Annotated in this window: 48 protein-coding genes, 1 tRNA gene and 2 pseudogenes; 16 read left to right on the top strand and 35 right to left on the bottom strand. The window is 72.4% G+C overall.

The annotated features are described in order from the left end of the window. Positions 1–28: 28 nt before the first annotated feature. Complete coding sequence (locus AMK19_RS32725) at positions 29–295, bottom strand: acyl carrier protein (protein WP_073818959.1); 267 nt, start codon at positions 293–295, stop codon at positions 29–31. Between the two features lie 49 nt (positions 296–344). After that, the gene (locus AMK19_RS32720; RefSeq protein ID WP_073818957.1) at positions 345–2,138 is read right to left on the bottom strand and encodes a fatty acyl-AMP ligase; all 1,794 of its coding nucleotides are present in this window, start codon (positions 2,136–2,138) and stop codon (positions 345–347) included. 434 nt (positions 2,139–2,572) lie between these two features. Here AMK19_RS32720 and AMK19_RS32715 point away from each other — a divergent pair, with 434 nt between their 5' ends. Then, positions 2,573–5,122, top strand: coding sequence for an ABC transporter permease (locus AMK19_RS32715; protein WP_073818955.1), 2,550 nt, complete (start codon positions 2,573–2,575; stop codon positions 5,120–5,122). A gap of 128 nt (positions 5,123–5,250) precedes the next feature. Beyond that, positions 5,251–6,036 (top strand): ABC transporter ATP-binding protein, encoded by a 786-nt coding sequence (locus AMK19_RS32710; protein ID WP_073818953.1) that lies wholly within the window; start codon positions 5,251–5,253, stop codon positions 6,034–6,036. A 76-nt stretch (positions 6,037–6,112) separates the two neighbouring features. Here the strand turns inward: AMK19_RS32710 and dpgD are convergent, their stop codons facing one another. The 5 genes from dpgD to AMK19_RS32685 all read right to left on the bottom strand — a co-directional run bounded on the left by dpgD (position 6,113) and on the right by AMK19_RS32685 (position 10,529). Beyond that, positions 6,113–6,862 carry an enoyl-CoA-hydratase DpgD gene (gene dpgD, locus AMK19_RS32705; protein WP_241844707.1) on the bottom strand — a complete coding sequence of 250 codons (750 nt, stop codon included), beginning with the start codon at positions 6,860–6,862 and terminating at the stop codon, positions 6,113–6,115. 71 nt (positions 6,863–6,933) lie between these two features. Continuing rightward, positions 6,934–8,172 carry a (3,5-dihydroxyphenyl)acetyl-CoA 1,2-dioxygenase DpgC gene (gene dpgC / locus AMK19_RS32700; RefSeq protein WP_198953520.1) on the bottom strand — a complete coding sequence of 413 codons (1,239 nt, stop codon included), beginning with the start codon at positions 8,170–8,172 and terminating at the stop codon, positions 6,934–6,936. A 107-nt stretch (positions 8,173–8,279) separates the two neighbouring features. Next, positions 8,280–8,996 carry an enoyl-CoA-hydratase DpgB gene (dpgB, locus tag AMK19_RS32695; protein ID WP_241844706.1) on the bottom strand — a complete coding sequence of 239 codons (717 nt, stop codon included), beginning with the start codon at positions 8,994–8,996 and terminating at the stop codon, positions 8,280–8,282. Continuing rightward, entirely contained in the window at positions 8,993–10,141 is a 1,149-nt protein-coding gene (gene dpgA, locus AMK19_RS32690) for a 3,5-dihydroxyphenylacetyl-CoA synthase DpgA (protein ID WP_073818949.1), read from the bottom strand. Before dpgA ends, dpgB begins: the two co-directional genes overlap by 4 nt. Positions 10,142–10,316: 175 nt before the next feature. Beyond that, the gene (locus AMK19_RS32685) at positions 10,317–10,529 is read right to left on the bottom strand and encodes an MbtH family protein (RefSeq protein ID WP_073818947.1); all 213 of its coding nucleotides are present in this window, start codon (positions 10,527–10,529) and stop codon (positions 10,317–10,319) included. 398 nt (positions 10,530–10,927) lie between these two features. Here AMK19_RS32685 and AMK19_RS32680 point away from each other — a divergent pair, with 398 nt between their 5' ends. The 3 genes from AMK19_RS32680 to AMK19_RS36720 all read left to right on the top strand — a co-directional run bounded on the left by AMK19_RS32680 (position 10,928) and on the right by AMK19_RS36720 (position 12,923). Next, complete coding sequence (locus tag AMK19_RS32680) at positions 10,928–11,350, top strand: cold-shock protein (protein WP_073818945.1); 423 nt, start codon at positions 10,928–10,930, stop codon at positions 11,348–11,350. 162 nt (positions 11,351–11,512) lie between these two features. Beyond that, positions 11,513–11,824, top strand: coding sequence for a hypothetical protein (locus AMK19_RS32675; protein ID WP_073818943.1), 312 nt, complete (start codon positions 11,513–11,515; stop codon positions 11,822–11,824). A 202-nt stretch (positions 11,825–12,026) separates the two neighbouring features. Then, positions 12,027–12,923, top strand: coding sequence for a hypothetical protein (locus AMK19_RS36720; protein WP_073818941.1), 897 nt, complete (start codon positions 12,027–12,029; stop codon positions 12,921–12,923). Positions 12,924–13,745: 822 nt separating this feature from the next. On the opposite strand, the gene AMK19_RS32665 is transcribed toward AMK19_RS36720, so the two are convergent. From AMK19_RS32665 to AMK19_RS32650, 3 genes and pseudogenes are all read right to left on the bottom strand, one after another. Then, the gene (locus tag AMK19_RS32665) at positions 13,746–14,141 is read right to left on the bottom strand and encodes a hypothetical protein (protein WP_143200526.1); all 396 of its coding nucleotides are present in this window, start codon (positions 14,139–14,141) and stop codon (positions 13,746–13,748) included. 751 nt (positions 14,142–14,892) lie between these two features. After that, a pseudogene (locus AMK19_RS38365) lies at positions 14,893–15,149 on the bottom strand (transposase); the annotation flags it as partial. A 229-nt stretch (positions 15,150–15,378) separates the two neighbouring features. Next, positions 15,379–15,819 (bottom strand): annotated as a pseudogene (locus AMK19_RS32650) (transposase); the annotation flags it as partial. A gap of 356 nt (positions 15,820–16,175) precedes the next feature. Between AMK19_RS32650 and AMK19_RS38750 the strand changes: the two are divergent. Continuing rightward, positions 16,176–16,976, top strand: coding sequence for a tyrosine-type recombinase/integrase (locus AMK19_RS38750; protein ID WP_443135061.1), 801 nt, complete (start codon positions 16,176–16,178; stop codon positions 16,974–16,976). A gap of 394 nt (positions 16,977–17,370) precedes the next feature. Here the strand turns inward: AMK19_RS38750 and AMK19_RS32640 are convergent. The 3 genes from AMK19_RS32640 to AMK19_RS32630 form a co-directional block, all read right to left on the bottom strand. Next, positions 17,371–17,444 (bottom strand) — tRNA-Pro (locus AMK19_RS32640). A 136-nt stretch (positions 17,445–17,580) separates the two neighbouring features. Beyond that, a complete protein-coding gene (locus AMK19_RS32635; protein ID WP_241844710.1) occupies positions 17,581–18,846 on the bottom strand; it encodes an MFS transporter in 1,266 nt (421 codons plus the stop codon). A 190-nt stretch (positions 18,847–19,036) separates the two neighbouring features. Continuing rightward, positions 19,037–19,609 carry a TetR/AcrR family transcriptional regulator gene (locus tag AMK19_RS32630; protein WP_073818936.1) on the bottom strand — a complete coding sequence of 191 codons (573 nt, stop codon included), beginning with the start codon at positions 19,607–19,609 and terminating at the stop codon, positions 19,037–19,039. A 198-nt stretch (positions 19,610–19,807) separates the two neighbouring features. On the opposite strand from AMK19_RS32630, the gene AMK19_RS32625 reads away from it, so the two are divergent. Beyond that, positions 19,808–20,527 carry an SDR family oxidoreductase gene (locus tag AMK19_RS32625; protein WP_073818934.1) on the top strand — a complete coding sequence of 240 codons (720 nt, stop codon included), beginning with the start codon at positions 19,808–19,810 and terminating at the stop codon, positions 20,525–20,527. 81 nt (positions 20,528–20,608) lie between these two features. Here AMK19_RS32625 and AMK19_RS32620 read toward each other — a convergent pair whose 3' ends face one another. Beyond that, the gene (locus tag AMK19_RS32620; protein WP_241844703.1) at positions 20,609–21,223 is read right to left on the bottom strand and encodes a YbhB/YbcL family Raf kinase inhibitor-like protein; all 615 of its coding nucleotides are present in this window, start codon (positions 21,221–21,223) and stop codon (positions 20,609–20,611) included. Between the two features lie 140 nt (positions 21,224–21,363). Here AMK19_RS32620 and AMK19_RS32615 point away from each other — a divergent pair, with 140 nt between their 5' ends. From AMK19_RS32615 to AMK19_RS32605, 3 genes are all read left to right on the top strand, one after another. Continuing rightward, a complete protein-coding gene (locus AMK19_RS32615) occupies positions 21,364–22,266 on the top strand; it encodes a helix-turn-helix domain-containing protein (RefSeq protein WP_073818932.1) in 903 nt (300 codons plus the stop codon). 148 nt (positions 22,267–22,414) lie between these two features. Continuing rightward, entirely contained in the window at positions 22,415–22,837 is a 423-nt protein-coding gene (locus AMK19_RS32610; protein WP_241844702.1) for a very short patch repair endonuclease, read from the top strand. Between the two features lie 226 nt (positions 22,838–23,063). After that, on the top strand, positions 23,064–25,124 hold the full coding sequence (locus tag AMK19_RS32605) for a phosphocholine-specific phospholipase C (protein ID WP_073818930.1): 2,061 nt from the start codon (positions 23,064–23,066) through the stop codon (positions 25,122–25,124). A 61-nt stretch (positions 25,125–25,185) separates the two neighbouring features. On the opposite strand, the gene fusA is transcribed toward AMK19_RS32605, so the two are convergent. The 8 genes from fusA to AMK19_RS32565 all read right to left on the bottom strand — a co-directional run bounded on the left by fusA (position 25,186) and on the right by AMK19_RS32565 (position 34,821). Beyond that, a complete protein-coding gene (gene fusA, locus AMK19_RS32600; RefSeq protein ID WP_073818928.1) occupies positions 25,186–27,270 on the bottom strand; it encodes an elongation factor G in 2,085 nt (694 codons plus the stop codon). A gap of 441 nt (positions 27,271–27,711) precedes the next feature. After that, positions 27,712–28,116, bottom strand: coding sequence for a hypothetical protein (locus tag AMK19_RS32595; RefSeq protein ID WP_083647551.1), 405 nt, complete (start codon positions 28,114–28,116; stop codon positions 27,712–27,714). A 174-nt stretch (positions 28,117–28,290) separates the two neighbouring features. After that, entirely contained in the window at positions 28,291–29,115 is an 825-nt protein-coding gene (locus tag AMK19_RS32590; protein WP_143200525.1) for a VC0807 family protein, read from the bottom strand. A gap of 149 nt (positions 29,116–29,264) precedes the next feature. Then, complete coding sequence (locus AMK19_RS32585; RefSeq protein WP_073818926.1) at positions 29,265–29,897, bottom strand: TetR/AcrR family transcriptional regulator; 633 nt, start codon at positions 29,895–29,897, stop codon at positions 29,265–29,267. Between the two features lie 239 nt (positions 29,898–30,136). Further along, positions 30,137–31,627 (bottom strand): C40 family peptidase, encoded by a 1,491-nt coding sequence (locus AMK19_RS36710; protein ID WP_073818924.1) that lies wholly within the window; start codon positions 31,625–31,627, stop codon positions 30,137–30,139. A gap of 520 nt (positions 31,628–32,147) precedes the next feature. Beyond that, a complete protein-coding gene (locus tag AMK19_RS32575) occupies positions 32,148–32,942 on the bottom strand; it encodes a DUF1684 domain-containing protein (protein ID WP_073818922.1) in 795 nt (264 codons plus the stop codon). A 120-nt stretch (positions 32,943–33,062) separates the two neighbouring features. Further along, the gene (locus AMK19_RS32570) at positions 33,063–33,926 is read right to left on the bottom strand and encodes an acyl-CoA thioesterase (RefSeq protein ID WP_073818919.1); all 864 of its coding nucleotides are present in this window, start codon (positions 33,924–33,926) and stop codon (positions 33,063–33,065) included. 208 nt (positions 33,927–34,134) lie between these two features. Beyond that, positions 34,135–34,821: an alpha-ketoglutarate-dependent dioxygenase AlkB family protein gene (locus AMK19_RS32565; protein WP_241844701.1), complete on the bottom strand. Its 687-nt coding sequence runs from the start codon at positions 34,819–34,821 to the stop codon at positions 34,135–34,137. A 157-nt stretch (positions 34,822–34,978) separates the two neighbouring features. Between AMK19_RS32565 and AMK19_RS32560 the strand changes: the two genes are divergently transcribed. Then, entirely contained in the window at positions 34,979–35,779 is an 801-nt protein-coding gene (locus AMK19_RS32560; protein ID WP_073818915.1) for an MBL fold metallo-hydrolase, read from the top strand. Positions 35,780–35,882: 103 nt separating this feature from the next. Here the strand turns inward: AMK19_RS32560 and AMK19_RS32555 are convergent, their stop codons facing one another. After that, positions 35,883–36,227, bottom strand: a complete 345-nt coding sequence (locus AMK19_RS32555) for a transglycosylase family protein (RefSeq protein ID WP_083647549.1) — start codon at positions 36,225–36,227, stop codon at positions 35,883–35,885. A 223-nt stretch (positions 36,228–36,450) separates the two neighbouring features. Then, positions 36,451–37,257 carry a LysM peptidoglycan-binding domain-containing protein gene (locus AMK19_RS32550; RefSeq protein WP_073818912.1) on the bottom strand — a complete coding sequence of 269 codons (807 nt, stop codon included), beginning with the start codon at positions 37,255–37,257 and terminating at the stop codon, positions 36,451–36,453. 621 nt (positions 37,258–37,878) lie between these two features. Here AMK19_RS32550 and AMK19_RS32545 point away from each other — a divergent pair. Together AMK19_RS32545 and AMK19_RS32540 are read left to right on the top strand one after the other, a co-directional pair. Next, on the top strand, positions 37,879–38,721 hold the full coding sequence (locus tag AMK19_RS32545; protein WP_073818910.1) for a hypothetical protein: 843 nt from the start codon (positions 37,879–37,881) through the stop codon (positions 38,719–38,721). Positions 38,722–38,966: 245 nt separating this feature from the next. Continuing rightward, positions 38,967–39,500: a hypothetical protein gene (locus tag AMK19_RS32540; RefSeq protein ID WP_143200524.1), complete on the top strand. Its 534-nt coding sequence runs from the start codon at positions 38,967–38,969 to the stop codon at positions 39,498–39,500. Between the two features lie 144 nt (positions 39,501–39,644). Here the strand turns inward: AMK19_RS32540 and der are convergent, their stop codons facing one another. The 3 genes from der to AMK19_RS32525 form a co-directional block, all read right to left on the bottom strand. Next, positions 39,645–41,096 (bottom strand): ribosome biogenesis GTPase Der, encoded by a 1,452-nt coding sequence (gene der, locus AMK19_RS32535; RefSeq protein WP_073818906.1) that lies wholly within the window; start codon positions 41,094–41,096, stop codon positions 39,645–39,647. Between the two features lie 120 nt (positions 41,097–41,216). Continuing rightward, entirely contained in the window at positions 41,217–41,933 is a 717-nt protein-coding gene (cmk, locus tag AMK19_RS32530; RefSeq protein ID WP_073818904.1) for a (d)CMP kinase, read from the bottom strand. Positions 41,934–42,144: 211 nt separating this feature from the next. Then, on the bottom strand, positions 42,145–43,230 hold the full coding sequence (locus tag AMK19_RS32525; RefSeq protein ID WP_073818902.1) for a prephenate dehydrogenase: 1,086 nt from the start codon (positions 43,228–43,230) through the stop codon (positions 42,145–42,147). A gap of 170 nt (positions 43,231–43,400) precedes the next feature. On the opposite strand from AMK19_RS32525, the gene AMK19_RS32520 reads away from it, so the two are divergent. Genes AMK19_RS32520 through AMK19_RS32510 form a run of 3 tightly spaced genes read left to right on the top strand, consistent with a single transcriptional unit; the run spans position 43,401 to position 47,430 of the window. Then, entirely contained in the window at positions 43,401–45,455 is a 2,055-nt protein-coding gene (locus AMK19_RS32520) for a DUF4139 domain-containing protein (RefSeq protein ID WP_241844700.1), read from the top strand. Between the two features lie 3 nt (positions 45,456–45,458). Then, the gene (locus AMK19_RS32515) at positions 45,459–47,030 is read left to right on the top strand and encodes a DUF4139 domain-containing protein (RefSeq protein ID WP_073818900.1); all 1,572 of its coding nucleotides are present in this window, start codon (positions 45,459–45,461) and stop codon (positions 47,028–47,030) included. A 37-nt stretch (positions 47,031–47,067) separates the two neighbouring features. Beyond that, entirely contained in the window at positions 47,068–47,430 is a 363-nt protein-coding gene (locus AMK19_RS32510; protein WP_073818898.1) for a DUF952 domain-containing protein, read from the top strand. Between the two features lie 10 nt (positions 47,431–47,440). Here AMK19_RS32510 and AMK19_RS32505 read toward each other — a convergent pair whose 3' ends face one another. The 8 genes from AMK19_RS32505 to AMK19_RS38360 all read right to left on the bottom strand — a co-directional run bounded on the left by AMK19_RS32505 (position 47,441) and on the right by AMK19_RS38360 (position 56,832). Further along, complete coding sequence (locus tag AMK19_RS32505) at positions 47,441–48,418, bottom strand: helix-turn-helix domain-containing protein (protein ID WP_073818896.1); 978 nt, start codon at positions 48,416–48,418, stop codon at positions 47,441–47,443. A gap of 209 nt (positions 48,419–48,627) precedes the next feature. Continuing rightward, complete coding sequence (locus AMK19_RS32500; protein ID WP_073818894.1) at positions 48,628–49,872, bottom strand: pseudouridine synthase; 1,245 nt, start codon at positions 49,870–49,872, stop codon at positions 48,628–48,630. Next, entirely contained in the window at positions 49,865–50,467 is a 603-nt protein-coding gene (gene scpB / locus AMK19_RS32495) for an SMC-Scp complex subunit ScpB (RefSeq protein WP_241844709.1), read from the bottom strand. The genes AMK19_RS32500 and scpB overlap by 8 nt, the downstream gene beginning before the upstream one ends. A gap of 176 nt (positions 50,468–50,643) precedes the next feature. Continuing rightward, positions 50,644–51,438, bottom strand: coding sequence for a segregation and condensation protein A (locus AMK19_RS32490; RefSeq protein ID WP_073818888.1), 795 nt, complete (start codon positions 51,436–51,438; stop codon positions 50,644–50,646). A 131-nt stretch (positions 51,439–51,569) separates the two neighbouring features. After that, a complete protein-coding gene (locus AMK19_RS32485) occupies positions 51,570–52,025 on the bottom strand; it encodes a hypothetical protein (protein ID WP_073818965.1) in 456 nt (151 codons plus the stop codon). 41 nt (positions 52,026–52,066) lie between these two features. Then, complete coding sequence (locus tag AMK19_RS32480; RefSeq protein WP_443135062.1) at positions 52,067–53,128, bottom strand: ParA family protein; 1,062 nt, start codon at positions 53,126–53,128, stop codon at positions 52,067–52,069. A 459-nt stretch (positions 53,129–53,587) separates the two neighbouring features. After that, a complete protein-coding gene (gene ald, locus AMK19_RS32475; protein ID WP_073818885.1) occupies positions 53,588–54,703 on the bottom strand; it encodes an alanine dehydrogenase in 1,116 nt (371 codons plus the stop codon). Between the two features lie 242 nt (positions 54,704–54,945). Then, the gene (locus AMK19_RS38360; protein WP_158071973.1) at positions 54,946–56,832 is read right to left on the bottom strand and encodes a tetratricopeptide repeat protein; all 1,887 of its coding nucleotides are present in this window, start codon (positions 56,830–56,832) and stop codon (positions 54,946–54,948) included. Positions 56,833–57,033: the final 201 nt, after the last annotated feature.

Raw genomic sequence — 57,033 nt, 5'->3', positions numbered from 1 at the left:
CGCGGGCCCGGCGGCGGTTGGCTTCCCGTCAGGCCGCCGGCCGGTCGGAGCGTAGGCCGACCAGGTGGGCGGTGAGCGCGGTGACCGTGTTGACCTCCCACACCAGGGTGGGTTCGACGGACAGGCCCAGGGTGTCCTCGATGGCTCCGCACAGCGCGAAGGCGTACACCGAGTCCAGGCCGTACTCGGCCAGCGAGGCGTCCGGGTCGACGGGTTCGGTCGGCCGGTCCAGGTAGTGGCCGATCCGCGTGATCAGCCAGTCCCGGATCTCCTCGGACGTCCGCGGCTGGGTCATCTGGCTGCCTCTCTCGTCCCGGAAGGTGGGGTGTGGGCCGGTCGGCCGGTCAGCGGGCATCGGTCGTCGCCATCAACCGGCGGACCTCGGGCTCCAGTTCGGCGTGCACGGCGTCGATCCGGCCGGCCAGGAAGCGCTGCCGCATGGTGCCGCGCTGGATCTTGCCGCTGGTGGTGCGGTTCACCTGGCCGCGGCGCACCAGCACGATGTTGCGGGCGGGGGCGCCGAAGGCGGCGGTGATCCGCCGGGCGACGGCCTCGGTGACGGCCGGCAGCTCCTCGGCGGGGATGCCCGGCGCGACCTCGTGGACCAGCACGATCCGCTCGTCCGGCGCGTCCACCGCGAAGGCCGCGCCGACGAACCTGGCCAGGCTGGGGTGGGCGGACCTGGCTTCCTGCTCCAGGTCCTGCGGGTAGAGGTTGCGGCCGCGGACGATCATCATCTCCTTGAGCCGGCCGATGACGAACAGCTCACCGTCGACAAGGGCGCCCAGGTCGCCGGTGCGCAGCCAGCCGGGCCCGTCCGCGCCGTCCTCCGCGAGGCGGGCCCGGAAGATCTCCGCGTTGAGTTCCGGCTTGTTCCAGTAGCCGCGTGCGACGCTCTCCCCGCGCAGCCAGATCTCGCCGATCGCGCCGGCGGGCAGGTCCTGCCGGGTCCGCGGGTCGACGATCCGGAGGTCGAACATGCGGACCCGGCCGCAGCCGACGATCGGCCTGCCCCCTCCGTCGGCGGCGACGACCAGCTCGGGGCGGTCGGGGTCGGCGAGCCGGACCGGGTCGGCGAGCAGGACGTTGTGCCGCTGGCCGGTCGGCGTGCTCGACACGTAGACGGTGACCTCCGCCATGCCGTACGCGGGGGTGTGCGTCTCGGGCCGCAGGCCGATGCGGGCGAACCGCTCGACGAAGGCGTCCACCGTCGGCGCGTGGATCGGCTCGGAGCCGTTGCTGACGAAACGCAGCGTCGAAAGGTCGAGGCCTTCGAGCTGTTCGTCGGAAATGAGCCGCAGTGAAAGATCGTAGGCGAAGTTGGGCGCCGAGGTGGCCGTCACCCGGAATTGGTGCAGCATGTGGAACCACTGCACCGGGCGCCGGGCGAAAACGGTGGGCGGCATGAGAATGGCGTGCGCGCCGGCGAAGAGCGCGCAACTGAGTTGGATGAAGAGTCCGAAATCGTGGTGCATCGGCATCCAGGTGGCGAACACGTCCTCGGCGCCGAGCCCGGCCGACGCGTTGAACCCGGCGACGTTGACCTGAACGTTCCGGTGGTCGAGCATCACGCCCTTGGGCCGGCCGGTCGACCCCGAGCTGTACTGGAGGACCGCGAGGGCGTCCCCGTCCACCTGGCGCCCGGCGGGCAGCGCGGGCGGCTGTTCGGCGTCGCCCACCCGCTCCACCTGCTCGACCGTCAGGGCCAGCCCCTGCGTCCGCAGGCGTTCCGCGAGGATCTCCCGGTCGTCGGCGGTGGTGAGGATCAGGCCGGGCGAGCAGTCGGCGGCGATCGCCGCGACCCGCTCCGCGGCGGTCTTGGTGCTGACCGGCGGCGGGGCGGGCACCGCCACCAGGCCCGCCAGCAGACACCCGAGGTAGAGCTCGACGAACTCCACGCAGGTCGGCAGGGCGATCACGACCCGCTCGCCGACCGGCAGCCGGGCGGCCAGCTCGGCGGCCCGCAGTCCGGCCCGGCGGGCCAGCTCCCGGTAGCTCAGGGTCTCGGGCACGGCCGCGCCCGTGCCGCGGAACACCGTCAGCGCGGGCTTCTCCGGGTCCAGGTCGGCGCACACGGTGAAAGCGTCCCCCAGGTTCCGGAAACCCGTGAGTTCGAAGCCCTTGAGGTCGAAGACCATGCATTCCCCCTAGAGATGACGGGACACCCCTCCCCTGTCATCGACGTCGCCGCGCCGGCCCGGGGTGATCACGGCGGGGCCGCGAACCACTATGCCCGACCGCCTGTTTTTCAGTAACTGTTCGAAGCCGGTACGAAGGTGTTCAACCGGCGCGCCACGCCAGTTGAACGCTCCGGCGGCGCACTGTGGTGATCGGTCGCCGCGAATCCTTGACAATTCGGCGGTCCCGACTCGGCGGCACCCGGCCGGTGTCCGCCCGAACTCATCCCCGAGACGTCATCCCGGGGGCGGATCGGACTCCCCGCGCTCGCTCGCGCGGCTGTCTCACCAACCGTTCCGTGGCATGACGTGCAGTCACCACAATCGGCAGAAGATGGAGTTGCCGCCTTCCGCGCCACTTCCCAGCCGCCCGCCTCGATCAGGACAGAGACCCCATGTACCGCACCGCACTGCGCAATCTGTTGGCCCACAAGGGCCGACTGCTGATGACAGCGCTGGCCATCATGCTCGGGACCGCCTTCGTGGCCGGCAGCATGGTCTTCTCCGACACCGTCGACCAGGCCACCAGGAACAGCTACTCGACCAGCTTCGATGACCTGTCGGTGATGGTCTCCGACCCGGCGGCGTCGGCCTCCGGCGGCTTCCGCGGCCAGCGGAGCTCGGCCGAGCTGAACGAGGAGACCGTCGCCAAGATCGCGGCGCTCCCGGGGGTGGCGAAGACCCGGGCCGTGGTCGGCGACTTCACCGGTGTCGCCGACAAGCAGAACAAGCTGATCGGCCCGGCGTGGAGCGCCAGGTCCGCGAACTTCGTGCCGGACGCCTCCGGCAACGACCCCCGCTACCCGATGGTGCAGGGCCGCGGCCCGCGTGCCGCCGGCGAGATCGCCCTCGACCGGAAGACCGCCGAGTCGGGCGGCTACCGGGTCGGCGACACCGTGCGGATCGCCATCAACGGCCCGGCCGTCAACACCCAGTTGACCGGAATCTTCACCACCACCGACCCGATGGTCGCCGGCGGCGGCTCGCTGACCCTGCTGGACACCGCCTCCGCGCAGCAGCAGCTGCTGACGCCCGGCCAGTTCAGCAGCATCGAGGTCACCGCCAAGCCCGGCATCTCCGCCCAAGCCTTGCGCGAGCAGGTCGCGCCGGTGGTGGCCTACAGCAAGCGGTTCACCGTGCAGACCGCCGAGCAGCTGCGGACCGAGCAGTCCACCATGATCGCCCGCCGCACCCACAGCCTGGAGCAGGTCCTGCTGGCCTTCGCCGCGATCTCGCTCTTCGTCGGCATCTTCATCATCGCCAACACCTTCACCATGCTGATCGCCCAGCGCACCAAGGAACTTGCGCTACTGCGCGCGATCGGCGCGGCCCGCGCCCAGGTCACCAAGTCGGTGCTGGCCGAGGCCGCGCTGATCGGCCTGGTCTCCGCGGCCGGGGGCCTGCTGGTCGGCATCGGCGTCGGTGCCGGCCTCCAGTGGGGCCTCAAGTCGGTCAACCGGGGCATGCCCACCGGCTCGCTGGTCGTCTCACCGGGCACCGCCGTCACGGTGCTCGCCGTCGGCGTACTGGTCACCATGGTCTCCGCCCTGCTGCCCGCCGTCCGGGCCTCCCGGATCGCGCCGGTGGCCGCGATGAGCAGCGGCGACCAGCCCACCACCCCGAAGGGCCTGCGGATCCGCAACAGCATCGGCACGGTGATCACCGTCCTCGGCCTCGGGCTGATCATGCTCGGCGTCGTGTCCGATCACAGCAAGCAGCAGTTCATCCGGCCGGGCGCGCCGCTCGCCGCGATCGGCATCCTGATCCTGCTCCCGGTGCTCTCCCGCCCCGCGATCTCGCTGGCCGGCCCGGCCCTGGTCCGGCTGTTCGGCACCCCCGGCAAGCTGGCCCGGCTGAACGCGGTGCGCAGCCCGCGCCGCACCGCGGCCACCGCCGGCGCGATCGCCATCGGCCTCACCCTGGTCACCGCGATGACCGTGATCGGCACCTCGGTGACCGACGCGACCACCCGGTCGGTGAACGCCTCGGTCAAGGCCGACCTCGCCGTCGCCATGTCCAACGGCCACGGCCTGGCCGCCCAGGTCCCCGCGGACATCGCCAAGGCTCCGGGCGTGACCTCGGTCAGCGCCGTCACCTCGATGAACGCCAAGGTGAACGGCAACCCGCACACCGTCGAGGGCCTGGACGCGGACACCTTCGACCAGCTGGTCAAGCTGTCCATGACCGCCGGCTCCGCCGACGCCCTGAAGCAGGGCCAGGCCCTGATCGACTCCGGCCTGGCGACGAGCGAGGGCCTCCACACCGGCTCGGCCCTCAAACTGACCAACCCCGACGGGACGGAGACCGCGCTGACCGTCGGCGGCGTCTTCGAGAACAACCAGCAGCTCTCCCCGATCCTGCTCGCCAACTCCGTGATCACCGCGCACAACCCGCAGCCGTTCATCGTCCGGACCCTGGTCAAGGGCACCGCCGGGGCGACCCGGGCACTCAAGCAGGCCATCGCCGACGCCACCGGGAACAACCCGGTGATCGTGATCCGCGACAAGCAGGGCATGGCGGACGACTACAGCTCCACCGTGAACGCCGCGATGAGCCTGCTGTACGTCATGCTCGGCATGTCCGTCCTGGTCGCGGTCCTCGGCGTGGTCAACACCATGGCGATGTCGGTCTTCGAACGAAAGCGCGAGATCGGCCTGCTGCGCGCACTCGGCCTGGACCGGACCGGCGTCCGGCGGATGGTCCGGCTCGAATCGGCCGTCGTCTCGGTCTTCGGCGCCGTGGTCGGCATGGCGCTCGGCAGCTACCTGGCCTGGGCCGCGGTCAGCACCCTGTCCGAGCAGCTGCCCAACATCTCCACCGTGCTCCCCGTCGGAGAGCTGCTCCTCTTCCTGGTCACCGCCGGCGCGGTGGGCATCGTCGCCGGCCTCTGGCCCGCCCGGCAGGCCGCCGGGACGGACATCCTGCACAGCATCAACGCCTCCTGAGACAACCGGCCCTGACGGGCCGTCACGCAACGAACCGCACCAGCGGCACACCCTTTCCTTCCGGTGCCCGCCCCGGCCGATCCCCGGGACGGCGGGACGGGCACCGGGTACCGACCTAGGAGACATCAGTGAGCACGGCATCCGCGATCCTGCGGTCAGTAACCCCCGGCGGCCCCTCCGGCATCGCCGCCTCGGCCCGCGAGGTCACCAAGGCCTACGGCGTCGGAGAGACCCGGGTCACCGCCCTGAACCGGGTCGACGTCGACATCCACCGCGGCCAGTTCACCGCGATCATGGGCCCCTCCGGCTCCGGCAAGTCCACCCTCATGCACTGCCTGGCCGGCCTCGACACCGTCTCCACCGGCCACATCCGGATCGGCGACACCGAGATCACCGACCTCAACGACAAGCAGCTCACCCAGTTGCGCCGCGACAAGATCGGCTTCATCTTCCAGGCCTTCAACCTGCTCCCGACCCTCAACGCCATCGAGAACATCACCCTCCCGATGGACATCGCCGGCCGCAAGGCCGACCAGGCCTGGCTCGACCAGGTAGTCAGCACCGTGGGCCTCGCCGACCGCCTCAAGCACCGCCCGGCCCAGCTCTCCGGCGGTCAGCAGCAGCGTGTCGCCGTCGCCCGCGCACTCGCCTCCCGCCCCGAGATCATCTTCGGCGACGAGCCCACCGGAAACCTCGACTCCCGCTCCGGCGCCGAGGTGCTCGACTTCCTTCGCCGCTCCGTCAACGAACTCCAGCAGACCATCGTCATGGTCACCCACGACCCCAACGCGGCCTCCTACGCCGACCGCGTGCTGTTCCTCGCCGACGGCCGCATCGTCGACGAGATGCACAACCCCACCGCCGACGCCGTCCTCGACCGCATGCGCCGCTTCGACGGCAAGCGCACCAGCTGAATCCGAACGCACGGAAAAGGTGCGGCCCGGGTGCTCGAACAGGAGAACCCGGGCCGCACCTTCCGTACCAGGCCGCTCAGCGGCCCTGCCAGCGGGGTTCCCGCCGCTCCGCGAAGGCGCGCGGCCCCTCGACGGCGTCCTCGCTGTACCGGCGCCGCTGCTCCCAGCCGAACTCGGCGGTGAACGCCTCCTCCAGCGGCATGTCCAGCGAGCGGCGCACCGCCTCCTTGATCGCCCGGACCGCCAGCGGCGCGCTGCGCAGCAGGTCCTCGGTCCACTCGGCGACGCAGTCGTCCAGCCGGTCGGCCGGCACCACCTCGTTGACCAGCCCGAAGCCCAGCGCCTGCGCGGCCGACAGACGACGGCCCGTCAGCAGGTGGCCCATGGCCGCCTTCAGCGGCAGCTGCCGGGCCAGGCGAAAGGCACCGCCCGCGCCGGGGACCAGGCCCAGGCGGGCCTCCGGCAGCGCGAACACCGCCCGATCCGAGGCGATGATCAGATCGCAGGCGAGGGCGAGTTCGAACCCCCCGCCCAGCGCATAGCCGTCGACCCTCGCGAGCACCGGCTTGGACAGGTCGAAGCGCTCGGTGAGCCGGGGCCAGCCGGGCTGGCCGCGGCTGCCGAAGGTCGACCGGGGTACTTCCTGCCCGTCCAGCCGGGCGCGCTCGCGCAGGTCCTGCCCGACCGAGAAGGCGCGGTCGCCGGCGCCGGTGAGCACAACGACCCGCACCTCGTCGTCCGCCTCCACGTCATCCCAGATCTCGGCCAGTTCCTCGTGCATCCGCAGGTCCATGGCGTTGAGCACCTCGGGCCGGTCCAGCGTCACCCGGGCGACGTGGTCCTTCTTCGTGTACCGGACCCGCGGCCGCTCGGACGCCCGGGCGGGCTGGGAGGCGTTCAGTGCGAACTCGCCCCCTTCCCGGTGGAGAACCGGCCGACCTTGTGGATCACGTCGGGGCTGTACAGCCGCAGCGACTGCTGGAGGGCGAACTCGGCCATGTAGCGGCGGAATTCCTCCGGCGGCTCCTCCGCGAGGTTCAGCATCCGGCGGTTGGCCAGCACGGCGGAGCCGCGCATCCGCCGGACGCTGCGCTCGACCGCCGCGTCCATCTCCTCGGGCTCGTGGACCTCGTCCACCAGCAGCGCGGCCCGCGCCTCGGTGGCCCGGACCCGCTGCCCCTCCAGGATCACCTGGCGGGCCAGGCGGGCGCCGCCGGCCCGGCCGAGCCGGAAGTTCCCGGCTCCGGGGATGATTCCCTCGGCGGCGGCGGGCAGGCTGAGGTAGGAGTCCGAGGCGGCGATCACCTGGTCGAACACCAGCAGCAGCTGGCAGCCGCCGCCGATGGCGAAGGTGTCCACCGCCGCGACCCACGGCTTCTCGACCAGGGCCGGGCGCCAGTGGTCGGTGTCCCCGGCGAGCACGCCGCGCCAGATCTTGTGGATGTAGCCGAGCTCCCGCCGCAGCAGGAAGTCGACCAGCGAGATGCCGCCGGCGTGCAGGGCCTTGAGGTTGATCCCGGCGCTGAACACCCGTCGGCCCCGGTGGCGCGGGTGGGTCATCACGCCGCCGCGCAGTAGGCCGACCTCCACCGACGGGTCCAGCAGGGCTAGGTCGACGGCGGTCTCCATGTCGTCGATCTGCCGGTTGTCCTCGGCGTTCAGCGAGTCCTCGCGGCACATCGTCAGCCGGGCCACCGCATCGGTGCGCTCCAGCCGCACCGAGCCCAGGTCGGCGACACCGGTCTCGATGAACTCCGGCAGCAGCGCGAGCGCGCGGGGCGTCGGCCGGAGCATCGCGTCGAGCAGGTGCGGGCCGGCCAGCGGCGAGTGCAGGACCCGGCCGAAGAACAGGCCCTGGTCGATCTCGCGGCCTTCCTTGGCCGCCTGCGGCCGGGCCCGCTCGACCGCCAACTGGTCGTCGGTGGGCACCAGTCCTGGAAAGGCCTCAGCGGCGGCCCGGGCCAGTTCGTCCACCCGCAGGTACCGGGTGCGGCCAGCCGTGAGCTCGTCGTAGACCGCGTCCACATGGGTGTCCAGGAAGGCGGCCCGCAGCACCCGGGTGCCGTCGATCGCCGCCGCCGCCTCGGCCCGCTGCTCGGCCGTCCGCTCGCCGGGCACCGGCAGGATGCTCAGCATGTCCTCGGTGTACTCGGCGGCCAGGGTGAGCGCGGCGCGGGCGAGTTCCAGCTCCGCCCGGACGGCCGGCAGGTCGCTCCGGTACGCGGCCCGGGTCTCGGTGATGCTCATGAGGCCACCGCCGTCGAGGCCCGGCGCAGCACCCGGTCGCAGGCCGCGAGGTGGACGCCGAGCGCCTCCTCGAAGCTGGTGCTCGCGGCGTCGAGCATCAGCTGCCGCCGGATGGCCAGTTCGGCGCCCGGCACCGCGCCGGCGCGCAGGGCGGCGTTGGCGAGGGCGTCGTCCAGGTTGTCGGCAAGTTCGTCCACCAGGTGCAGGGCCAGGGCGTCGGACGCGTCGATGGGCGTGCCGAAGAGCACCGCGCGGCGGACCGCGGCCGCGCCGGAGCCGTGCTGCGCGAGCCGGTAGAGCGCCATGCCCGGCCAGGTCGCGCCGTCGCCGACCGGCACGCACAGGCGCACCGCCGCGGTGGCGATGCGGTAGTCGGTGGCCAGCAGGGCGTCCAGCGCGATGCCGCCGCAGTCGCCGTCCGCGACGGCGAGCGTGGTGGCGGGGAGCCGCTCCAGGCGCCGCAGCGCCCGCTCCCACTTGCTCACCTGGGCCACCGTCAGGTCGTCGGCCCAGCCGCCTGCGGGGGCACCCGAGACCTGGACGATCACCCTGCCGCGGCCGTTGCGGTCCTCGGCGCTGTCGCAGACCGCGTTGACCGCGGCGGCCGCCGCCGGGGACAGCGGCCGGCTGCCGTCGATCCGCAGGAACAGGTCCTCGTCGCCCGAGTGGACGTCCGCGGCCTTGTTGCCGTTCTTCACCTGAGTCTCCGTCACCACTGCACCAGCGCAGTCTCGATGGTCGAGCCGGGGCCCATGGTCATCAGCACGCCGTAGTCCCCGGCCTGGCAGGCGTTCTCCCGCAGCAGCCGCTGGTAGGAGAACAGGAACGAGCCGCTGGACAGGTTGCCGTAGTCGCGCAGCACGCTGACGGTGTGCCGGACGTCGTGGCGGGTGAGGCCGAGGTTGACCCGGACGGCGTCGATGACCTTCTTGCCGCCGGAGTGGATCAGCCACTGGTCGATGTCGCTGCGGCGCAGTCCGGCGCCGGACATCAGGCGGTCGACCACCTGTTCCGCGTTGGCACCCACCACGTAGGGCACGTGCGGGTCGAGGTAGAAGCTGAACTTGCCCTGGCTGTCGTCCCAGTCGAAGCGCATCGCGTCGATGGCGTCGGTGATCAGGTGGCTGGCGAAGCCGAGGATCCGGGGGCTGCCGGGGGCCGGCGGCACGTCGGGCGCGGCGTAGGCGGCGTCGGGCGAGTCGGCGATCAGGGCGACGGCGGCCGCGCCGTCGCCGAACAGGCTGTTGACCACGGCGGTGCGCATCGTGTCGTCGATCACGTAGGCGGCCGAGCAGGCTTCGACGCAGAGCAGGACGGCGACCTTGCCGGGGTTCGCGACGGCCCAACCGGAGGTCGCGTTGAGGGAGTTGAGACCGGCGTTGCAGCCCATGCCGACCACGTCGATCCGGCTGGTCCGGGGCAGGATCCCCATCTCCCGGATCAGGTGGGCGCTCAGGCCCGGGGCGAGGAAGCCGGTGGTGGTGGTGCAGCACAGGTAGTCGATGTCGTCGAGTTCGAACCCGGAGTCCTCCAGGCAGGCGCGCACCGCGCGGGCTCCCATGTCCAGGGCGATGCGCTTGTGCTTGGCGAGCAGTTCACCCTGCAGCTCGGTGATCACGTTCCCGTCGGTGTCCCGCTCCGGGACGGTCAGGTAGCGCCGCTCGATCGCGCTGTTCAGGAACACCGACCGGACCTTGGGGTCGGCGATGTTGAAGATGTCGAGCAGCTCCCGCTGCGCGTAGGAGGTCCCGCTGTTGGCGGTGCCGACGCCCACGATGCGGGCGGCACCGGCGGGCTTCCGCTCCGGCGCCGGACGGTCCAGCAGGGCGGTACTCGGCGACCCGGGGCTCGTGGTCATCGGAAGGTCCACCCCCAGGAACGGCTCTTGCTGCGGATCAGACGCACAGGTACGAACACGCCATTCAGCCTTTCGGTGAGTCGGTGTCACGTCGCAGCGAGGCCGTTTCCGCGCAGGCGTCCACCCCGCCGGTGTGCGGAAACGGCCTCGGCGCTGTCCGGCCGGGCAGACCGGTTCAGTTGTTCGCCATGGCCTCGATGAGGCTCTTGGGGCGCATGTCGGTCCAGTTCTTCTCGATGTAGTCGAGGCAGTCCTGACGCGGCGCCGCCCCGAAGACCGTGTTCCAGCCCTCGGGCACGTCCACGAAGACCGGCCACAGCGAGTGCTGGCCCTCGTCGTTGACCAGCACCAGGTAGCTGGCGTCGGGGTCCTCGAACGGATTCGTCACCGTAGTGTCCCTTCTCGGGGTTCGGCGTCAGGCGGTCGCCTGAGCCCTCGTGCGGTTGCCTGAGCCGTGCGGAAACGCGGCGGATCGGCGGTACCGGTCGCGCAGGGTCGGCCGAACAGGCCGCGCGGAGGACTCACCCGCCACACCGCACACACGGAGTGCTCACCGAGGAGGATGACTCGCGGGCCACCGGTCGATCAATAGCCGACGCTCCGCACACCGCGCGGGCCGCGCCGTGAGCGCCCGGACCGGAAGGCTGTGTTCAACTGCGACGCCGCATCACTTGGACGCGCCGCCGGGCCCGTCGCCCGGCGGCGGGCGCTGTGCGCCCCGCCGCGATCAGGCTATTCTCGCTCCGGTTTCGGGCACGGGGCCCAAAGGTGTTGAGGGGTGTTGGCATGGTTGCTGGCCGTGTGGTGCGGTTCGACAGTTCCCGGGGGTACGGCTTCATCGCCCCCGACCACGGCGGGGAGGACGTGTTCCTGCACGTGAACGACTTGCTGATCCCCGAAGCGTCGCTGCGGACGGGCCTGACCGTGGACTTCGAGATCGAGGAGGGCGACCGCGGCCCGAAGGCCTCGTCGGTGCGGCTGACAGCAGGGGCGGACAACAGGCCGCTCACCCTCGCGACGGCCGGTGCGGTGTCCGCCGACCGGCGCCCGGACGACGACTCGCTGTGCGACGTGCTCACCCGCGAGGAGTACCTCGCCGAGACCACCGACGCTCTCCTGGAGTCGGTGCCGTCCCTGACGGGTAGTCAGATTCTCCAGGTCCGCCTCACGGTGCTGGAGCTCGCCAAGACGCACGGCTGGATCAGCTAGGCCCCGGTCACGACGCCCCGCCCACTGTGGCCGGCGGGACGGTCCGGCGGCAACGGCCCGGCGACCGCGCCGGGCCGTTGCGCTGCGTGCTCCGTCCACGGTGTGCTCCGTCCGCCGCGTGCCCCGTCCGCTGTTGCCCTCGACCGGATTCGGAGGTGTCCGATGGTGCGCATCGCGGTCGGCGCGGCGCCAGTCGGCGCTCTCGCGAGGCCACCGGACTCCGCACCGCACGTCGTCGACGGCCTGGTCCTCGTCGTACTCGGCGTCCTCGCCGTGGCGCTCGGCATCCTGTGGGCCGCGGACTACCGGGCCATGGTGTCCTCCCGCCGCGCGCGCCACGAGGCGAGCAGGGCACAACGCCGCCCGGCACTCCCTCCCCCGCCGGGACCCGCCGTCCAGCGCCTGACCGGAGTACTCCTCGCCCTCACCGGATGCGCCTTCGTCCTCACCGGCGTCCGCGCACTCGTCTCCTGAACGACGGCCGGCCCGCGACGTCGAACGCCGGTCGGCGAGGCGGAGCACCAGGGTCGAGTCCGCGGCGGTCCCGCCCGGCGCGGTGCCGCAGCCGGCGCCGGTGCTGGTGCTGGTGCCCACACCCTTAACGTCGGAAAACGGGCTCTCGCGGCGGCGACGCGGCCGCTGACCAGCAGGGAGGCGGTGCCGTTCGAAGGCGGAGATGGTGGTGTCGCTCCAGTGGACGATCGTGGTGGAGGCGTCGGCGCAGGTGTCGTGGCCCTTGAGCACGCACGTCGCGTCGGTCGTCGGTGTGCCGGAGTTAGCACGGGCGGAGGCGTCGACGATCAACGGCACCAGCGCGATCAGTGGGGCGGCGGTCGGCGAGGAGGTCGGGGTAGGGACCGTGCCGGCCGGCGCTGGTCTGGCCCTGTGGGCAGGTGGCCTCCTTTCGGTCGAAGTCGATGCGGAAGTCGTCGCGGGCGAAGCCCTGCCCCGGCGTTGCTGGTGGGTGGGGTTACCCGGCAGCGGTCCGACGACGGTGATCCGGTGCTCGCGTTCGGCCTGTTCCAGGTGGATCAGGAAGGTGTATCCGCCGTCGACCAGGTGCTCGGCCGGCCGCAGGGCTCGGTGTTCCAGCCGGGTTGGGGTTCATGCCCAGGCGAGTCGGTCGGCCGTAGCGGCGGCCCCAGTCCTCCTCGACCACGCCGGCCAGCGCGTGGCCGACGGCGCGGGCGAGTTCTTCCAGAGCGGCGCGCACCGACTCGGTGACCAGTTCCAGGCGGGCCAGGTCGCGCACCGCAGCCAGGACGTGGGTGGAGTCGGTGTGCTGGGTGGTGCGCTCGCGTGCCAGCCCGGCGTCCTTCAACCGGGCCAGGGCGAGGCCGAGGAGGCGGTCCGCCCGTCACGCGGGTACCAGTCGGCGAAATCCTCGTCGCTCCACAGGCCGTCGAGGCGGTCACGCACTCACATCGCCGTCGTGCCAGTGGGGTTGCTGGACCGCGCCATCCGCGCGCTCAACACCGGGACCTCGGCACCCCGACGGCGACGTACCGACATCTCTCGCTCCTTGCCAGTCTCACGGGCCTCGTACACCCGCGAGACCGACGCGCCATCATGACCACGTGAAGGCGAACAGCAAGATCCCCGACAGAGTCAAGCTCAGGGCTGGGGCCGGTCCTACTGAGGGGTGACGCACACCAAGCCCACCGATGTGGCGAGTCAACGGCGTTGGCGGAGGCTTCCTCGGCCATGGTTCGGCGCATCGCGGAGGAGATCAGGGACTACTGTGCCGCATCGACCAAGGGCGGTCGACCATGGCGAGGCGTCGTCCTTGCTCCGGCGAAGACCGCCCAGCGTCGGCACCATCTTCCCCCGAGCCGCCTTCCCAGACGGCAAGTCGTAGTCATGCTGGGTGCTCTCACAGCCCATCGACAGTCCCGGCAAGCTGCGCAGTCCAGCCTGAACCAACCAAAGGAAACGGTGTCCAGCTGCGGCGGCTCGCGACCCAGAACGGCTGGAACTGGTCTGGTCTTCCCGATGTCGGCCGGGACACGCCCGCTTTGCCAGACCCCATGCCGGAGACGATAGGTGCAGCGGACTGGCCGGAGAGGAGCGATTCGGGACGCGGAGCCGGCATTGTGATCTGGTGGAGAAGAATTCAAGTGGTCAAATCGGCATAGAAGTTCGCCGATAAGATCCTCGAGTGGACCGCTGCAGTTGACGCTGAGGATCTTCGACCGCCCCCGATCTCCGGTTGGAACCGGCCGCACCCGGCAGAGCCGGAGACCCAGAGAATTCCGAGGCCCAGTGCGGGATTCCTGACAGAACGAGAGTGGCCGTGACGTGTATCACGATCTCAGCCCCCGGCAAAGCGGCGCGCCGAAATCTGGTGGGTCCTGCCGACGACGTGGCACGCCGGGCAGGACCCATCAGGCGGTGATCACCTCCAGGGCTGCCACACCGTGATGCTCGTGGGCTGGCTCGGCAGGCTCACCGTACGGTCGAAAGTCGTCCTGGTTACGGGCACGTTGTACTGCGACATGGAGGTGGACAGGCCCACCCGGGTGGTGCCGGCCTTAATGTCCACCTGAGCCCAGTACGGGCCGTCCAGCCCGCCGAACGGCAGGTAGTTGTCGAGGTAGCCGGTTACCTGGTAGCTGCCGTCGGCCAGCGGACAGGCCGTGACCTCCGAGGCCCCGATGGAATTGGAGGTGCTGAAGGTCTGACAGGAACCGGCCGAGCCGCCCGAGGTCGCCGCGTGAGAGGCGGGGGCGGTCAGCAGCAATGCCGACCCGACGGTGGCAGCCACCGTCAGCGAACGGGTAAGGCGATTCATTGTTCCTCAGCTCTCGGGAGTCGTCGGCTGTATACGCCATGGATCATCACCGAAGGGTGACCCGATCCATTCGGCGTGTCCCAGATTCTGTTCGGCCGGAGCCGATGGAATCAAGTGCTTGCCCGTCGCCTTGAATAAGCAACAACTTGCCCTCCGCTTTGGTGACGGCATTGCGCTTCTTCTGTCGAGTTGGTCTGATGGGATTGGAGATTGAATGCGAATCGGTCTGCCGATCGTCTGAGCCCGAATCCACCGGCCTGATCCGAGGGTGGTCGATTCGGGTCCGGCTGGCTGGTGCCCGGTGTGAGGATGCGGGGCATCCGCTGGTCTGCCCAGCTCTTCCACGTTTGTCCTGGCCGGGCCCTTGCGGGCGGGTGGTCGGGGTGGTCAGCGTGTTGGTGGCGAGTGAGCGGCGTCGAACAGGTTGGTGAAGGCGTGTTGCCAGGGCCACCTGCTCGGCAGGGAGTGTCAACCGGCTTGCGGTGCGGGCGAGTCGGGCCGGTGCCGCGGGCGTCGAGGCCGGTGAACCGGTCCTCGATCGCCTTGCGGACGTACCTGACGTGCAGCTTGCACATGCCCCACCCCTGTCAATGCACCGGATCGTCACACCTAATCGAGGCAGTGGCCCTGCTACTGACTGAACGCCACTCGTTGTGGTTGACCGTCCGTGAAGGATCGCTACCTGTGATGGGCAGCACGGTCGCTCCGGTGAGCCGGCCGACTTCTGTCGAGGTACGCCGGCCCGGCGACAGGTGCCGGAGCGGACCCTGGGGACGGCCAGGTCGATCGTGCCGACACGGGTGTCCCAGTCACGATTGCGGTATCTGTTGCGGGAGTTGATCCGGCCCTTGCTCGGATGGCAGTACTCGCCGCCGCGGGCGCGGTCGAGGTTTGCGGACATCGCCGACCCGGCGAGCGTCTTCACCATCGCCCTCAACAAGTCGGGCTCGACGAGGCGAGGTTCCCCTCCAGGGGCTCGGCGAAGGGCAGACTGTTGGGTGCGGTCACTATTGATCCTGAACGGTAGGGGTTCTCGGTCGTTGAACACCGGGCGAGTGAACTGGTGCGGGACGCGCGGCGCTTGTCACCTTCGGTGCAGGAAGCATTGTGGCTGCGGGCAGTGGCCGAGCTGGCGGAGGGCCGGGACCGCGAGGGCGTCGCAGCGGTGTTCAAGGTCTCACTGAAGGCGGTGAACGGCTGGACCGCGACAGGGTGTCCGCCTCTGGGTGGGCTTCGCCTACGCGGCCTGCAAAAGGTCGTGCAGGCGGGCGATGCCGAGCATGGCGTGGTGGACTCCGTCGTCCTTCAGACGGCAGTCGCGGAGAATCTTCCAGGTCTTCATGCGGGCGAAGACGTGCTCGACGCGGGCGCGGACCTGCTTGTGTTCGCGGTTGTGCTCGGCCTGCCACCCGGTGAGCTCGCCGCCCGGCGGCCTGCGGTGCGGGATCACGAGTCCGGTGCCCGGATTAGCCACCGTCGGCGATGGTCGCCGTCCGGCGACGGCGGCCTTCGTACCTGACTCCTCCCATGCCTTGCAGTCGTTCCGGTTGCCCGGCAGAGGCTTGCCGACCGCGACGACGAGCCGGGTGTGGGCGTCGATGACGACCTGGTGATTGGTGGAGTACCGGTAGTTCTTCGACTGTGCGGCGATCGTGTGGTCGCGGGTGGGAACCAGGGTGTCCAACCGCTGTACGGGACAGCCCTCAGGAAGATCCTGGAAGAGCTCGCTGTGGGCGTCGGACAGAAAGCAGACCGGAATCGTCGTCGCCAGCAATCGTGATCAACAGCAGCCAGGACGGCGAGCTGGCAACCGAGCCGACCACGACGAACTTCCATCAGGCCCCTGTGTCGCCCACCCGCCATGGAACGCCACACCGGACCGCCTGCCGGTCATCCTGACCGGCCTGGAAACCACCACGCACGCCCCATACCTCGCCGGCTGGCACCTGCGGATCGAGCCCAAGCTCGGGCGGCTCCCCCTCCGCCTGATCACCACCGCTCTCAACACTGCGGCAGTTCTCGGCTGGATCGCCGATGCCTGCAGCCGCTCCACCATCAAGAACACCCTCGCCATGCTCTCCCGCATCTTCGAGCAGGCCATCGTGGACGGCATCCTCGAACGCAACCCCGCCCACATCACCGGCTGGCAGCGCGAGTACCAGCAGGTCGAAGACGAACTGCGGGACCCCCGCTCCCTCGCCCTGCGCGACTGGGACGCCCTCACCGAACTCGCCGATGCCCTGGTCACAGCCTCATACAACCGCTATCGCGGATGGGGTGATGTCGTCGTCCACAGCGCCTGCACCGCCACACGGATCGGCGAGGTCTCTGGAGTCCGGGCCCGCGACGTCGATACCGACAAGTGGCTCCTGCCCTGCCGCCGACAGACCACCCCCGCTCCCGGCGGCCTGGTCGACAAGCACACCAAGGGTAGGGTCGCCCGCCTCATCCCGATCATCGAACCATTTGCGCCCGCTCATCATCAGGCAGCTCCAAGCGACGCGAGGCGACCCGGACGCCCGCCTCCACACCGGCCCGCGCGGCGGTCGCATCAGCACCGCAGTACTGCGTGACGCCACCCACTGGGACGACGTCACCCGGGACCTCGACTACGAACACCTGCGCCGCCACGACCTGCACCACACCGGCCTGACCTGGATGGCCGACGCCGGCATCCTTCCGCACATCCTCAAGGAAATCGCAGGCCACCGGCTCATCACCACCACCCAGCGCTACTTCCACCCCGACGTGCTCCGGATCCTGGAAGCCGGCCAAGCTCTCACCCATCACCTCGAGAAGCTACAACGCGACGGCCAGATCACCCGCCGCTGGTAACACGCCGTAACTGCCATCGCCTCGAAATAGCCGCTGACAAGCCGCTCCGATGCTGCCCGAGTCACGCCACGGCGAGCAGCAGGCGCCAGAAAGGCTCTAGAAATGCCCCGACATGAACCAGTTTGACCCACTTGACCCGCGACCGGCGCACTTGACCGAAGGTCAAGTGCGCCACCACACCTCGCTCCAGCAAAACGGCAAGGAGGTCTCGCACTTCACCTTGAGATCGAAGAACAATCCGCACACCAGCCACTGGAGAAGCGGGTGGCGACAGACCTGCGGCCATACCTGGGGACCATTTTGGGACCATCCGGGACCAAAAGACAGGCCCCGAAAACCAGCAAGAGCGGGCCCTTGGTCTCCCAAGCACCCGCTCTCACAACCGACTTCACAGTCGGGACGACAGGATTTGAACCTGCGACCCCTTGACCCCCAGTCAAGTGCGCTACCAAGCTGCGCCACGTCCCGTGGTCGTCTGCCGCGTTGCCCGGAGGCTTCTTGGCTTTCTGACCTGTTGTCTCCGGTGTCTTCCGGCGACGTGGAAAACAATACAGCACGTCGGGGGGTGCTCGCTGCCAGGTTTCGGGGTGTGGCCGGGTGTGGGTCAGGGGGTGGGGTGGCGGGCGTCGTAGTGGAGGAAGGCGGGGCGGCGGGCGGCGAGGAGGAGGACGGCGGCGATGCAGGCGAGGCCGCCGGTGAGGATGGAGAGGGTGGGGGTGGTGAGGGTGGCGACGGTGCCCGATTCGAAGTCGCCGAGGCGGGGGCCGCCGGCCACCACGACGATGAAGATGCCCTGGAGGCGGCCGCGCATCTCGTCGGGGGCGGCGACCTGCATCATCGTGTTGCGGAAGATCATCGAGACGGTGTCGGCGCAGCCGGCCGCGGCGAGCAGCAGCAGGCCGAGCGGCAGGTTGTGGACGAGTCCGAATGCGGCGATGGCCAGGCCCCAGGCGGCGACGGAGGCGAGGACGGCGAGTCCGTGGCGGCGGATGCGGCCGATCCAGCCGGAGAAGAGTCCGCCGGCCAGGGCGCCGACGGCGGGGGCGGCGACCAGGAGGCCGACGGTGCCGGGTCCGCCGCCGTAGAAGGCGACGGCGATGGCCGGGAAGAGGGCGCGCGGGAGGCCGAAGATCATCGCGGCGAGGTCGGCGAGGAAGGACGTCCGCAGGTTGGGTTGTTCGCGCAGGAATCGCAGGCCGTCGAGGACGGTGGCGCGCTTGCCGTTCGTGGCCTGCGGTCGCATCGTGGGCAGCCGCCACATCGCGTAGAGGGTGGCGGTGAAGGCGACGGTGTCGACCAGGTACGCGGCCTGGGTGCCGTACGCGGCGATGGCGACGCCGCCGAGCATGGGACCGACGGTCTGGCCGAGGTTCATGCCGATGGTGTTGAGGGCGTTCGCGGCGGTCAGCTGCTCGCGCGGGACGAGCCTGGGGATCATCGAGGACCGGGCGGGCGAGCTGATGGCGAAGAAGCCGGCCTGGAGGGCGACGGCCGTGTAGAGCAGGGCGACGAGGCCGAGGTGCAGCAGGGCCTGGACGGCGAGCAGGGCGGAGACGGCGGCGAGTCCGCCGGAGCCGATCAGGCCGAGGCGGCGGCGGTCGACCCGGTCGGCGATGGCGCCGCCGTACAGGCCGAAGACGATCAGGGGAACGAGGGAGCAGAGTCCGACCAGGCCGGTGGCGAAGGTGGATCCGGTGAGGTCGTAGACCTGGACGGAGACGGCGACGGCGGTCATCTGCTGGCCGATGGCGGACACCGACTGGCCGAACCACAGTCGGCGGTAGTCGGGGCTGTGGCGCAGCGGGGACAGGTCGGCGAACGCTCCGCGGGTGAGGCGGCGCAGCCGGGATGCGGGTGCGGCGCCGGGTATCGGCGGGCGGGACGGCGAGTCGGTGGGCACCCTGCCATGCTCGGCCAGCCGTTCGACGATCACGCGGCCGGGGGTCGCCTCCGGCCTGCCGGGGGGCGAGTTGTCCGGCAGGAAGAGAGTCACCCGCCGGGCCCGGACAGCCACGTCAGCCCGGTGGAGCCCGCCGCGGCACCACACGCGACCACACGCATCAACGCAGCAACGTCCTCGTCAGCAGCTCGGCAAGCTCGTCGTCGAGCGGTTCGCGGGTCCCGAGGAGGCGGTACCAGAGGGTGCCGAAGGCGAGGTCGACGGCGGTGGCGGTGGTGAGGTGGGGGGCGAGCCGGCCGGCCTCGCGGGCGCGGTCGACGAGGGTGGCGAGGGCTTCGCGGCGGGGCCGCAGCAGGGTTTCGCGGAAGCGTTCGCCGAAGGCGGGGTCGATCTGGGCCTCGGCCATCAGGGCGCGCAGCGCGTCCGCAGTGCGTGGGGTGGCGGCGGCGAACGTGGCGGCCAGGAAGGCCCGCAGGTCGGCCGCGTGGTCACCGGTGCCGGGGAGGGCGATGTGCTGTCGGGCGTGGGCGGTGATGGCTTCGAGCAGGACGTCGGCCTTCCCGGGCCACCAGCGGTAGACGGTCTGCTTGCCGGTGCCGGCGCGGGCGGCGATGCCCTCGACGGTGAGGCGCGCGTAGCCGACCTCGGCGAGCAGCTCGAACGCGGCGCCGAGGATGGCCTGCCGGCTCTCTTCACTGCGCCGCCGTCCGGGCCGTATCGGTTTCTCCTGCACGGAAGTTGATGATGCGTCGGACGAGGCGTCGGGCGGTCCGCCGACCGCAGATTCTGTTTGCTCGATCACGGGCAGCACGCTACCGTAATTCGAGACGAGACGCACCGGTTCGAATTGGCGAGCCGGGTGCCTCGGCAGGGCAGTCGGCCGAAGCCGAGCCGACCGCCCTCATCAACTGGCACAGGGGAGATGGCACGGATGAGCAAGCGCACTGCACTGGTGGTCGGCGGTACCTCGGGCATCGGACTGGCCACCGCGCGCCGGCTGCACGCGCAGGGTGCGGCGGTGCACGTGGTGGGCCGCAGCAAGGAACGTCTGGAGGACCTCGCGGTGAGCGACCCGGAGCTGGTCGGGCACCGCGCGGACGGCGGCGACCGCGAGCAGATCGCCGAAGTCCTGCGCACTGTCGGCTCGTTGGACTGGCTGGTGGTCGCGCTCAGCGGCGCCGAGGGGGCGGGCCCGTTCGCCGAACTCGACCTGGTCGCGCTGCGCCGTGCGTTCGAGGCCAAGTTCTGGGGGCAGTTGACGACCGTCCAGGCCGCGCTGCCGCACCTGACCGAGGACGGGTCGATCACCCTGGTCACGGCGGTCTCGGCGCGGACGGCCGTGCCGGGAACGGCCGGGCTGGCGGCGGTGAACGGCGCGCTGGAGTCGATGATCCGCCCGCTCGCGGTGGAACTCGCCCCGCGCCGGGTCAATGCGGTCTCCCCCGGCCTGGTCGCCACCCCGTGGTGGGACGGCATGCCGCAGGACGCCCGCGAGTCCTACTTCGCCCACGCCGCAGCCCAGTTGCCGGTCCGCCGGATCGCCGGCGCGGATGACGTCGCGGAGGCGGTCGCCCTGGCCGCGACCAACCGCAACCTCACCGGCACCGTCCTGGAGTCGGACGGCGGCCTGCACCTCATCTCGATGAGCTGACCCCCATCGACCCCCCATCGACCACCGCCCGGCCCGCAACTCACCTGCGGGCCGGGCGTGTTGTGTGCGCAGCAAGGCCCACTACCGCGCCGCCACCGCCATGGTCTGCCCGTACGCCAGCACGTGGCCGCCCATCGTGAACGCGGTGACGGCCGGCGGCGTCCCGGCCGGCAGTGCCAGACTCGGGGCGTCCAGTGCGTAGACGGTGATCCGGTAGCGGTGCGGACGGTCGCCGACGGGCGGGCAGGGGCCCAAGTAGCCCGCCAGGCCCGCGTCTTCGGTTCCGGACACCGCGCCGGGCGGCAGCGTGTCGCCCAGCGCGGTGGCGGTGGCGGGCAGGTCCCAGCTCACCCAGTGCCAGAAGCCGGAGCCGGTCGGGGCGTCCTGGTCGAACATGGTGACGGCGAAGCTGCGGGTGCCGGCGGGCGCGCCGCGCCACTCCAGGCGCAGCGGGCGGTTGCCGCCTTCGCAGCCAAAGGAGTTCGCCCAATTGGCCTGCGGGAACGTGCCGTTCACCAGGTCGGGGCTGGTGACGGTGAACCGCCCGGCGTCGGCGGGAATTCCGGAGCGCACTGAGACCCGGCCGAAGTCCCGGACGGTTTCCCGGACTTGAGCGCTGGAGTCAGCGGCGCAGAGCAGCGTCAGGGTGGCGGTGGCGCTCAGCAGCAGAGCGGCGGTGCGGGACAGGCGTGGCACGAGGTGTCTCCCCTGATCGGTGTGGTCTGCCCCAACCCTCGTCCGCGCCTCGACACTTGGGGAGACACCCCGCATGGTGGCATTCGGCGTACCAGGCTCGGCGCTGGACGCCCGCGCCGCCCGCCCGCATCATCGACGCCATGACCGGAACGACCCAACACGATTCCCGGCAGGCCGAATTGGCCGCCTTCCTGCGGGCCAAGCGCGCCCGCCTGCAGCCCGAGGACGTCGACCTCCCGCGCGGGCCGCGCCGCCGCACGCCGGGGCTGCGCCGCCAGGAGGTCGCCCAGCTGGCCGCCGTCAGCGTGGAGTGGTACGTCCGCCTGGAGCAGGGGCGGGTCGGCACGCCGGGCACGGCCGTCCTGGACGCGCTCGCCGACGCGCTGCGGCTGACGCCGGACGAGAGCCGGCACCTGCACCTGCTGGCCCGCCGAGAAAGTCGCGGCGACCGTCCGGCAGTCGCCCCGGCCGGCCCGGGCGGCGCCCAGGTCCGTCCCTCGCTCCGCCAACTCGTGGACGGCATACCGCTGTTCCCCGCGTACCTGACCGACCACCGGCTCGACGTGCTGGCCCACAACGCGGCGGCGCGGGCCCTGTTCGGGGCCGGGTTCGGCACCGGCCCGGCCGACAACACGGCGCGGTCGCTCTTCCTCGACCCGGCCGCGCGTGCCGCCCAGCTCGACTGGCACCGGGTCGCCCGGGAGACCGTCGGCCACCTCCGGGCCGGCCACGGCCGCCACCCGAACGATCCCCGGATGGCCGAACTGGTCGCCGAACTGCGCTTCCACAGTGCCGAGTTCGATGCCTGGTGGACCGACCACACCGTCCTCGAGCGCTCCGCCGGCAGCAAACGCGTCCACCATGCCGAGGCCGGCGAGCTCCGACTGCACTACGACATCCTGTCCACCGGGCCGGCCACCGACCACCTGCTGTTCACCGTCACCCCGGCCGACGCCGCCACCGAACGCGCCCTCCGCCATCTGGTCGCCCACCGCGCAGCCCGGGCCGGCGGCACGGCGCTCCACCCTCTCCCGGCCGCCTGACCCGCCGCCCGCTCCCGCCGCCCTTTCCCGCCGCCCGAACCGGCCAACCCCACCGCCCGAACCCCGCCGCCGGCCCGCGTCCACCCGGGTTGTCTGCGGCCTGGCTGTCGGCGGCCTGGCTGTCGGCGGGCCGGCGGATACTGGCGGTATGTCGCCCACCGCGTCCTCGCCGTCCGTCGCCGCCCGGATGAGCCGCCAGTCCTCCCGGGACACCGCCCAGGAACTCGCGGTGCGACGCCTGCTGTACGCCTCGGGCCTGCGCTACCGGGTCAACGCCCGGGTCCCCGGCATGCCGCGCCGCACGGTGGACATCCTGTTCCTCGGGCCGCGCGTCGCGGTGTTCCTGGACGGCTGCTTCTGGCACGGCTGCCCCGAGCACGCCACCAGCCCCAAGGCCAACGCCGAGTGGTGGCGCACCAAGCTCGACCGGAACATCTCCCGCGACCGCGAGACCACCGACCACCTCGCCGCCGAAGGCTGGACCGTCCTCCGCTTCTGGGAACACCAGCCGCCCGAGGAAATCGCCCACACCGTCCAGGACCTGGTCCGGAGCCGCCGCAAGCGCCCGTGACGCCCCGGCGCCGACCGACGGGTCGGGTAACTCCCGTGCGCGGTCAGCGGAATGAGCTTGTCTGTATAAGTTGAGGGCACCCTGGGCAGTCTTGTCCGAACAACTCAAGGCATTCGCTCGGCGTACAGCGCTCAGACACGGGCGGGCCGCCGGATCGTGGGGCGGGGGCGGTGTGCTGGGGGCAGTGCGTGCTTCGGGCCCTCATACCCTCAGAGGTGGACTTCCCATGGTTGAACCGAGTCGGCGTCGTTTCCTTCAACTCGCCGGTACCGGACTGGCGTTCTCCGCGTTGGCGCCAAGTATCGCGCGGGCCGCCGCGATCGCGCCGCAGGGCGCCACCGGCACGATCCAGGACATCGAGCACATCGTGGTGCTGATGCAGGAGAACCGGTCGTTCGACCACTACTTCGGCTCGATGAAGGGAGTGCGCGGGTTCGGCGACCCGCGGCCGGTGACGCTGCCGAGCGGGAAGCCGGTCTGGTACCAGACGAACAGTGCGAAGAAGGAGATCCTGCCGTTCCGGCCGCAGGTGAACGATCTCGGGATGCAGTTCGTCCAGGACCTCAACCACGACTGGGCGGGCGGCCACCAGGCCTTCAACGGCGGCAAGTACGACCAGTGGGTGCCCGCCAAGACGGCGACCACCATGGCGTACCTGACCCGGCAGGACATCCCCTTCCACTACGCGCTCGCCGACGCCTTCACGCTCTGCGACGCGTACCACTGCTCGTTCATCGGCTCCACCGACCCCAACCGGTACTACCTGTGGACGGGGTACACCGGCAACGACGCGACCGGCGGCGGACCCGTGCTCGGCAACCAGGAGGCCGGATACTCCTGGACCACCTACCCGGAGCGGCTGGAGGCCGCCGGTGTCTCCTGGCGGATCTACCAGGACATCGGCGACGGTCTGAACGCGGCCGGCGGCTGGGGCTGGATCAACGACCCGTACCGCGGCAACTACGGCGACAACTCCCTTCTCTACTTCAACAATTACCGCAACGCCAAGCCCGGCGACGCGCTCTACGAGAAGGCCCGCACCGGGACGAACGCCAAGGCCGGCGACGGCCTGTTCGACCAGTTGCGGCGCGACGTCCAGGCCGGGACGCTGCCGCAGATCTCCTGGATCGCCGCCCCCGAGGCATACACCGAGCACCCCAACTGGCCTGCCAACTACGGTGCTTGGTACGTCTCGCAGGTGCTGGACGCGCTCACCTCCAACCCGGATGTGTGGGCCCGCACCGCGCTGTTCATCACGTACGACGAGAACGACGGCTTCTTCGACCACGTGGTGCCGCCGTTCCCGCCGTCCTCCGCGAACCAGGGCCTGTCGACCGTCGCCACCGGCGCCGACTTGTTTGCGGGCAACGTGAGTTACGCCGCCGGACCGTACGGGCTCGGGCAGCGGGTGCCGATGCTGGTGGTCTCGCCGTGGAGCACCGGCGGCTTCACCTGCTCGGAGACCTTCGACCACACCTCGATCATCCGGTTCATGGAGCAGCGCTTCGGCGTCCGCGAACCCCACATATCCCCCTGGCGGCGGGCCATTTGCGGCGACCTGACGTCCGCCTTCGACTTCACCGCCTCGAACGCGACCCCCGCGACGCTGCCCTCGACGGCCGGCTACCTGCCGCCCGACCGCAACCGGCACGCCGACTACGTGCCGACCCCGCCCGCCACCGGCGCACTGCCCCGGCAGGAGCCCGGCGCGAAGCCCACCCGTCCGCTCAAGTACGCGCCGTACGTGGACGGTTCGGCGGACATCTCGACCGGCAAGTACGCGCTGACGTTCAGCAGCGGGCAGGCGGCCGGCGCCCAGTTCCTGGTCACCTCCGCCAACCGCACCGACGGCCCGTGGACGTACACCGCCGAGGCCGGCACCAGCATCTCGGACGCCTGGAACACCACCTACTCCAAGGGCGTCACCGACCTCACCGTGTTCGGTCCGAACGGCTTCCTGCGCCGCTTCCGCAATCCCGGCAAGACCGCGGGCCCCGAGGTCACCGCCCGCCACAACGCCGCCACCGGCAACCTCGACCTGACCTTCACCAACCCGGCCGGCGCCGACGCCGTCCTCACCGTCGCCAACGCCTACGCGGGCGCCCCGCAGACCGTCACCGTCCGCCGCGGCGCCACCGCCACCCTCACCGCCGACCTCTCCACCTGCCGCCGCTGGTACGACCTCACCATCACCTCCAACCTCACCCCCGACTTCGTCCGCCGCCTCGCCGGCCACATCGAAACCGGCACCCCATCGCTCTCCGACCCCGGCCTGCTGACCACCTGAGATCGCGCACAAGTGGTCGGCCCCGACCGGGAGTTGCGGTCGGGGCCGGCCGTTGTGGCGGTTACTGGCCGCGGGGGGCCGGGGCGTAGCCGGCCGGGCGGGTGGTGAAGGTGCCGCGGCCCTGGGTGCGGCTGCGCAACGCGCCTGCGTAGCCGAAGAGTTCGGCCAACGGGACGGTGGCGGTCAGGACCGCGCCGAGGGCACCGTGCGGGTCGGAGCCGTGGACGCGGCCGCGGCGGGCGGACAGGTCGCCGAGGACGCCGCCGACGCTGTCCGGCGGGACGGTCGCGGTGACGTCCACCACGGGTTCCAGCAGCACCGGTCCGCCGCGCCGCAGCGCCTCGCGCAGGGCGAGCCGTCCGGCGGTGCGGAACGCCAGGTCGGAGGAGTCCTTGACGTGGGTCGCCCCGTCGGTGAGGGTGACCCGGACCCCGGTGACCGGGTGGCCGAGCGGGCCGTCCGCGAGGGCGTCGCGGCAGCCCGCCTCGACGGCCTGCACGAACTCCTGCGGGACCCGCCCGCCGGTGACGGTGGAGCGGAACTCGAAGCCGTCCGTGCCGGGTTCGCCGAGCGGTTCGACGTCGACCACGATGTGCGCGAACTGCCCTGCGCCGCCGTCCTGTTTGACGTGCCGCAGGACGAGCCCGGCGACCGTGCCGGACAGCGTCTCGCGGTAGGCGACCCGCGGCCGGCCGACGGTGACCTCCAGCCCGGACCGGCGGAGCGACTCCACCGCCACCTCCAGGTGCAGTTCACCGAGGCCGGACAGCACCCGCTGCCCGCTCTCCGGGTCGGTCCCGACCACCAACGACGGGTCCTCCTCGACGAGCCGGAACAGCGCCGCCGCCAGCCGGTCGGCGTCCACCGAACGGCGCGCCTCGACCGCGACGGTCACCACCGGGTCGGCGGCGACGGCCGGTTCGAGCACCAGCGGGGCGCCGGGCGCGCACAGCGTGCTGCCGGCCCGCGCGGCCTTGGGCCCGACGACGGCGACGATGTCGCCGGCCACCGCCGTGTCCGTCTCGGTGTGCCGGTCGGCCTGCAGCCGCAGGATGCGGCCGATCCGCTCGGTGCGCCCGGTGCGCGCGTCGAGCACGGTGTCCCCCTTCCGTAGCGTGCCGGAGTAGATCCGCAGGCTGCTGAGCCGCCCGGTGGTGCTCGCGTTCACCTTGAACACCAGTGCTGCCAGCGGCTGTTCGGCGTCGGCCGGGCGTTCCTGGACGGCGCCCTGCCAGTCACCGCGGACCGGCGGAACGTCCAGCGGCGACGGCAGGTACGCCGCGACTGCGTCCAGCAGCGGTTCGATGCCGCGGTTGCGGTACGCGGAACCGCACAGCACCACCACCGCCTGTCCCTCGGCGGTGAGTTGGCGCAGCGCACCCGCCAGGGTGTCCGCACCGAGGGTGCCGGTGGCGCAGAACTCCTCCAGCGCCGCCGGGTGCAGTTCGGCCACCGCCTCCGCCAGCGTCTGCCGACGACGCTCCGCCTCGGACGCCAACTCCTTCGGCACGTCGACCACTTGGATGCCTTCGGCACCGCCGGAACCGTCCGGCCAGGTGAGCGCGCGCAGCCGGAGCAGGTCGATCACGCCGACGAAGTCACCCTCCCGGCCGATCGGCAACTGCACGGCCAGCGGCACCGGGTGGAGCCGCTCCCGGATCGAGGCGACCGCCCTGTCCAGGTCCGCGCCGGGCCGGTCCATCTTGTTCACGAACGCGATCCGCGGCACGCCGTGCCGGTCCGCCTGCCGCCACACCGACTCGCTCTGCGGCTCGACGCCCGCGACGGCGTCGAACACCGCCACCGCGCCGTCCAGCACGCGCAGCGAACGCTCCACCTCGTCGGCGAAGTCCACGTGTCCCGGCGTGTCGATCAGGTTCAGCCGGTGGCCGTCCCAGTCACAACTGACCGCGGCGGCAAAGATGGTGATGCCGCGATCGCGTTCCTGCGGGTCGAAGTCGGTGACGGTGGTGCCCTCGTGCACCTCGCCGCGCCGGTGGATCGCCCCGGTCAGGAACAGGATGCGCTCGGTGACGGTGGTCTTTCCGGCGTCCACGTGCGCGAGGATGCCGAGGTTGCGGACGGCCGCAGCGGCGGGGACGGAGATGGTGGTGCTGGTGGCGGGGAGGGCGAGGTCGGTGCGCATGGCCCGGTGCCTTTCGGGATTCGGTCCTGGAATGGGCAGCGCGATTCACGGCGGCAGCACGAGCGGCACCACACCACCCGGACACACCCCTCGACAGCGACGCGACACGATGCGGTGCGACGCGGCCGCGCGACGCCGACAACGGGCGTTCGTAGCAGGGCGGTTGAGGGGAGAGGGCTCGCAGCCCTTACCGGCGCCGGCCGCGCAGCGGGCGCCGGTCTGCCGAGGACACCAGGATCACCTCGAACCGCGACGGGGGAAGGACAACAGCGGCGCTACGCACGACTGGTCCCTCCCTCTCCACATCACGGTGCACCCGGCCGGCCGTCCGGCCCGGGCGTCTTTCGGCTCGCCGAGTCTAGGAGTGCCCTACCTCCGCCGTCATCCAGATTTTTGCCCGCTGCTCCAACAAGCCGTGCAGATAGCCGACTTGCGATGCCGTCAGTCCCAGACGATCGACCTGATCGCCATTCCGGCGGGCACCGGCGGCACGTCCGAGTAGTCGTCGATCAGACCGGTCACCACGCCGCTGGACTCCCACCCGGCCGTCCAGGACTCGCAGTTCGCGGCGTCCGCGCTGGTGCAGACGGCGACGGCCTCGGCCAGCACCTCTGCCAAGTCCAGGGTCTCCGGGTGGAGTTGGACCCGCACCCAGGCCACGTCCGGCCGGTCGGCGATCCGGCCCAGGGCAGCGGCAAGGTCGGCCAGTGGCGGTCGGCCGTAGCCCCACTGGTTCGGGGCCAGCGAGTCCTCGACGGTGTTGTCCGCGAAGAACTCGGCCAGGGTCAGCAGCGGCAGCGCGCCCTCCGGGCCGGCCCGCCCGATGACGTCCTCGACAGCGATCATGCCGCCGATCCTGCCGGAACCCACCGACACGCACGGCCGCGGCGGCCCCGGCCACCTCCGCCGGAACCGCCGCACCGCACCCCCCCATCCCCCCATCCCCCGCCTCGGACGGCCTCGGACGACTTCGGCCAACCTCGGACGGCCTCGGACGACTTCGGCCAACCTCGGACGGCCTCAGACCAGCAGCCCGTTCCGCTTCACGTACCAGGTGTGGAGGCCGATCATCGCGCCCAGCACGACCAGCCACTGCAGCGCGTTCACCAGCGGCACCGCGCCGAGAGGCAGGGTCATCGCGAACGCCACCCGGATCAGGGCGTCCAGGGTGAAGCCCGTGCCCCAGAGCAGCGTCAGCAGGCGGATGTGGCGCCGGAAGGTCGGGTCGTAGTCCCACTGGCCGGTCCAGGCGTCCGCGCCCACCGGGCCGATCTTGGCGGCGACCACCGTCCGGGCCGCGCCGAGCGCCCACGGGCGGCGGGTCAGCAGGCTGCCCAGGATCCACAGGCCGATCACCCCGAACACCCAACTGTCGCGCACCAGCAGCACCCTGGGGCTGCCCGTCACCGCCGACAGCAGTGCACCCACACCGATCAGCAGCAGGGCGAACACCGGCATCGCATCCAGTCGGCGGTTGCGCACCAGCCCGTACAGCAGCCACGGCAGGGCGGCCAGGGTGCTCAGCGTGATCGCCAGCCACTGGCCGGCGCCGAACCCGAGCAGCGTGTAGTAGGCGCCCAACGGGATCGCCAGCTCGAACACCAGCGACTTGCCCGCCCGCCGCAGGCCACGCGCAGACCGTTGCTTCGGTGTCGAGTCGTCCCCGGCCAGCGCCGCCCAGTCGATCTGCCCGTCCGCCGTCCGCGGCGGCTCGGCACCACCGCCCGAGGCCGCGCCACCCGAAGCACCACCCGAAGCACCGCCCGAGGCCGCGCCACCGGAAGCCGCAGCACCCGAAGCCACCGCGCCGGAAACCACCGCGCCCGAGGCGGTGTCGCCCGCCACCCCAACGCCCGTCGATGCCAAGCCCGCCCCCGCCACAGCCGCCCCCGCCGCCGTCACGTCCATCCCCCTCATCCCCGTCCCCCTCGTGTCCGCGGCCCCGGTGTCCGGTGCCGCCCCGTCCGGCCCTGTCGGTGCGGGCCGTCGTTCGTTCATGCGTACTCGCCCGGCAGCCGGTGCACTTCCATGCAGATCTCGGCCGGGCGCACCGCCCGGTCGAACAGGTCGGCCAACTCCCGTGCGCTGGTGGCCACATCCATCTCCGGCTCGCGCAGCACGCGGACCAGGACCGCGTCGATCGCCCCCCGGATCGCCGTCACCAGCACCTTGGCGTCGAACGAGCCGTACGCGCCGTCCGCCTGCGCCGCGCGGACCACGTACTCCTGAAGGTCCATCACCGCCCGGCGGCCCGTCGCGAACTCGCTGCCCGTGTCGTCGCCCTGGCCGTTCAGAATCTCCACCAGCGCGGCCAACTCCCGCGGGTGCGCGGCCGCCAGCTCGACGTTGGACTCGATGTACGCCCGCAGGCGCGCCCGCGGGCCGACCGCCGACTCGATCCGCGGCCGCATGTACGCCTCGGAGACCCGCAGCACCTCCGCGATCACCTCACGCAGCAGGTCGTCCTTGCCCTTGAAGTGGTACGAGATCATCCCGGTACTGCTCAGACCCGCGTGCTTCGCGATCCGCGCGAACGACGCCTTGGCGTACCCCGCATCGGCGATCACTTCGATGGCCGCCTCGACGATCTGCCGACGCCGCGCCGATTCGGTGAACGTGCGCCCCACGGAGCACCCCTCTCTGCTCGTCCGAGCCAACCATTGCTCGGCCGAGCAAAAAGGTAGCGCCGTTTGCTCGCGCGAGCAAGAACCTGTGCAGGCAAGCAGGAAAGCGCCACAGGGCGACAGCGCGAAGAGGCTGCACACAGGGGGTGGCGCAGAGAAACGGCCCGAAGGCCGCCCCCGCATCTCGGGAGGCAGCCTTCGGGCCGGGCCGGGTGTCGATCGTATGGAGCAGCGGGTCAGGGTCAGGACTTGGCGGTGCCGTAGGACGCGAAGGCGTTCCACGCGGACCAGGCACCGCCGGGGCTGGTCTCGACCTCGTTCATCACGGAGCCGTCGTTCATCACGGTGAAGACCTCCAGCCGACCGTCGGCGTGCCGGGCCGTCGCAGCGGCGGTGGCGGTGCCGGACGGGCCGAAGCCGTTCCACGACGACCAGGCACCGTTCGCCGCAGTCTCCACCCGGTTGGTCATGCCGCCACCCGACGCCACGGCGAACACCTCGACCCGGCCGTCGGCGTGCACACCGGTGGCGATCGCACCGGGGGAACCGTCGCCCTTGGCGGTGCCGTAGGAGGCGAAGGCGTTCCACGCGGACCAGGCACCGCCGGGGCTGGTCTCGACCTCGTTCATCACGGAGCCGTCGTTCATCACGGTGAAGACCTCCAGCCGACCGTCGGCGTGCCGGGCCGTCGCAGCGTTGGTGACGGTGCCGGACGGGCCGAAGCCGTTCCACGACGACCAGGCACCGTTCGCCGCAGTCTCCACCCGGTTGGTCATGCCGCCGCTCGGGGTGACCGCGAACACCTCGATCCGGCCGTCGGCGTGCACACCGGTCGTGACGCTCTTGGCCGTTCCGGCCGGGGCGAAGCCGTACCAGCCGGACCAGGCACCGCCGGGGCTGGTCTCCACCTCGTTCATCACGGAGCCGTCGCTCATGCCGGCGAAGACCTCCAGCCGGCCGTCGGCGTGCCGCGCCGTCGCGACGGACGTCACGGTGCCGGTCGGACCGAAACCGTTCCAGGACGACCAGGCCCCGTTCGCGCTGGTCTCGGTGCGGTTGGTGATGCCGCCACCCGGGGTCACGGCGAACACCTCGACCCGGCCGTCGGCGTGCACACCGGTCGCGACGCGGCCGCCGCTGCCGTTGTTGGCCGCCACGGCCGCCGGGTCGTCGACGATCTTGTTGTAGCGCAGCGCCTTGTAGTCGCCGTTGGGGTGGGAGTCGAAGGTGGCGGCGTTGATGGACTGGCCGGTGATGTGCTTCACCGGGGTGGAGCCGAAGGAGTAGTAGGAGAAGGTGGTGTGCGCGGAGTCGTCCCACTTCTCGAACAGGATGACGTGGTCGTAGAAGCTGTTGAGGATGTCGCCGGGCTTCAGGTCGGACCGGGAGATCTCGGTGGCCACGCCCGGCAGGGTCTGGGTGCTCAGGCTGGAGCCGAGGTGCCAGGCCATCGAGACGTAGCCCGAGCAGTCGGTGCGGTAGCTGCGGCCGCCGGAATCCCCGTACGAGCCGCCCTGGTCGTACGGGATCGACTTGCCCAGCCAGTACTGGGCCCGCTGGATCACCTCGCCGCGGGTGATCTGCCCGTCCACGGACGACGCGGCCTGCGCGGTGGACGCGGTGACCAGGGTGACGGCGGTCGCGGCGACCGAACCGGAGACCGCGATGGCGGCGGCGAGCGCGAAGCGGGCGAACTTCGAGGCGTTCGAGGTCTTCAGGGCGTTCGAGGGCATGACGAATCTCCAAGCAGCGTAGGCGAGTTGATGAGGGCACAGCTGGACGGCGTGCCCGGCGTGCGGGATCCGGCAGGCCTCGAGGGAGGACGACCGTCTTGCAGGAACAGCGGTCGGCGCGAGGCGGCCGACAGGTGGCGGGTGCGGCTCAGTGGCGGCGGGGGGCGGCCCGGGCAGCCCGGGCGGCCGGTGGGGCCGTCGAGTTCCTGGTGGCGGCCGAGCAGGTGTCGATCACGTTCGGCCTCCCCCAATTCCGTTCACTGTCAGGTCTGTTGGTCCGATCGGCGGGTCCAGCGCGGGGTCGCCTCCCGGGTCTGCCACCCGGCCGGTGCTCCCTGGTGGCGAGCACTACTCTCGTCGTTCGAACGCCCACTCGGAAGGCTCTTCGACCGTCGCCAACCGGACAGTCCGACACCGGACATCGCGCCATGCCCATGACAACTTGGACGTCAAAGAGCCCAGACGCACGTCGACCCCGGCGGGTGGGCCGGGGTCGAACTGCGATGGTGCGAAAGAGGATTCAGACGGTGACGGCCTGCCGTTCACCGGCCTCGACGGCGACGGTGAGCCGGTTGCCCGGCGGCGGGAACGGGCAGATGAAGTGGTCGGAGAAGGCGCACGGCGGCAGGAACGCCCGGTTGAAATCGAGGACGGTGTTCCCGTCGGCGTCCGGCGCGGGCAGCGTGATGAACCGGAAGCGGTAGGTCTCCCGGCCGCTGGTCCCGTCCGCGATGACGCCGCTCAGCGGGCCGCCGTCGCCGGAACCGCTGACAGTCAGCGTGTGCGGGCGGCCGGCCAGGGTGAACGCGACCTGGCCGGTCACGGTCAGCGGGCGGGCCCGGCCGTCGGCGTTCTCCACCATCAGGTTCTGCGCGCCGGCCTCGAACGGGGTGAACACGGCGGGCACCGCCCAGTCGGGCGCGTACGGGAAGACCGAGATCCCGGCGTACGAGGCCCGGCGCGGCGCGTCGGGGTCGAAGACGCGCAGGGCGAGTTCGCCCTCGCGCTCGATCGGGACCAGGCGCAGCGCGTCGAGCACGGCGATCTGCGCGCCCGGGTCGGTGTCGGGGCGCAGCGCGACCCGGCCGGTCGCCTCCTGCTGCTCGCCTTCGAGCCGGACGCCGTCCCCGGTGGCGAGTTCGGCGCACACGACGCCGCTCTCGGACCACCAAGTCCCGGGCAGGCCGGGCAACTTGGACGGCTCGGGCTCCAACCAGTGGGTGCCGGTCAGCGCCAGCGGGCCGTGCGGGGCGCTCGCCGCGGCGCTCCGGGACTCCGTCCAGTGCTGCCACGCCTCGGCTGCGGTGTCGGTCATCGGACTGCCTCCAAGTGGGGCTCTGGTTCGGACACTTGCTTCATCGCTGGACCTTCATCGCTGGACCTTCATCACCGGACGGGGCTTCCGCCGGTCCGGCTCGGCACCGCACGGCGCCACTCAGCGCCCGGCGAGCGGACGGAACAGGCCTTCCTGCATCACGGACACCACCAACTGCCCCTTCCGGTCGTAGATTTCGCCGCGGGCCAGGCCGCGCGCGCCGTGTGCGATCGGCGACTCCTGCCGGTACAGCAGCCAGTCGTCGGCCCGGAACGGGCGGTGGAACCACATTGCGTGGTCGAGCGAGGCCATGTCGAAGTTCCGTTCGCCCCACAGGGGTTCGACGGGTGCGCGGACGGCGTCGAGCAGCGTCATGTCGCTGGCGTAGGTGAGCGCGCAGACGTGGATCAGCGGGTCGTCGGGCAGCGCGCCGTTGGTCTTCAGCCACACGCCGCTGCGGGCCTCGACGCCGTCGAGCTCCTCGCGGGTCCACTTGAGCCGGTCGACGTACCGAATGTCGAAGGGCTGGCGGCGGCTGATGAACGGCGGCAGTTCGCCGAGTCGGGAGCCGACCTCGTCCAGCGCGCTCGGCAGGTCCTCGGGGGCGGGGACGTCCGGCATCGGGAACTGGTGCTCGATGCCGCCGGGTTCGGGCTTGTGGAAGTCCGCGGTCAGCGCGAAGATCGACCGCCCGCCCTGGATGGCCAGCACCCGGCGGGTGGTGAAGGAACGGCCGTCCCGGATCCGATCGACCTGGTAGACGATCGGGACGCCCGGCATGCCAGGGCGCAGGAAGTAGGAGTGCAGCGAGTGCACCGGGCGCTCGTCGTCGACCGTGCGGCCCGCCGCGACCAGCGCCTGGCCGGCGACCTGCCCGCCGAAGGTGCGTTGCAGCGCCTCCTCGGGGCTGCGGCCGCGGAAGATGTTCAGCTCGATCTGCTCCAGGTCGAGCAGTTCGACGAGCTGGTCGACGGGGGTTCCCATGTATGTCGCTCCCTCTCCTGGCGGCCGGGCGAGGCTGGGTGTGCCGCCGGACGCCGTGTTCCGTCCAACACAAGTCTCCGCGCCCACCGGGAATTCCCGCCCTCCGGCACGCGGCGGCAAGCCGGTACGCCCACCAACCGCACCGCCCACCTGCCCCACCCACCACGCCCACCGACCAGGCCGCCCCCACTCGCCACTCGCCACTCGCCTACTCCAGGCCGGACTGCCGCACCGTGATGTTCAGCCGCCCCACCAGGCCGAGGTCCGGGTCGGCCGTGCCCGGCAGCGTCCGCACCACGCCGTGGTACGCGAACCTCATCGGGCCGCCGAACACCAGCAGGTCGCCGCTGCGCAGCTCCAGGTCGGTCCACGGGCGGGTCCGGGTCTCGGTGCTGCCGAGCCGGAAGACACAGCTGTCGCCCAGCGACAACGACACCACGGGCGCGTCCACCCGCTCCTCGCGGTCCCGGTGCAGGCCCATCTTCGCCCCGTGCGGGTAGTGGTTGACCAGAGCGACGTCCGGCGCGAAGCCGGCCGCGCCCGCGATCCCGCCGACCTGGCCGCCGTACGCCTCCGCGACCGCCCGCCGGGCCAGCTCCCCGAGCCGCGACGGGAACGCCTTCACCGGCGCGCCGTCACCGTCCACCACCGTGCGCGCGTACCCGTACGGGTACCAGTGCCAGCCCAGGCACACCGTCCGCACCGACATCACCCCGCCGGTCGGCAACGTCACCGTCCGCATCCCCGCGGGCGGCCGCGCCCACTCCCGGCACGCCGCGACCAGCTCCCGCTGCTCCCCCGGCCCCAACCACCCGGGCAGCAGCACCACCCCGGGCGCCGGTTCCTCGCGCTCACGCCCGAACAGCTCCCCGGCGAACACCCCGCCACCACTCACCCCTCCATGCTCCCACCGGAGCACCCCCGCTCCCCCGCCCCGCCCCAGCCCTGTCCCCGCCCCGAACAACCCACCCGCACCCGAGCCCCCACATGCGCGGACCCCCGTCCCATCGGACCCTGGGGGAAGGACGTTGCCGGTTGGCGGAGGAGGCGCGATGCATCCACTGGAGTTCCGGGTGGTGGACCTTCCCGAAGAGTCGTCGTACCAGGCGGCGGTACTGGTGCTGGGGCAGCACCGCGCGGTGCTGATCGGTACGGGCCTGCGGCTGGCGGACGGACAGCGGCTGGCCCGCGAGGTGGCGTCCTCGGGGCGGCGGCTGGGCGCCGTGCTGGTGCCGGACTCCGCACCGGAGTACTGGCTCGCGGCGGAGGCCCTCCGCGACGCGTTCCCGGATGCCCGGTTCCTCGCCCCCGCGCCGGTGCTGGCCCGGATCGAGCGCAGCCACCGCGAGGTCCGCACCGCGTGGTCCGGACTGGGGACGGAACTCCCCACCCGGCTGGTCGCGTTGGAGTCGCTGGACGAGGACGCGGTGGAGCTGGAGGACCACCGGCTGGAGCTGCGCGGCACGTCCCTCGGCCTGCCCGACCGGCACTACGTGTGGGAGCACCGCAGCCGGACGCTGCTCGGCGGCCCGCTGCTGTGGCTGAACGTCCACCCTCGGCTCGCCGACACCCCGCACGCCGCCCAGCGCACCGCGTGGATCGACCTGCTGGACGAGATCGCCGCCCTCGAACCGCAGCTCACCGTCCCGGGCCACCGCCACCACACCACCACGACCGACCACACCCCCGACCCGATCGCCTGGACCGGCGACTACCTGCGAGCCTTCGAGACCGAACTCGGCAAACCCGTCGCCCCCGAGGAGGTCGAGGCCGCGCTGCTGCGCCGCTTCCCGGACGCCGCCCTGCCCGCCACCGTGGCTCCCGGCGTCCGCGCCGCCCTCGCCCACCCGTGAGCCCCACCAGCTGAGCCCCACCGATGAGCGCCGCCCCACAGCCCCCGCCCCACAGCCGCCGCCCGCAAACCCCACCCGCAAACCCCACCCGTGGTCGAACCCCCTACGCCAACAGCCCGAGCTGCCGCGCACAGCTCCCCCATGCCTGCCACCCCTGCCGTCGCAGGATCTCCTCCCCGACCGCGACCTGCTGCACCCGGCCCGCCCGGTCCGGCCGGTCGGCGTAGCGCAGGCCGCCGGCGTCCACCCAGGTGGGCAGCCAGATCTGCAGGCCGCCGTAGTAGCCGTTGCCGGTGTTCGCATGCCAGTCACCGCCGCTCTCGCAGTCGGCGATCCGGTCCCACACCAGGTCGGGAGTCGGCTGCCGGGCGAGCCCGAGGACGGCGACCGCCGACAGCAGACCCAGCGCGAGCAGCGCAACAGCCCGAACGTTGACAGTTGTCCGCATCCCCCGACGCTAAGCAGCACCCCGACCCGGCCACCTCCGCAGTGCACCCACCCGGTCCAACCGGACAAACAGCTACGAACAACCACGAACAACCACGAACAGCGATGGACAGCCACGGACAGAAACGGCGGAAGCCGCCACCCCAACACCAGGGTGGCGGCTTCACGCCGACAGGAGGGGATCAACCGATCCCGGAGGAAGCAGCAGTGCTTCCGAAGATGTCTCAGACGGACAGAACCTGGCCGGGGAAGATCAGGTTCGGGTTGCCGCCGACAACACCGGTGTTCTTGTTGTACAGGTCGTGCCAGTCGACGCCCAGGCCGGCGGCGATCTTGGACAGGGTGTCACCGGACTTGACGGTGTAGCCGTTGCCCTTGGCGGTGTTGGCGGCCGCGCCGGACTTGTCCTTCCAGGTCTGCTTCGGGGCGTCCTGGGTCTTCGGGGCCTGCGCGCGGGACTCCGAGCGGGAGGCCTTGGCGGAGGTGTCCGCAGCAGCGGTGTTCGACTTCGAGGAGTCGGACTTCGCGGCGGTCGAAGAGTTCGACGAGGTCGACTTCGGGGTGGAGGTCGACGGGGTGGAGGTCGACTTCGAGGAGGAGGACGAGGAGGAGCCCGCGGAGGTGTCGACCTGGGCAGCGGCGCCGCCCTTGGTCAGACCGGCCTTGACGGAGCACACCGGCCAGGCGCCGGGGCCCTGGGAGGCGAGGACCTTCTCGGCGACGGCGATCTGCTGCGCCTTGGTGGCCTGGTTGGCCTGCGAGGCGTAGGCGGTGCCACCGAAGGCGGCCCAGGTGGAGGAGGTGAACTGCAGGCCACCGTAGAAGCCGTTGCCGGTGTTGATCGACCAGTTGCCGCCGGACTCGCACTGCGCAACCTTGTCCCAGGTCGCGACGTCGGCGGCGGAGGCCGTGTTGGCCGTGACGAGGCCGGCCACCGGGGCGGCGAGCAGGGCGCCGCCGACGACAGCCGCGCGAACACGGTTGCGCTTGGAGGTGGTGGTGGCAGCGGCAGTCTCGTTACGGAAGGTCATGAGATTCCTCTCGACATCCCCGGGATGGGCAGGCGGAACCAGACCCAGTGCAGGGCCGTGTTCGCTCGCCAAGTCCGGTGGGCGGCCGTGCACGTGTCGGACGTGCCGCTGCCGCCCCGGCCACCTGTCCGCATCCCCGGCGGCGGCTGGCTGCCGTCGCGCCGGTGGCGCAGGGTCCGGGTCCGGGGTGAGCCGGGGCGGACCGTTGCGTCGGGGGTGAACCCGGGAGGTGCTCGATGCACCGGCCACGAACCTACGAGCCGGTGCCCGGTCGACCAAACAGTTTCGCGTTTCCCCAGGTCATTGAGGGGTTACCGAGGGTATCGATCAAGCAAACGCAGAGCCGATGTCCATTTCGTCCGCTTTTCCCAAGATCAAACGATCTGCGAATATGGTCCCGGTCACAGTTTGACCCGTGTGAGGTCGGGCACAGCGTCGACAGATAGCGACCCCGTGTGCACACAGGGCAGTCAGAAGCCGCCCAAATCCCGTCGTCCGGCCGGCCACCCGTGACCCCAGCCACAACCTCCCGTTGGTAATGGCGGTCGGCGCGCCCCGCGCCGCGCACCCGGAAGTCCCACCGGGCGCACCCAGAACACCAGGGCGAAACGAGGAGTCTTTGTGCCGCGCATGCTTGAGGTGAGCGAGGACGTACGCGCCGAGATCGGCGACGACGAGGCCGAGAGCCTGCTGGCCGGAGCCCATGCTCCGGACGCGTACGACTGCACCTCGTGCCGACTACCGGGCGACTCGCTGCGCGAACCCACCAGCACGGTGCTGTTCGTCGGCGACGAGACCGCGGTGCTGGCGTTCGCGCACGCCCGCTGCGTCCCGTCCCAGGTGGTGCCGGTGGACGAGCAGCAGCTGCGCGGCGCCGTCGCCTCGATCAGCCAGGGCGGCACCGCCCACGCCCCGCAGCCCCCGGCGCCGCAGCCGGTCGCCCCGGTGGACATCCCGGAGCCGATCGCCCCGGTGCCGCCCGACCGGCCGCAGCCTGCCGTACTGGGCGTGACCTGCGGCATCGTGCTGTGTGGCGACACCCAGCACGCCGCGCTGGTGATCGAGCCGACCGGTCCGGTCGGCCGGCCGGGCAGCGCGAGCGGCACGGACGAGTTCCTGTCGCTGCTGACCGAGCACGGCTTCCAGCTGGTCCAGGACGTCAACCGGGCGCCGGCCCGGCCGCGGGCCGGCTGGTCGGTGCTGATGGCGATGGGGCAGCTGCACGCGATCCTGCAGCCCTCGGCGGCCGGCGGCTCGGCCGCCTGGTGGCAGGCCCACCAGGCGCTCCAGGTGACCCCGGCGTGGCGGGCCGCGGCGGCCCGCAAGTCCGAGGTGATCATGTTCGCGGTGCCGGCCGGCGCGGTCGGCCGCCAGCCGCGCGAGGACCTGTTGCGCCTGGCCCTCGACCGGGCCGCCGCCCGCGGCGTGCTGGCGGCGGGCATGCTGCCGCTGGCCGGTACCTGAGAGCGGGGGCGCGCCGATGACCGACCCCGTGAACGACCCGGCCGCCACCGGCTCGTCCGACACCGCGTCAACCCCGGCTGCCCGGGCAGAGGTTGAGGACGCCCGGGGCGGCGGGCCGGCCATAGGACCGGGGGTGGCCGCCCCCGCATCCCAAGCCGGTCTCGCTCGTTGGCTCCTACGTGTACAGCTACGACGTCTCCTCCACCGGCCGCCCCTCCTCCCCCGTCGCCCGTTCGATCCCGAGCATGCGACCGTCGTACGACGCGGAGCACCCGGTGTCGGCCACCCCGATCTACGACTCGCTGTACTCCGAGTACCGGCGGATGTTCCGGGCGCTGCCGGGCGACCGCTCCGGCGAGGAAGGGCTGAGGTTCACCGGCTTCGCGGTCCGCGAGCAACACGTCCGCGACCAGCACGGCCGCGAGCAACACCTCCGTGACCCGCACGGCCGCGAGCAACACGTACGTGATCAGCACCTCCGCGACACGCACGTCCGCGACCAGCAGCCGCGCGAGGTGGCGGCGGAGCGGCGCGATCCGGCGCCGTACTCGCAGCAGCACCAGTCCTTCGAGACGTACGTGGGGCAGGCCCCGGGCGCGCCGCAGTTCGGGCCCGTGCCGGGGTCGGCCGCGCAGGCGAACGGCCAGGGCTGGGTGGCGACCGGCTACCTCGGCCCGTCCCCGCAGGCCCCCGCACCCGCTGCCCCCGCCCCGGCCCCCGGGCCGACGGGCGGTCGGCACCGCTCGGTGCTGTCGCTGCCGCCCGGCCGCGACGTCTGAACACGAACGCCTGAACACGGACGTCTGAGCACGGACGCCGGCGCCCGTGCTCGGACGCACGGACGTCGGCACGCGCAGATACGGCTGTGGGCCGCGGAAGCACCTCCCCGGTGCCCGCGGCCCACAGCCGTATCCGTTCCCTGCTTACTTCTTCTTGCGCTTCTCGCGCACCCGGACCGAGATCGAGATCGGGGTGCCCACGAAGCCGAACTCCTCGCGCAGCCGGCGCTCGATGAAGCGGCGGTAGCCGGCCTCCAGGAAGCCGGACGCGAACAGCACGAACCGCGGCGGGCGGGTGCCGGCCTGGGTGCCGAACAGGACGCGCGGCTGCTTGCCGCCGCGGATCGGGTGCGGGTGCGCGGCGACGAGTTCGCCGAGGAACGCGTTCAGGCGGGCGGTGGGGATGCGGGTCTCCCAGCCGGCCAGCGCGGTCTCGATCGCGGGGACGAGCTTCTCCATGTGGCGGCCGGTCTTCGCCGAGACGTTCACCCGGGGCGCCCACTGGACCTGCACCAGGTCGCGCTCGATCTCGCGCTCCAGGTAGAAGCGGCGTTCCTCGTCGAGCTGGTCCCACTTGTTGTAGGCGATGACGACGGCGCGCCCGGCCTCGACGGCCATCGAGATGATCCGGGTGTCCTGCTCGGCGAGGGTCTCGCTGGCGTCGACCAGGACGACCGCGACCTCGGCCTTGTCCAGCGCGGCGGAGGTCCGCAGCGAGGCGTAGAAGTCGGCGCCGGAGGTCAGGTGGACCCGGCGGCGGATGCCGGCGGTGTCGATGAACTTCCAGGTCTTGCCGCCGAGTTCGATCATCTCGTCGACCGGGTCACGGGTGGTGCCGGCCAGCTCGTTGACGACCACGCGGTCCTCGCCGGCGACCTTGTTCAGCAGGCTGGACTTGCCGACGTTCGGCCGGCCGATCAGCGCGACGCGGCGCGGGCCGCCGGGGACCAGGCCGTCGCCGAACAGCTGCGGCGGGGCCTCCGGGAGGACCTTCAGCACGGCGTCCAGCAGGTCGCCGGAGCCACGGCCGTGCAGCGCGGAGACGGGGTAGGGCTCGCCCAGGCCCAGCGACCACAGGTACGCGGCCTCGGCCTCGGTGGACGGGCCGTCGACCTTGTTGGCGCACAGCACGACGGGCTTGCCGGAGCGGCGGATCAGCTTGACCAGCGCGTCGTCGGTGTCGGTGGCGCCGACGGTGGCGTCGACCACGAACAGCACCGCGTCGGACTGCTCGATGCCGAGCTCGGCCTGCGCGGCGACCATCGCGTCGAGGCCGAGGACGTCGATCTCCCAGCCGCCGGTGTCCAGCACCTTGAAGCGGCGGCCGGCCCACATCGCCTCGTAGCTGACCCGGTCACGGGTCACGCCGGGGCGGTCCTCGACGACCGCCTCGCGGCGGCCGATGATGCGGTTGACCAGGGTCGACTTGCCGACGTTCGGGCGGCCGACGATCGCCAGCACCGGCATCGGGCCGTGGCCGTCCAGGTCGGCGTCGATCTCGGAGGCGTCGAAACCCTCCTCGGCGGCCAGCGCCAAGAACTCGGCGTACTCGGCATCGCCGAGCTCGCCGTGCTGGGCGGTGGTGTCGTTGCTCATGTTCCGTCTTCCATTTCCCGGCCCGGCCCTTCCCAGGGGCGGACCGTGCGTACCTGCCCGGCGGGCAGCGCGAACCGCGCGGATCTCGCGCGGTCGGATCGTTCGGGGGGGGGTCGAGGGTCAGGCGGCCGTCAGGCCGGCCCGGTCCTCGACCAGTGCGGTGATCGTACCGATCACCTGGTCGAGGGTGAGTTCGCTGGTGTCGACCAGGTCCGCGTCCGCGGCCCGGGTCAGCGGGGCGGTCTCGCGGGAGGAGTCGGCGGCGTCCCGGCGGGCCAGGTCGGCGGCCATCGCGGTGATCGTCGCCTCGTCCAGGCCCTTGGCGCGCAGCTCGGCGGCCCGGCGCTCGGCACGGGCCTGCTCGGACGCGGTCAGGAAGACCTTCACGGTGGCGTCCGGGAACACCACGCTGCCCATGTCACGGCCCTCGGCGACGATGCCGCGCGCGGTGTGCGAGGCGCAGCCGCGCTGGAGCTCCACCAGCCGGGCCCGCACCGCGGGGACCGCGGCCACCGCGCTGACCTTGGCGGTCACCTCGGGGCCGCGGATCGGGCCGGACACGTCCTGGCCGTCCACGGTTATGGTCGGCCCGGCGGCGTCGGTACCGGAGACGATGACCGGCTTGGCGCAGGCGATCGCCACCGCCTCCGGGTCGTCCACGTCCACCTCGTTGGCGAGCATCCACCACGTCATGGCGCGGTACATCGCACCGGTGTCCAGGAAGCTCAGGCCGAGGCGCGCCGCGACTGCCCGCGACACCGTCGACTTGCCGGAACCCGAAGGCCCGTCGATGGCGACGACGACCGGGCTGTTCGACGCTCGGTCGACACTGTCCACGGGGCGAACCTCTCTCTCACGACACACGAACTCACCTCAAGGTTAATGGACTCGCGCGCCACCCCGTCCCGGCCCCGTCCCCGGTCAGTGGCAGTGGCCGCCCCGACCCGGCGTCTCCACCGGCGACGCCCCGGGACGCGTCCCCTGCGGCGCGGGCCGACCGGTCGGCCCCCGCGCGGGGACGCCGTCCGGTTCCCGGGGCGGCGGAACCTCAGTCCCGCACGCCCCAGCCGCGCTCCCGGAGCCCCGCCACCAGCGTCCGCCCCACCGTCGGCGCGACAGCGAGCTGGACGTGGCCGACCTGCTGCCCCGTCGAGTGCTCGATGGTCACGTCCTCGATGTTGACCCCGAGCGAGCCGACCTCCCCGAAGAGCCGGCCGAGTTCGCCGGGCTGGTCGCCGAGCACGACGGTGACGGTCTCGTAGCGGGTGGGCGGCGCCCCGTGCTTGCCCGGGATGCGGGCCTGCCCGGTGTTGCCGCGCCGCATGACGGCCTCGATGCCGGCCGCGCCCGCCCGCCGTTCGTTCTCGTCGGCCGCCTGCAGGGCCCGCAGCGCCGTGACGGTCTCCGCCAGGTCGGTCGCGAGGTCGTCCAGCACGTCCGCCACGACGCCGGCGTTCGCGGACAGGATGTCGATCCACATCGCCGGGTTCGAGGCCGCGATCCGGGTGACGTCCCGCACGCCCTGCCCGGAGAGCCGCACCGCGGTCTCCTCGGCGTGCTCCAGTCGCGCCGCGACCAGCGAGGACAGCAGCTGCGGCGCGTGCGAGACCAGCGCCACGGCCCGGTCGTGGTCGGCGGCGTCCATGACGATGGGCATCGCCCCGCACAGCGCGACGAGTTCGAGCGCGGCGTTGAGCGTCTCGGTGTCGGTGTCGGCGGTGGGCGTGAGCACCCACGGCCGGCCCTCGAAGAGGTCCGCGGTGGCGGCGAGCGGCCCGGAGCGTTCGCGCCCGGCCATCGGGTGCGAGCCGATGTACCGGACGGTGTCCAGGCCCAGCGCGGCGATCTCCCCGCGCGGCCCGGCCTTGACGCTCGCGACGTCCGTGTAGCAGCGGGCGAGGCCCCGCCGCTGGCAGTCCGCGAGGACCTTGCCGACCAGCGCCGGCGGGACCGCGATGATCGCCAGGTCGACCGGCCCGTCGGGGAGTTCGTTGGTTCCGGCGCCGAGCGAGGCGGCCGTGCGCGCGGCGTCCTGGTCGGTGTCCTCCAGATACACGCTTATGCCCCGGCGGGTGAGGGCGAGCGCGGCGGAGGTGCCGATCAGTCCGGTGCCGATGACGGCGGCAGTGCGCATGGCGGGTTCTCGTCTCCCTGGTCACGGTCGTGGCCGGGCCATTCTCCCGCACCGGTGGACGCGCGGCACGGTTCGGCCGACGCGCAGCGGAAATCCGGGTGCGGTGGCGGCGGTTGGGTGCAGACTGGGCGCCCGGGTCCGGGCTTCGGGCCGGCGGCGAAGGGGGCGAGGTGGCGGGGCAGCAGGCGGTGTGGGAGTCGAGGTTGGACTCGGTGGTGGTGCACGCGGCGGGCGCGGTGTGCCGGCGCCGCGCGTCGGGGGTGCTGCCGGCGGACGGCCGGGTGCGGGTGGCGGGGCTGCCGCAGCTCGCGGCGGAGGGTTCGCTGCGGGTGCGGGTGCTGTCGGGCGGGGGCCGGGTCGTGGAGGCCCGCGTCGAGCCTGCGGAGCGGGTCCGCGAGGAGGACGAATCGCCGTCCTGGGAGCGGGAGTTGACGGAGCTGGGCGCGGAGCGCGACCGGCTGCTGGCGCGTCGGGAGCGGATGGAGCTGCGGATCCGGGAGGTCGCGGCGCTGCGCCCGGTGCCGCCGCAGCGCCGCCGCGACGAGGGGCTGCGGCGGGCCCCGGCGGACGCGGTGCTGGAGCTGGCGGAGTTCGTGGACGCGCGCCTGGAGGTGCTGCAGGAGCTGGCGGTGGAGCTGGAGCAGCAGGTGCGGACGGCGGAGCACGCCTTCGACGTGGCGTCGGTCCGGGCGCGGCAGCGGTCGAGCGCGGAGCGGCCGGGCGGCGTGGAGTCGTCGGCGCAGGCGCTGGTGACGGTGCGCGGCGCGGGTGCGGTGGAGCTGGAGGTCGAGTACGCGGTGCCGGGCGCGGTGTGGCTGCCGACGTACCGGTTGGCGCACCGGCGGGGTGAGCGGGCGGCGCGGCTGGTGCTGCGGGCGTCGGTGGCGCAGCGGACGGGCGAGGACTGGTCGGGGGTGCGGTTGGCGCTGTCGACGGCGGACCTGGCCCGGCCGAGCGGGGTGCCGCGGCTGAGTTCGCTGCGGATCGGCCGCCGTCAGCCGGCTCCGGCGCCGTCGGGGTGGCGGGCGCAGCCGGCCGGGCTCGACGAGTTGTTCGCCGGCTGGGAGGTCGCGCAGGCGTCGAAGCCGGTGCCGGCGGTGCCGCTCGCGATCGGCGCGGCGGCGGGCGCGGCCCCCGGGCCGGCTCCCGGGCCGGCCGCTCCGGCGGCGCGGGCCCGCAGCGCGGGCTTCCCGGGCCGGCCGGGCGGCGGGCGTTCGACGCCGCGGCCGGCCGAGCCGCAGGCCCTGCCCCCGCGGCCGGCCGCGCCGCCCCCGCCGGGCGCGCCGATGGCGTCGGCCCCGGGCGCGCCGATGGCGTACGGCGGGGCGGCGCCCGCGGCCTTCCTGTCCGCGCCGTCCGCCGACCTGGCCGCGCCCATGGCCCCGGCCGAGCCCGCCGACCCGCGCCCGTCCTCGGACCAGCTCGACTACGCGGGTCTGGTGCTGGCGGGCCCGCTGGAGGAGTCGTTCCGCCGCGGCCGCCTGTTCCCGCAGGCCGAACCGCGGTCCGGCGCGGGCGCGTTGCGCGGCGCGGAGGAGGTGGGTCGGCTGCCGCTGCCGCGGTTCGGCGTGCCGCCGCGGGTGTCGGCGGGCTCGTTCGACCACCGTTTCGACGCGCAGGCCCCGGCGGACATCCCGTCGGACGGCGTGTGGCACACGGTGACGGTGGCGGAGCTGCCGGTGGAGGTGGCGACGCGTTACGTGTGCGTGCCGTCCGTCGAGGAGGCCGTGTACGCCGTGCTGGAGCTGGCGAACGGCACGGCGCACGCGCTGCTGGCCGGGCCGGTGGAGGTGTCCGTGGACGGCGATTTCCTGCTGACGGCGAGCCTGCCGACGCTGGCGCCGGGCGGGGTGCGGGAGTTGGGCCTCGGCCGGGCGGAGGAGCTGCGGGTGGCGCGGCACAGCGAGGTCCGGGAGTCGACGTCGGGGGTGCTCAACTCGACGACGGTGCTGGACCATTCGGTGCGGATCGAGCTGGTGAACCGGCTGCCGCACGAGGCGTCGGTGGAGGTCCGCGAGCGGGTGCCGGTGGCGGGCGAGGCGGAGGTGCGGATCGAGGAGCGTCCGGGCTGGTCGCCGCCCGACGAGCCCACCGCGCAGGTGCCGCCGTCGGCGCGGATCCGCCGGGTGGTGGTGCCGGCCGGCGGTTCGGCGGAGCTGACGGGCGGCTATGTGGTCCGTATCCCGGCCGGTAGGGCCGTGGTCGGCGGGAACCGGAGGAGCTGAAGCGTGTACGAGGAGACTTTGCCCCTGCCGGTCACCGCGGTCACCTGTCTGGAGGACCGGGCGCAGGTGGAGCGGACGGCGGAGGTCGAGCTGGCGGCGGGTGTGCACCGGCTGCGGCTGGGCCCGGTGACGGCGCTCGCGGTGGACCGTTCGCTGCATGCCCGGCTGCTCGGCGCGGACGGCGCGGAGACCGGTCGCGGCCGGGTGCTGGACGTCCGCCTGGTGCGGTCCTGGGAGCCGCCGGCGCCGCTCGCGCCGGGCCCGGACGATTCGGCGCTGCGCCGCCGCGTCCACGACCTGGAGCGCGCGTACGCGGCGGAGTCGCGCCGCCAGGACCGGCTGGAGGCACGGCTGGCGCTGCTCGCCCAGCTGGCGGCGGACCTGCTGCGGGAGATCGGCGAGGGCGCGGGCGTCGGCGAGCTGGAACAGGCCCGCTGGTCGCGCGAGTTGGACCGGGTGGACGCCGAACGGGAGTCGTACGGCGAGCAGTTGCGGGCGTCGCGGCAGCGCGCGACGGAGCTGATGGCGGCACAGGGGAACGCCGAACTGGCGCTGGCCCGGGCCGAGCAGGAGCCCGCCGAGCTGCGGGCGTTCGTGGAGCTGTCGGTGGAGTGCGCCGAGCCCGGCCGGTTCCTGGCCCGGGTGGGGCACCTGACGGCGTGCGCGCTGTGGCGGCCCGCATACCGGGCCGAACTGGTCGGCGGCGCCCTGCGGTTGGAGACCGAGGCGGTGGTGTGGCAGCGCACCGGCGAGGACTGGTCGGACGTCGCGCTGACGCTGTCCACGGCCCGTTCCGCGTCGGCCGGCGAGCCGCCGGCGCTGGCCGAGGACCGGCTGGTGCTGCGGGAGCGTTCGGCGCAGGAGAAGAAGACCGTCGAGGTGGAGCTGCGCGAGCAGGTGATCTCCGACGCGGGCCCGCTGGAGCCGGGCCTGCCGGGGGTGGACGACGGCGGCGAGGTGCGGGTGCTGCGGGCCGCCGAGCCGGTCTCGGTGCCCTCGGACGGGCGGGCGCACCGGGTGCCGGTGAGCGCGTTCGAGACGGCGGCGCGCAGCGAGTTCGCGGCGGCGCCGGAGCTGTCGGAGCTGGTGACGGAGGTGGTGTCGTTCCGCAACGCCTCGGGTCACGCGCTGCTGGCCGGCCCGGTCGACCTGGTGCGCGGCTCCGGGTTCACCGGCCGGGGCACGCTGGAGTTCACGGCGGCGGGCGCGCCGGTGCGCCTGTCGTTCGGTTCCTCGGACGGCCTGCGGGTGGTCCGGGAGGCCGACGAGCGCCGCGAGGGCGCCGGCCTGGGCGACCGGCGCACCCTGCTGACCCGCACGGTGCGCCTGCACCTGTCCCGGTTCTCCGCGCCCGGCGAGGACGCCGAGCAGGTGGTGACGGTCCGCGAGCGGATCCCGGTCTCCGAGGTGCAGGCCGTCGAGGTGCGGCTGCGCAAGGACCGCTGCTCGCCGCCGCCGGACGAACTGGACGCCGACGGCGTCGTCCGCTGGGAGGTGCCGCTGCCACCGGGCGGCCGACGTACCGTCACCCTGGTGTACGAGGTGTCGGCGACGGCGAAGGTGGCGGGCCTGTGAGCAACCGACAGGCCGTCAACTCCGGTACAAAAGAGACATGATCTACCATCTCGCCCCGCTGGACGACTGGCTGCGCGACCCGGGCCGGCCGTACACCGCCGCCTCGCTGCTCACCGAGGGCTTCCTGCACTGCTCGCCGGACGAGACCACGGTGCTGGCGGTCGCCAACCTGTTCTTCCCCGACGCCCCGGATCCGCTGATGGCGCTGCTGATCGAGGAGAAGCTCGTCGAACCGATGGTGAAGTGGGAGGCGGCCACCGGCGGCCCGCCTCCCGGCAGCACCCCGGGGGTGCTGTTCCCGCACGTCTACGGCCGGCTCAACCGGACGGCCGTGCTGGGCCTGGAGAAGCTGGAGCGCGGCCCGGACGGCCGCTGGGCCGCGCTGCTCCCCTGGAGCTGATCGGCAGACCCTAGAGCCAGCCGCGCTCGCGGGCCGCCATCCCGGCCTGGAACCGGGTGGTGGCCCCGAGTTCGCGCATCAGGCCCTGCAGGCGGCGCTGGGTCGTGCGGGCGCTCCAGCCGAGCGAGCGGGCGATCGACTCGTCGGTGAGGCCGGCGGCGAGCAGCCCGAGCAGCTTCAGGTGGTCGGAGTCCGGCCCGGGGCCGTCGCCGTCGCCGATCACCGTCTGCAGCGGCACGGCGCGTTCCCACTCGGCCTCGAACAGCGCGTCCAGGGCCTGCAGCAGGGCCGACGGGTGGATGACGTACGCGGCGTCCAGGACGCTGTCGCCGACGCTGATCGGGATGATCGCCATCTTGTCGTCGGCCATCATCATCTTCATCGGCAGCACCGGCCGCACCCGGGCCTCCTCGCCGTCCTCGACGCCGGTGAGGATCTCCTGTTCCAGCCGTCCGGGCCAGGCGATCGCCTCCTTGTCGAAGACGGTGCGGATCCGCACCCCGGCCTTGAGCTTGGCCCGCTGCCGGGGCTGCTGCACGGTCGGGTCCTGCACGTACGGCGGGCAGTCGAAGCCGCGGATCTGGTACTGGCCGGACTCCACCAGGTGCTCCAGGCGCTGCGCAATCGCCTCGCCGCCGGTGAGCACCTCCACCGAGTGCGCCGGGTCGGTGTACCGGGACGCCTCCCGGAACGCGTCCATCAGCCGGTGCATCTCGGCGCGGGCGGAGCGCAGTTCGGCTTCGCGGTGGCCTATCAGGGTGCCGATGGCGACGTCGGGGGCGACCGCGAGGTAGCGCTCCCGGTCGACCGGGGCGCGGGTCGCCATGCCCTGTTCGGCGAGGCGGTCCAGGCCCTGCCGGCACTGGTCCAGCGTCAGGCCGCACTGTTCGGCCAACTCCTGGGCGGTCGACTGCGGCGAGACGACCAGCGCGGCGTACACCTGGCCGTCCGGCCGGCCGAGGCCCAGCACGGTGAATGCGTCGAGCATGAACTTCCTTCCCCCGCCGCCCCGCCCCCTGACGCGATGGCGCACTTCCGCCACGCGCCGGGGCGAACTTCGGTGGCAATCTTCTGCCAACGGGTCGAACGATAGCAAGGCCGCACGGCCCTGCTCACCGGTCAAGACCGGGCAAAGCTCTCCGTACACGCCGAAAGCCCGCCCGCCGACACGCGGCGGACGGGCTCCCGGAGCGGTCCTTACAGCCCGACCTCGTTCATCAGCGCACCGACCTCGGGGTTGGTCAGGCGGCGCAGCCAGCCCGACTTCTGGTCGCCGAGCGAGATCGGCCCGAACGCGGTGCGCACCAGCTTCTCCACCGGGAAGCCGACCTCGGCCAGCAGGCGACGCACGATGTGCTTGCGGCCCTCGTGCAGGGTCACCTCGACCAGGTAGTTCTTGCCGACGTTCGAGATCACCTTGAAGCTGTCGGCGCGCGCCCAGCCGTCCTCCAGCTCCACGCCCTTGGCGAGCTGCTTGCCCAGGTCGCGCGGGATCGGGCCCTGGATGGCCGCCAGGTACGTCTTGGTGACGCCGTACTTGGGGTGGGTCAGGCGGTGCGCCAGCTCACCGTGGTTGGTGAGCAGGATCAGGCCCTCGGTCTCGGTGTCCAGCCGGCCGACGTGGAACAGTCGGGTCTCCCGGTTGGTCACGTAGTCGCCCAGGCACTGGCGGCCCTCCGGGTCCTCCATGGTGGAGACCACGCCGGCGGGCTTGTTCAGCGCGAAGAACAGGTACGACTGGGTGGCGACGGTCAGGCCGTCCACCTTGATCTCGTCGTTCATCGGGTCGACCCGCAGGCCCTGCTCGACCACGCGCTTGCCGTTGACCTCGACGCGGCCCTGCTCGATCAGCTCCTCGCAGGCCCGACGGCTGCCCATGCCGGCCCGCGCCAGCACCTTCTGCAGCCGCTCGCCCTCCGCGCCGACCTCCTTGCCGGGGCCCTCGTGCCGGGCCAGCACCCGGTCCTCGATGCGGCCCTGCAGCTCTCGCGAGCGCTGCGGCTGACGCCGCGGGTCGCCGGGCGCGCCCTGCCCGTCCCGACGCGGCCGGGGCGCCGCCCCGGGCTTGCGCGAACCGTAGGCGCTGTACGAGGGCGTCGCGTTCGGGCCGCCGCCGAACTCGGGGCGGTCGTACTTGCGCTCCTCCGGCCGCAGCGGCCGGTCCGGGTAGCGGCGCTCCTCGCGCCCGCTGCCGCCGCCGCGCTGCGACGAGCCGCCGTACGAACCCGAGCCCGAGCCCGAGCCGTACGACGAGCCCGAGCCGCCGCGGGACTGCCCGCCCCGGCCACCGCCCTGGCCGCCGCCCTGGCCACCGCCTCGGCCACCGCCCTGGCCGTACGACGACCCGCCGCGGCCGCCGCCGCCCTGCTGGCCGCCTCGGCCGCCCTGTCCACCCCGGCCCTGACCGCCGCCGCTGTTCCTGCCGTTGCCACTGCTACGCATCAAAATGTCCGTACGTCGTATTTGTCTGGGTCCGGTCGGCCTGGTTCGGCCCCTCCTGTGCGGCGGCGACCGCCTGCGCGATCATCGTGCCCTCCAGGGACTCCGCTTCCACGTCGTCGACCTCGGGCAGGAAGGGCGCGAGCTCCGGCAGCTCGTCCAGGCCGCGCAGCCCCATCCGTTCCAGGAAGTAGTTCGTCGTCCGATACAGGATCGCTCCGGTCTCGGGCTCGGTGCCGGCTTCTTCGACCAGTCCTCGCTGTACCAGGGTACGCATCACGCCGTCGCAGTTCACACCACGGACCGCGGAAACCCGCCCGCGCGACACCGGCTGCCGGTACGCGACCACCGCCAACGTCTCCAGCGCGGCCTGCGTCAGCCGGGCCTGCTGCCCGTCCAGCACGAACCGGTCCACCGCCGCCGCGCACTCCGCACGACTGTAGAACCGCCACCCGCCGGCCACCTGCCGCAGCTCGAAACCGCGCCCCTGCGCCGTGTACTCCGCCGCCAACTCCCGCAGCACGGCGGCCACTTCACCTGCGGACGCGTCCAGCACCGAGGCCAGTCGCTGCACCGGGACCGGCTCGTCGGCGACCATCAGCACCGCCTCCAGCGCCGCCCGCAACGGCACCCCCTCCGGAGCCGCCGGCCCCGGCAGCGCGAGGACGCGTTCCACCGGCTCGACCCGCTCGCCGTCCGAGTACGCCGACTCCTGCCACTCCCCGGGCCTGGCCTGCCCGGGCAGGCCCAGGGCCCGCCGCGGCCGCTGCTCCGTCATCGGGTCCCGCCTTCCCCGCCCGCGGGGCGGTCGAACTCGTCGGTCACCTCGACCGTCCGGTCCCCCTCGGCGACCCAGCGCACCAGCAGCTCCTCCAGAGCCTGCGGCTGCTCGAACGCCAGCACCTTCTCCCGGTACAGCTCCAGCAGCGCCAGGAACCGGGCCACCACCACCAGCCCGCTGTCCGCGTCCGCCACCAGCCGCCCGAACGTCGCCTCCCCCAGCGCGCTCAGCCGCTCCACCAGCACCGCCGCCTGCTCGCGCACGCTCACCGGCGGCATGTGGATGTGGTCCACGTACACCGCCGGCTTCGGCTTCGGCACGAACGCCTTCGCCGCCAGCTGCGCGAACCGCTCCGGCCCGATCGACAGCACCACCTCGGGCAGCAACTGCGCGTGGTGCGGCTCCAGCCCGACCGTCCGCGGGCGCCGCAACGCCTCCGCGGCCCACCGCTCGGCGAACACCCCGGCCGCTTCCTTGTACGCCCGGTACTGCAACAGCCGCGCGAACAGCAGGTCCCGCGCCTCCAGCAGCGCGAGATCCTCCTCGTCCTCGACCTCCGCCACCGGCAGCAGCCGCGCCGCCTTCAGATCCAGCAGCGTCGCCGCCACCACCAGGAACTCCGTCGCCGCGTCCAGGTCCCACTCCGGCCCCATCGACCGGATGTGCGCCACGAACTCGTCCGTGACCTTCGACAAAGCCACCTTGGTGACGTCCATCCGGTGCTTGGCGATCAGCCCGAGCAGCAGATCGAAAGGCCCCTCGAAGTTCTCCAACCGGACCTGGAACATAACGTCCCATTCTGGCAGAACGGACAGCGATCACCGGGGCGCGAGGAACTGCGCGAGCCGGAAGGCACCCGTCGGCAGGATCGCGACGCAGCACAATGACCTGCACGTGGACGTGCCCCTGGCGAGGGCTCCTAGCGCCCCCGCAGCCGCCGCACGAGGATCGACGCCTCGCCCCGCTGCTCCAGATCCGCCAGAACGACGGAGATCGCCTCGCGCACCACCCGTCCGCGGTCCACCGCCAACCCGTGCTCCCCGCGCAGCACCAGCCGCGCGTGCTCCAGGTCCATCAGCTCCTCGGCGGACACGTACACGGTGATCTTCTCGTCGTGCCGTTCCCGCCCGGACGGCCGCCGGGCCCGTCCGCGCCCGCGCACCGTCGTGGTGGTGGCCGCCGCCCGTCGCGCCGCCTCTGCGGGGTCCTCCGCGCGCCCCGCAGGGGCAGCCTGGGGCTCCGGCCGGGCCGCCGGGACGTCCGCCGTGCGGCCCGCCCCGGCCCCGCCCTCGTTCGCCTTCGGGGGCTCCCCCGAGGGCCCGCCGCCGGAACTGCTTCCGTTCCCGTTCCGTGCGAGCGAGGGCGACAGGGCCATTCCGCCGGTCGCCCGGAACAGTTCGTCGGCCCCCGGGAGGCTCACTCGACGGGGCGGCACCGGTCGAGCACCTCCCTGGCGAGCTGACGGTAGGCGGCCGCGCCGACCGAGTTGGTGGCGTAGGTGGTGATCGGCTCGCCGGCCACGGTGGTCTCCGGGAACCTGACGGTCCGCCCGATGACGGTGTGGAAGACGTGCTCGCCGAACGCCTCGACGACCCGGGCCAGCACCTCGCGCGAGTGCACGGTGCGGGAGTCGTACATGGTGGCGAGGATGCCGTCCAGGCGCAGTTCGGGGTTGAGCCGCTCGCAGACCTTCTCGATCGTCTCGGTGAGCAGCGCGACGCCGCGCAGCGCGAAGAACTCGCACTCCAGCGGCACGATGACGCTGTGAGCGGCCGTCAGGGCATTGACCGTCAGCAGGCCCAGCGAGGGCTGGCAGTCGATGATGACGTAGTCGTAGTCGGGCAGCAGCGGCTTGAGCGCGCGGGCCAGCGCCGACTCGCGGGCGACCTCGCTGACCAGCTGCACCTCGGCGGCGGACAGGTCGATGTTGGACGGCAGCAGGTCCATGCCGGGGATGGCGGTCTTCAGCAGGACGTCATCGGCCGTCAGTCCCCGCTCCATGAGCAGGTTGTAGACCGTGACGTCGAGTTCCATCGGGTTGACGCCGAGGCCGACGGAGAGCGCGCCCTGCGGGTCGAAGTCCACCAGCAGGACCCGGCGGCCGTACTCGGCGAGTGCGGCGCCCAGGTTGATGGTGGAGGTGGTCTTGCCGACTCCGCCCTTCTGGTTGCACATCGCGACGATCTGCGCGGGGCCGTGCTCGGCGATCGGCGCGGGGATCGGGAAGTACGGCAGCGGACGGCCGGTCGGCCCGACCCGCTCGCGGCGCTGGCGGGCCGCGTCGGGGGCCAGCGTGGCGGCGTACTCGGGGTCCGGCTCGTACTCGGCGTCGGGGTCGTCGTACGGCCCGTAGCCGAGCTCGTTGTAGGCCAGCCCGTACGCCGCGAAGTCGGCGTCGTAGTCGGTGGCGGCCGTCGCCGCGCCCTGGCGGGCCTCGAAGGTGCGGACCGCGACCGAGCCGACCTCCTGTGCACCCACCGTGGCGTGCCGGGCTTCCTCGTTCGGCTGCCCGGCGGAGAGCTCCGCCAGTCCTGGCTGACCACCCCCGGGAGCAAATGTCGACTCATTCACAAGTCGTCTTACCTCCTTGGACATCCAGGACTCTATGTCGATTCGTCAGCGTGGCAGCATGCCAACGGTTTGCGACTCTAGGCCGTTTCGGGCATTCGCAGCAACACAATCCACGGTAGTGGGCCGGTTGTGTCGGCCACTCACCCACCCCGTGTCAAGAGACGACCCTAACGTTTCCGCGCAGGCGACGGGTCATGAGGGGGCGTCAGGTGTCCTTGTCGACAGAGCGGGTGACAAACCGCACCGGAATTGACCGCCCGTGGACACCTCCGGACACCTGGCCGACGCCCCGACCCCGTTTCGGGCATGCCGAAGCCCCCGGACCGAAAGCGAAGGACGGCCGGGGGCGACAGCGGGTGCGGGGCGTCAGGCGAGGACGCTCTCCAGCGAGACCGACTCCAGGCCGAAGGCCTCGGCGACGGCCGGGAAGGTGATCTGGCCCTCGTGGACGTTCAGGCCCTTGGCCAGGGCGGCGTCGCGGCGCAGCGCCTCCTTCCAGCCACGGTTCGCCAGCTCCACCACGTACGGCAGGGTGGCGTTGGTGAGGGCGTAGGTGGAGGTGTTCGGGACGGCGCCCGGCATGTTCGCCACGCAGTAGAACACCGAGTTGTGGACCTGGAAGGTCGGCTCGGCGTGCGTGGTGGCGTGCGAGTCCTCGAAGCAGCCGCCCTGGTCGATGGCGATGTCGACGAGCACGGAGCCCGGCTTCATGCGGGAGACCAGCTCGTTGGTGACGAGCTTCGGGGCCTTGGCGCCCGGGATCAGCACGGCGCCGATGACCAGGTCGGCCTCGACGACGGCCTTCTCCAGCTCGAAGGAGTTGGAGACGATGGCCTTGATCTTGTTGCCGAAGATCTTGTCGGCCTCGCGCAGCTTGTTGATGTCGCGGTCCAGCAGGGTCACGTCGTAGCCCATGCCGATGGCGATGGTGGCCGCGTGCCAGCCGGAGACGCCACCGCCGATGACGACGGCCTTCGCCGAGTGGGTGCCGGGCACGCCGCCGGGCAGGGTGCCGCGGCCGCCGGCCGGACGCATCAGGTGGTACGAGCCGACCTGCGGGGCCAGACGGCCCGCGACCTCGGACATCGGGGCGAGCAGCGGCAGGGCGCCGTTCGGCAGCTGCACGGTCTCGTAGGCGATCGCGGTGGTGCCGGACGCGACCAGCGCGTCGGTGCCCGGGCGGTCGGCCGCCAGGTGCAGGTAGGTGAAGAGGGTCTGGCCCTTGCGCAGTCGGTGGTACTCCGACGCGATGGGCTCCTTCACCTTGAGGATCATGTCGGCCGCGGCCCACACCTCGTCGGCGGTGGGGAGGATGGTCGCACCGGCGGCCACGTACTCCTCGTTGGGGATCGAGGAGCCGACACCGGCGTTGTCCTCGATGACGACCTCGTGTCCGTTGCGGACCAGCTCATGCACACCGGCAGGCGTGATGGCCACGCGGTACTCGTGGTTCTTGACCTCGCGGGGGATGCCGACCTTCACGGCTAACACGTCCTCTTGCCATGGGGGATTCCTACCGGGGGAAGACCGGCGGGAGACGCACACGAAGGGCACAACGGGGGCTACCGGTGCATAAATCTATGCGCGACTGAGTTTGAGTGTAATGAAGCCCAGGCAGCGTGTCAGCCTTCCAAAGCGAACAAATCAGCTCGACTCATTGGCAGGTTCGTAGGCTTGCACGCGTTCTGAGGCCATTTTTCGGGGTAAACACCCCACTCACGACACTACTCCGAAAGTGGACGAAGTCCCTCCTGGCCGAGGTGCTCACGCAGCCGCGCGGCCAGCGCCGCGACCTGCCGCTCACCCTCCGCCTCGCCGAGCCGGCGCAGCACCGCCGCCGCCGACCGGTACTCGCGCAGCGCCTCCTCGAAACGCCGCAGCGCGATGTGCGCCTCCGCCAGCCGCACCAGCAGCCGGGCCTCGGTGACCTGGTCGCCGACCGCCTGCCGCAGCGCCAGCGCCCGCCCGTACGCGTCGGCGGCCCGCAGCGGATCGCCCAGCGCCCGGTGGCAGTGGCCCACCGCCTCCAGCGCCCGCGCGCAGCCGGCCTCGTCGCCCGCGCCCCGGGACAGCTCCACGGCCCGCCGGTAGCGTTCGGCGGCCTGCTCCCAGCGGTCCGCGTCCGCCTGCAGATCGCCGAGGTTGAGCAGCGCGGCGGCGGCCCGGCGCGGCGAGCCCTGCCGCTCGGCGACCTTCAGCACCGACTCGTGCAGGGCGTGCAGGTCCGCCGGGGCGGCCTCCCCGGTCAACGGCAGGGCCCGCAGCAGCGCCGCCACCAGGCGTCCCGCGGTGCCGTCCAGGTCGCCCTGGCCCACTGCGTCCGCGACGGCGGCCAGCAGCTGTTCGCGCTCCCCCAGCAGCCACTGCCCGGCGTGCGCGGCCGAACGCAGCCGCAGCGGCCCCGGCAGCGGATCGGGGTTCGGGCCGGCCGCCGGGTCCAGCAGCAGCCGCGCCGAATCGACCAGCCGCACCAGCCGCTCCAGCAGCCGCGCCCGGGCCAGCTCCAGCTCGGACGGCCGGTCGACCTCGGTACGCAACTCCAGCAGCCGCCCGTACAGCCGCCCCGGCACCCGGTAACGCTCGGTGCCGTCCGCCGCCGACGGCTCCCGCTCCAGCAACTCCAGCTCGGCCAGCGCCGCCAGCCCCGCCCCGGCCTCCGGGGCCGGACAGCCCACCAGCGCCGACGCCGTCCGCAGATCCACCTGCTGCCCGGGTGCCAGCGTGCACAGCCGCAACAGCCGCGCCCGGGCCGCCGGCAGCCGCCGGTACGCGGGCTCGAACGCCCCCCGCAACGGGTCGCCCTCCACCACCGGCACGGTGTCCGCCTGCTCCGCCGCCTCCTCGCGGGAGCGCTCCCGCGACTGCTCCGGCGGACGCCGCAACCTCTCCGCGGCCTCCGTGACGGGCAGCCGCGGCTCGCTGCGCAGCCAGCCCGCGGCCAGCCGCAGCGCGGCCGGACGGTTCGCGCACGCCTCGGCGAGCTCGGCCGCACCCACCGGGTCGCAGGAGATCCGGGTGCCGCCGACCAGCTCCGACAGCAGATCCACCGAGACCCGGTGCTCCAGGCCGCCCAGGATCACCGGGTCGATGCCGTCGATGCCCGTCAGCGGCCCCGAGGTGGTCGCCAGCAGCACCGAACCGGTCTTCTCCGCCAGCAGCGGCCACACCTGCCCGGTGTCCCGCACGTCGTCCAGCAGCACCAGCGCCCGCCGCGACCCCAGCGCGTCCCGCAACGCCTCGCACGCCGGGTCCTCCTCGGCCGCACCCGGCAGCAACGCCAGACCGGGCTGCTCGCCCAACTGGTCCAGCAGCATCCGGGCGGCCCGCCCCGACCCCACCCGCGTCCCGTCCGGCGCCGACATCCGCGCGTACAGCAGCCCGTCCGGATAGTCCCCGGCAACGCTCCGCGCCCACCGCACCGCCAACGCGGTGCGGCCCGAACCCGGCCGCCCCGCCAACACCAGCAACCGCCCCCGCCCCACCGACGGCCGCCCCGCCGCCACCGTCAACGCCGCCAGCTCCGCCGCCCGCCCCCCGAACGGCCGAGCGCCTCCCGGCAACGCGTCGAAGACCCCGGCCGCCTCGGCCACCGCCGCCGTATCCCTCGCCACCCGCGCCACTCCCGACCCGTCGCCCAGCGCCCCGGACCCGCACACCGGGCCCTGTCCGCGAAGCGTAGTTCGACCACCCCTCCCCACCCACCCACCCCAGTCCCCACCCACCCCCACACCACCCACCCGGAGCAGGCCAGAGCGACACCCCCACCGAGGGCAAAGTCGGAACCGAGCAGAAACACCACCCCCCCCCCCCCC

The sequence above is a fragment of the Kitasatospora sp. CB01950 genome (genome assembly GCF_001905465.1).
Taxonomy (GTDB): domain Bacteria; phylum Actinomycetota; class Actinomycetes; order Streptomycetales; family Streptomycetaceae; genus Kitasatospora.
The sequence above is the reverse complement of the archived record's forward strand: the minus strand, read 5'-3'. Positions and strand labels throughout refer to the sequence as shown.

Bases quoted from the DNA above. Each gene is read 5' to 3' on its own strand.
- AMK19_RS32725 (WP_073818959.1), bottom strand. From the start codon at position 295: ATGACCCAGCCGCGGACGTCCGAGGAGATCCGGGACTGGCTGATCACG.
- AMK19_RS32720 (WP_073818957.1), bottom strand. From the start codon at position 2,138: ATGGTCTTCGACCTCAAGGGCTTCGAACTCACGGGTTTCCGGAACCTG.
- AMK19_RS32715 (WP_073818955.1), top strand. From the start codon at position 2,573: ATGTACCGCACCGCACTGCGCAATCTGTTGGCCCACAAGGGCCGACTG.
- dpgC (WP_198953520.1), bottom strand. From the start codon at position 8,172: ATGCTGAGCATCCTGCCGGTGCCCGGCGAGCGGACGGCCGAGCAGCGG.
- dpgA (WP_073818949.1), bottom strand. From the start codon at position 10,141: ATGACCACGAGCCCCGGGTCGCCGAGTACCGCCCTGCTGGACCGTCCG.
- AMK19_RS32680 (WP_073818945.1), top strand. From the start codon at position 10,928: ATGGTTGCTGGCCGTGTGGTGCGGTTCGACAGTTCCCGGGGGTACGGC.
- AMK19_RS32675 (WP_073818943.1), top strand. From the start codon at position 11,513: ATGGTGCGCATCGCGGTCGGCGCGGCGCCAGTCGGCGCTCTCGCGAGG.
- AMK19_RS36720 (WP_073818941.1), top strand. From the start codon at position 12,027: ATGGTGGTGTCGCTCCAGTGGACGATCGTGGTGGAGGCGTCGGCGCAG.
- AMK19_RS32665 (WP_143200526.1), bottom strand. From the start codon at position 14,141: ATGAATCGCCTTACCCGTTCGCTGACGGTGGCTGCCACCGTCGGGTCG.
- AMK19_RS38750 (WP_443135061.1), top strand. From the start codon at position 16,176: ATGCCTGCAGCCGCTCCACCATCAAGAACACCCTCGCCATGCTCTCCC.
- AMK19_RS32625 (WP_073818934.1), top strand. From the start codon at position 19,808: ATGAGCAAGCGCACTGCACTGGTGGTCGGCGGTACCTCGGGCATCGGA.
- AMK19_RS32615 (WP_073818932.1), top strand. From the start codon at position 21,364: ATGACCGGAACGACCCAACACGATTCCCGGCAGGCCGAATTGGCCGCC.
- AMK19_RS32610 (WP_241844702.1), top strand. From the start codon at position 22,415: ATGTCGCCCACCGCGTCCTCGCCGTCCGTCGCCGCCCGGATGAGCCGC.
- AMK19_RS32605 (WP_073818930.1), top strand. From the start codon at position 23,064: ATGGTTGAACCGAGTCGGCGTCGTTTCCTTCAACTCGCCGGTACCGGA.
- fusA (WP_073818928.1), bottom strand. From the start codon at position 27,270: ATGCGCACCGACCTCGCCCTCCCCGCCACCAGCACCACCATCTCCGTC.
- AMK19_RS32595 (WP_083647551.1), bottom strand. From the start codon at position 28,116: ATGATCGCTGTCGAGGACGTCATCGGGCGGGCCGGCCCGGAGGGCGCG.
- AMK19_RS36710 (WP_073818924.1), bottom strand. From the start codon at position 31,627: ATGCCCTCGAACGCCCTGAAGACCTCGAACGCCTCGAAGTTCGCCCGC.
- AMK19_RS32575 (WP_073818922.1), bottom strand. From the start codon at position 32,942: ATGACCGACACCGCAGCCGAGGCGTGGCAGCACTGGACGGAGTCCCGG.
- AMK19_RS32570 (WP_073818919.1), bottom strand. From the start codon at position 33,926: ATGGGAACCCCCGTCGACCAGCTCGTCGAACTGCTCGACCTGGAGCAG.
- AMK19_RS32560 (WP_073818915.1), top strand. From the start codon at position 34,979: ATGCATCCACTGGAGTTCCGGGTGGTGGACCTTCCCGAAGAGTCGTCG.
- AMK19_RS32555 (WP_083647549.1), bottom strand. From the start codon at position 36,227: ATGCGGACAACTGTCAACGTTCGGGCTGTTGCGCTGCTCGCGCTGGGT.
- AMK19_RS32550 (WP_073818912.1), bottom strand. From the start codon at position 37,257: ATGACCTTCCGTAACGAGACTGCCGCTGCCACCACCACCTCCAAGCGC.
- AMK19_RS32540 (WP_143200524.1), top strand. From the start codon at position 38,967: ATGCGACCGTCGTACGACGCGGAGCACCCGGTGTCGGCCACCCCGATC.
- der (WP_073818906.1), bottom strand. From the start codon at position 41,096: ATGAGCAACGACACCACCGCCCAGCACGGCGAGCTCGGCGATGCCGAG.
- AMK19_RS32525 (WP_073818902.1), bottom strand. From the start codon at position 43,230: ATGCGCACTGCCGCCGTCATCGGCACCGGACTGATCGGCACCTCCGCC.
- AMK19_RS32510 (WP_073818898.1), top strand. From the start codon at position 47,068: ATGATCTACCATCTCGCCCCGCTGGACGACTGGCTGCGCGACCCGGGC.
- AMK19_RS32505 (WP_073818896.1), bottom strand. From the start codon at position 48,418: ATGCTCGACGCATTCACCGTGCTGGGCCTCGGCCGGCCGGACGGCCAG.
- AMK19_RS32500 (WP_073818894.1), bottom strand. From the start codon at position 49,872: ATGCGTAGCAGTGGCAACGGCAGGAACAGCGGCGGCGGTCAGGGCCGG.
- scpB (WP_241844709.1), bottom strand. From the start codon at position 50,467: ATGGTCGCCGACGAGCCGGTCCCGGTGCAGCGACTGGCCTCGGTGCTG.
- AMK19_RS32490 (WP_073818888.1), bottom strand. From the start codon at position 51,438: ATGTTCCAGGTCCGGTTGGAGAACTTCGAGGGGCCTTTCGATCTGCTG.
- AMK19_RS32485 (WP_073818965.1), bottom strand. From the start codon at position 52,025: ATGGCCCTGTCGCCCTCGCTCGCACGGAACGGGAACGGAAGCAGTTCC.